At 62.5% G+C, this 55583-nt stretch carries 59 protein-coding genes (2 of these 59 running past the window's edge); 21 read left to right on the top strand and 38 right to left on the bottom strand.

Features of this window, described 5'->3' with window-relative positions; translation table 11 throughout:
• The 3 genes from polC to P1M51_RS15260 all read left to right on the top strand — a co-directional run.
• Positions 1-2388, top strand: partial view of a DNA polymerase II large subunit gene (gene polC / locus P1M51_RS15250; protein ID WP_276246023.1) — the 3' portion only. 2607 nt of this gene lie to the left of the window's left edge; the window shows 2388 of its 4995 coding nt (coding positions 2608-4995); its start codon lies beyond the left edge, outside the window; the stop codon is at positions 2386-2388.
• A gap of 343 nt (positions 2389-2731) precedes the next feature.
• Positions 2732-3040: a hypothetical protein gene (locus P1M51_RS15255; RefSeq protein WP_276246024.1), complete on the top strand. Its 309-nt coding sequence runs from the start codon at positions 2732-2734 to the stop codon at positions 3038-3040.
• A gap of 25 nt (positions 3041-3065) precedes the next feature.
• The gene (locus P1M51_RS15260) at positions 3066-3959 is read left to right on the top strand and encodes a ketopantoate reductase family protein (protein ID WP_276274674.1); all 894 of its coding nucleotides are present in this window, start codon (positions 3066-3068) and stop codon (positions 3957-3959) included.
• A 16-nt stretch (positions 3960-3975) separates the two neighbouring features.
• Here P1M51_RS15260 and P1M51_RS15265 read toward each other — a convergent pair whose 3' ends face one another.
• From P1M51_RS15265 to P1M51_RS15285, 5 genes are all read right to left on the bottom strand, one after another.
• On the bottom strand, positions 3976-4332 hold the full coding sequence (locus tag P1M51_RS15265) for a NifU family protein (RefSeq protein WP_276246026.1): 357 nt from the start codon (positions 4330-4332) through the stop codon (positions 3976-3978).
• 44 nt (positions 4333-4376) lie between these two features.
• Positions 4377-4697 carry a DUF5783 family protein gene (locus tag P1M51_RS15270; protein ID WP_276246027.1) on the bottom strand — a complete coding sequence of 107 codons (321 nt, stop codon included), beginning with the start codon at positions 4695-4697 and terminating at the stop codon, positions 4377-4379.
• Between the two features lie 51 nt (positions 4698-4748).
• The gene (locus P1M51_RS15275) at positions 4749-5393 is read right to left on the bottom strand and encodes a hypothetical protein (RefSeq protein ID WP_276274675.1); all 645 of its coding nucleotides are present in this window, start codon (positions 5391-5393) and stop codon (positions 4749-4751) included.
• A 265-nt stretch (positions 5394-5658) separates the two neighbouring features.
• The gene (locus tag P1M51_RS15280) at positions 5659-7371 is read right to left on the bottom strand and encodes a cbb3-type cytochrome c oxidase subunit I (RefSeq protein ID WP_276246029.1); all 1713 of its coding nucleotides are present in this window, start codon (positions 7369-7371) and stop codon (positions 5659-5661) included.
• Positions 7368-7787, bottom strand: coding sequence for a DUF6789 family protein (locus tag P1M51_RS15285; protein WP_276246030.1), 420 nt, complete (start codon positions 7785-7787; stop codon positions 7368-7370). The genes P1M51_RS15280 and P1M51_RS15285 overlap by 4 nt, the downstream gene beginning before the upstream one ends.
• Positions 7788-8056: 269 nt before the next feature.
• Here P1M51_RS15285 and P1M51_RS15290 point away from each other — a divergent pair, with 269 nt between their 5' ends.
• Positions 8057-8653, top strand: coding sequence for a histidine phosphatase family protein (locus P1M51_RS15290; RefSeq protein ID WP_276246031.1), 597 nt, complete (start codon positions 8057-8059; stop codon positions 8651-8653).
• Positions 8654-8742: 89 nt separating this feature from the next.
• Positions 8743-9078, top strand: a complete 336-nt coding sequence (locus P1M51_RS15295; protein WP_276246032.1) for a hypothetical protein — start codon at positions 8743-8745, stop codon at positions 9076-9078.
• A gap of 30 nt (positions 9079-9108) precedes the next feature.
• Here P1M51_RS15295 and P1M51_RS15300 read toward each other — a convergent pair whose 3' ends face one another.
• The 8 genes from P1M51_RS15300 to P1M51_RS15335 form a co-directional block, all read right to left on the bottom strand.
• Positions 9109-10389, bottom strand: coding sequence for a TIGR00341 family protein (locus tag P1M51_RS15300; RefSeq protein ID WP_276246033.1), 1281 nt, complete (start codon positions 10387-10389; stop codon positions 9109-9111).
• Between the two features lie 52 nt (positions 10390-10441).
• Positions 10442-11854, bottom strand: a complete 1413-nt coding sequence (locus P1M51_RS15305; protein WP_276246034.1) for a DHH family phosphoesterase — start codon at positions 11852-11854, stop codon at positions 10442-10444.
• A 57-nt stretch (positions 11855-11911) separates the two neighbouring features.
• Positions 11912-12631: a uroporphyrinogen-III synthase gene (locus P1M51_RS15310; RefSeq protein ID WP_276246035.1), complete on the bottom strand. Its 720-nt coding sequence runs from the start codon at positions 12629-12631 to the stop codon at positions 11912-11914.
• Complete coding sequence (cobA, locus tag P1M51_RS15315; RefSeq protein ID WP_276246036.1) at positions 12628-13371, bottom strand: uroporphyrinogen-III C-methyltransferase; 744 nt, start codon at positions 13369-13371, stop codon at positions 12628-12630. Before cobA ends, P1M51_RS15310 begins: the two co-directional genes overlap by 4 nt.
• A 1-nt stretch (position 13372) precedes the next feature.
• Complete coding sequence (hemC, locus tag P1M51_RS15320; RefSeq protein WP_276246037.1) at positions 13373-14476, bottom strand: hydroxymethylbilane synthase; 1104 nt, start codon at positions 14474-14476, stop codon at positions 13373-13375.
• Between the two features lie 45 nt (positions 14477-14521).
• A complete protein-coding gene (locus P1M51_RS15325) occupies positions 14522-14947 on the bottom strand; it encodes a hypothetical protein (RefSeq protein ID WP_276246038.1) in 426 nt (141 codons plus the stop codon).
• 22 nt (positions 14948-14969) lie between these two features.
• Positions 14970-15116 carry a hypothetical protein gene (locus P1M51_RS15330; protein WP_276246039.1) on the bottom strand — a complete coding sequence of 49 codons (147 nt, stop codon included), beginning with the start codon at positions 15114-15116 and terminating at the stop codon, positions 14970-14972.
• Between the two features lie 100 nt (positions 15117-15216).
• On the bottom strand, positions 15217-16554 hold the full coding sequence (locus tag P1M51_RS15335; protein WP_276246040.1) for a glutamate-1-semialdehyde 2,1-aminomutase: 1338 nt from the start codon (positions 16552-16554) through the stop codon (positions 15217-15219).
• Between the two features lie 105 nt (positions 16555-16659).
• On the opposite strand from P1M51_RS15335, the gene P1M51_RS15340 reads away from it, so the two are divergent.
• On the top strand, positions 16660-17127 hold the full coding sequence (locus tag P1M51_RS15340) for a hypothetical protein (RefSeq protein WP_276246041.1): 468 nt from the start codon (positions 16660-16662) through the stop codon (positions 17125-17127).
• Here the strand turns inward: P1M51_RS15340 and P1M51_RS15345 are convergent, their stop codons facing one another.
• On the bottom strand, positions 17128-17640 hold the full coding sequence (locus P1M51_RS15345) for a winged helix-turn-helix transcriptional regulator (RefSeq protein ID WP_276246042.1): 513 nt from the start codon (positions 17638-17640) through the stop codon (positions 17128-17130).
• Positions 17640-17969 (bottom strand): hypothetical protein, encoded by a 330-nt coding sequence (locus P1M51_RS15350; RefSeq protein WP_276274676.1) that lies wholly within the window; start codon positions 17967-17969, stop codon positions 17640-17642. The genes P1M51_RS15345 and P1M51_RS15350 overlap by 1 nt, the downstream gene beginning before the upstream one ends.
• A gap of 341 nt (positions 17970-18310) precedes the next feature.
• On the opposite strand from P1M51_RS15350, the gene P1M51_RS15355 reads away from it, so the two are divergent.
• Positions 18311-18823: a DoxX family protein gene (locus P1M51_RS15355; RefSeq protein ID WP_276246044.1), complete on the top strand. Its 513-nt coding sequence runs from the start codon at positions 18311-18313 to the stop codon at positions 18821-18823.
• Here the strand turns inward: P1M51_RS15355 and P1M51_RS15360 are convergent, their stop codons facing one another.
• The gene (locus P1M51_RS15360; protein ID WP_276246045.1) at positions 18824-20047 is read right to left on the bottom strand and encodes a glycosyltransferase family 4 protein; all 1224 of its coding nucleotides are present in this window, start codon (positions 20045-20047) and stop codon (positions 18824-18826) included.
• 149 nt (positions 20048-20196) lie between these two features.
• Here P1M51_RS15360 and P1M51_RS15365 point away from each other — a divergent pair, with 149 nt between their 5' ends.
• The 4 genes from P1M51_RS15365 to P1M51_RS15380 all read left to right on the top strand — a co-directional run bounded on the left by P1M51_RS15365 (position 20197) and on the right by P1M51_RS15380 (position 26228).
• Positions 20197-21612, top strand: a complete 1416-nt coding sequence (locus P1M51_RS15365) for an oligosaccharide flippase family protein (protein WP_276246046.1) — start codon at positions 20197-20199, stop codon at positions 21610-21612.
• Between the two features lie 48 nt (positions 21613-21660).
• Positions 21661-23067, top strand: a complete 1407-nt coding sequence (locus tag P1M51_RS15370) for a sulfatase-like hydrolase/transferase (RefSeq protein WP_276274677.1) — start codon at positions 21661-21663, stop codon at positions 23065-23067.
• A gap of 90 nt (positions 23068-23157) precedes the next feature.
• Entirely contained in the window at positions 23158-24960 is a 1803-nt protein-coding gene (locus P1M51_RS15375) for a class I SAM-dependent methyltransferase (protein ID WP_276246048.1), read from the top strand.
• A complete protein-coding gene (locus tag P1M51_RS15380) occupies positions 24957-26228 on the top strand; it encodes a nucleotide sugar dehydrogenase (protein ID WP_276246049.1) in 1272 nt (423 codons plus the stop codon). Before P1M51_RS15375 ends, P1M51_RS15380 begins: the two co-directional genes overlap by 4 nt.
• On the opposite strand, the gene P1M51_RS15385 is transcribed toward P1M51_RS15380, so the two are convergent.
• From P1M51_RS15385 to hemB, 4 genes are all read right to left on the bottom strand, one after another.
• Entirely contained in the window at positions 26229-27464 is a 1236-nt protein-coding gene (locus P1M51_RS15385) for a glycosyltransferase family 4 protein (protein WP_276274678.1), read from the bottom strand.
• A gap of 38 nt (positions 27465-27502) precedes the next feature.
• On the bottom strand, positions 27503-28621 hold the full coding sequence (gene wecB, locus P1M51_RS15390; protein ID WP_276246051.1) for a non-hydrolyzing UDP-N-acetylglucosamine 2-epimerase: 1119 nt from the start codon (positions 28619-28621) through the stop codon (positions 27503-27505).
• Between the two features lie 84 nt (positions 28622-28705).
• Positions 28706-30343 carry an ammonium transporter gene (locus P1M51_RS15395; RefSeq protein WP_276246052.1) on the bottom strand — a complete coding sequence of 546 codons (1638 nt, stop codon included), beginning with the start codon at positions 30341-30343 and terminating at the stop codon, positions 28706-28708.
• A gap of 296 nt (positions 30344-30639) precedes the next feature.
• A complete protein-coding gene (gene hemB, locus P1M51_RS15400) occupies positions 30640-31620 on the bottom strand; it encodes a porphobilinogen synthase (protein ID WP_276246053.1) in 981 nt (326 codons plus the stop codon).
• Between the two features lie 90 nt (positions 31621-31710).
• Between hemB and P1M51_RS15405 the strand changes: the two genes are divergently transcribed.
• Positions 31711-32244 carry a GNAT family N-acetyltransferase gene (locus tag P1M51_RS15405; RefSeq protein ID WP_276246054.1) on the top strand — a complete coding sequence of 178 codons (534 nt, stop codon included), beginning with the start codon at positions 31711-31713 and terminating at the stop codon, positions 32242-32244.
• Between the two features lie 102 nt (positions 32245-32346).
• The gene (locus tag P1M51_RS15410; protein ID WP_276274679.1) at positions 32347-33486 is read left to right on the top strand and encodes a PQQ-binding-like beta-propeller repeat protein; all 1140 of its coding nucleotides are present in this window, start codon (positions 32347-32349) and stop codon (positions 33484-33486) included.
• A gap of 15 nt (positions 33487-33501) precedes the next feature.
• Here the strand turns inward: P1M51_RS15410 and P1M51_RS15415 are convergent, their stop codons facing one another.
• The 7 genes from P1M51_RS15415 to P1M51_RS15445 form a co-directional block, all read right to left on the bottom strand.
• Positions 33502-34149, bottom strand: coding sequence for an NADPH-dependent F420 reductase (locus P1M51_RS15415; RefSeq protein WP_276246056.1), 648 nt, complete (start codon positions 34147-34149; stop codon positions 33502-33504).
• 37 nt (positions 34150-34186) lie between these two features.
• Entirely contained in the window at positions 34187-35266 is a 1080-nt protein-coding gene (locus tag P1M51_RS15420) for an aminopeptidase (protein ID WP_276274680.1), read from the bottom strand.
• Positions 35267-35338: 72 nt separating this feature from the next.
• The gene (locus P1M51_RS15425; RefSeq protein ID WP_276246057.1) at positions 35339-36430 is read right to left on the bottom strand and encodes an aminopeptidase; all 1092 of its coding nucleotides are present in this window, start codon (positions 36428-36430) and stop codon (positions 35339-35341) included.
• 116 nt (positions 36431-36546) lie between these two features.
• Complete coding sequence (locus P1M51_RS15430; protein WP_276274681.1) at positions 36547-38637, bottom strand: (Fe-S)-binding protein; 2091 nt, start codon at positions 38635-38637, stop codon at positions 36547-36549.
• A 95-nt stretch (positions 38638-38732) separates the two neighbouring features.
• The gene (locus P1M51_RS15435) at positions 38733-39437 is read right to left on the bottom strand and encodes an energy-coupling factor transporter transmembrane protein EcfT (RefSeq protein WP_276246059.1); all 705 of its coding nucleotides are present in this window, start codon (positions 39435-39437) and stop codon (positions 38733-38735) included.
• A complete protein-coding gene (locus P1M51_RS15440; RefSeq protein ID WP_276274682.1) occupies positions 39431-40132 on the bottom strand; it encodes an energy-coupling factor ABC transporter ATP-binding protein in 702 nt (233 codons plus the stop codon). Before P1M51_RS15440 ends, P1M51_RS15435 begins: the two co-directional genes overlap by 7 nt.
• Positions 40129-40710, bottom strand: a complete 582-nt coding sequence (locus P1M51_RS15445) for a biotin transporter BioY (protein WP_276246061.1) — start codon at positions 40708-40710, stop codon at positions 40129-40131. The genes P1M51_RS15440 and P1M51_RS15445 overlap by 4 nt, the downstream gene beginning before the upstream one ends.
• A gap of 136 nt (positions 40711-40846) precedes the next feature.
• Between P1M51_RS15445 and P1M51_RS15450 the strand changes: the two genes are divergently transcribed.
• Positions 40847-41437, top strand: coding sequence for a LuxR C-terminal-related transcriptional regulator (locus P1M51_RS15450; RefSeq protein ID WP_276246062.1), 591 nt, complete (start codon positions 40847-40849; stop codon positions 41435-41437).
• 218 nt (positions 41438-41655) lie between these two features.
• Entirely contained in the window at positions 41656-42300 is a 645-nt protein-coding gene (locus P1M51_RS15455) for a hypothetical protein (protein WP_276246063.1), read from the top strand.
• On the opposite strand, the gene P1M51_RS15460 is transcribed toward P1M51_RS15455, so the two are convergent.
• From P1M51_RS15460 to P1M51_RS15470, 3 genes are read right to left on the bottom strand one after another with little or no spacing between them, the layout of a single operon-like run.
• Positions 42286-42879: an L-threonylcarbamoyladenylate synthase gene (locus tag P1M51_RS15460; protein ID WP_276246064.1), complete on the bottom strand. Its 594-nt coding sequence runs from the start codon at positions 42877-42879 to the stop codon at positions 42286-42288. The genes P1M51_RS15455 and P1M51_RS15460 overlap by 15 nt on opposite strands.
• 3 nt (positions 42880-42882) lie before the next feature.
• On the bottom strand, positions 42883-43386 hold the full coding sequence (locus P1M51_RS15465) for a redoxin domain-containing protein (RefSeq protein WP_369685071.1): 504 nt from the start codon (positions 43384-43386) through the stop codon (positions 42883-42885).
• Positions 43386-43652 carry a glutaredoxin domain-containing protein gene (locus tag P1M51_RS15470; RefSeq protein ID WP_276246065.1) on the bottom strand — a complete coding sequence of 89 codons (267 nt, stop codon included), beginning with the start codon at positions 43650-43652 and terminating at the stop codon, positions 43386-43388. The genes P1M51_RS15465 and P1M51_RS15470 overlap by 1 nt, the downstream gene beginning before the upstream one ends.
• A 170-nt stretch (positions 43653-43822) precedes the next feature.
• On the opposite strand from P1M51_RS15470, the gene P1M51_RS15475 reads away from it, so the two are divergent.
• On the top strand, positions 43823-45133 hold the full coding sequence (locus P1M51_RS15475; RefSeq protein ID WP_276246066.1) for a hemolysin family protein: 1311 nt from the start codon (positions 43823-43825) through the stop codon (positions 45131-45133).
• Here P1M51_RS15475 and P1M51_RS15480 read toward each other — a convergent pair.
• The 4 genes from P1M51_RS15480 to P1M51_RS15495 form a co-directional block, all read right to left on the bottom strand.
• On the bottom strand, positions 45128-46318 hold the full coding sequence (locus P1M51_RS15480; RefSeq protein WP_276246067.1) for an inorganic phosphate transporter: 1191 nt from the start codon (positions 46316-46318) through the stop codon (positions 45128-45130). The genes P1M51_RS15475 and P1M51_RS15480 overlap by 6 nt on opposite strands.
• Positions 46319-46368: 50 nt before the next feature.
• Entirely contained in the window at positions 46369-46839 is a 471-nt protein-coding gene (locus tag P1M51_RS15485; RefSeq protein ID WP_276246068.1) for a GNAT family N-acetyltransferase, read from the bottom strand.
• 52 nt (positions 46840-46891) lie between these two features.
• A complete protein-coding gene (locus P1M51_RS15490) occupies positions 46892-47572 on the bottom strand; it encodes a DUF5828 family protein (RefSeq protein ID WP_276246069.1) in 681 nt (226 codons plus the stop codon).
• A 61-nt stretch (positions 47573-47633) separates the two neighbouring features.
• Positions 47634-47852 carry a hypothetical protein gene (locus tag P1M51_RS15495; RefSeq protein ID WP_369685072.1) on the bottom strand — a complete coding sequence of 73 codons (219 nt, stop codon included), beginning with the start codon at positions 47850-47852 and terminating at the stop codon, positions 47634-47636.
• Between the two features lie 134 nt (positions 47853-47986).
• Between P1M51_RS15495 and P1M51_RS15500 the strand changes: the two genes are divergently transcribed.
• Positions 47987-48571 carry a hypothetical protein gene (locus P1M51_RS15500; RefSeq protein WP_276246071.1) on the top strand — a complete coding sequence of 195 codons (585 nt, stop codon included), beginning with the start codon at positions 47987-47989 and terminating at the stop codon, positions 48569-48571.
• On the opposite strand, the gene P1M51_RS15505 is transcribed toward P1M51_RS15500, so the two are convergent.
• The 3 genes from P1M51_RS15505 to P1M51_RS15515 all read right to left on the bottom strand — a co-directional run bounded on the left by P1M51_RS15505 (position 48568) and on the right by P1M51_RS15515 (position 51874).
• Positions 48568-50421, bottom strand: coding sequence for a carbon starvation protein A (locus tag P1M51_RS15505; RefSeq protein WP_276246072.1), 1854 nt, complete (start codon positions 50419-50421; stop codon positions 48568-48570). The two genes, P1M51_RS15500 and P1M51_RS15505, sit on opposite strands and share 4 nt — an antisense overlap.
• 182 nt (positions 50422-50603) lie before the next feature.
• The gene (locus P1M51_RS15510; RefSeq protein WP_276246073.1) at positions 50604-51575 is read right to left on the bottom strand and encodes an ArsA family ATPase; all 972 of its coding nucleotides are present in this window, start codon (positions 51573-51575) and stop codon (positions 50604-50606) included.
• Between the two features lie 2 nt (positions 51576-51577).
• Complete coding sequence (locus tag P1M51_RS15515) at positions 51578-51874, bottom strand: hypothetical protein (RefSeq protein WP_276246074.1); 297 nt, start codon at positions 51872-51874, stop codon at positions 51578-51580.
• A gap of 110 nt (positions 51875-51984) precedes the next feature.
• Between P1M51_RS15515 and P1M51_RS15520 the strand changes: the two genes are divergently transcribed.
• Complete coding sequence (locus tag P1M51_RS15520; protein ID WP_276246075.1) at positions 51985-53247, top strand: GTP-binding protein; 1263 nt, start codon at positions 51985-51987, stop codon at positions 53245-53247.
• A 57-nt stretch (positions 53248-53304) separates the two neighbouring features.
• Here P1M51_RS15520 and P1M51_RS15525 read toward each other — a convergent pair whose 3' ends face one another.
• The gene (locus P1M51_RS15525; protein ID WP_276246076.1) at positions 53305-53619 is read right to left on the bottom strand and encodes a hypothetical protein; all 315 of its coding nucleotides are present in this window, start codon (positions 53617-53619) and stop codon (positions 53305-53307) included.
• Positions 53620-53676: 57 nt separating this feature from the next.
• On the opposite strand from P1M51_RS15525, the gene P1M51_RS15530 reads away from it, so the two are divergent.
• From P1M51_RS15530 to P1M51_RS15540, 3 genes are all read left to right on the top strand, one after another.
• Positions 53677-53862, top strand: a complete 186-nt coding sequence (locus P1M51_RS15530; RefSeq protein ID WP_276246077.1) for a hypothetical protein — start codon at positions 53677-53679, stop codon at positions 53860-53862.
• A 59-nt stretch (positions 53863-53921) separates the two neighbouring features.
• Complete coding sequence (gene upp / locus P1M51_RS15535; protein WP_276246078.1) at positions 53922-54596, top strand: uracil phosphoribosyltransferase; 675 nt, start codon at positions 53922-53924, stop codon at positions 54594-54596.
• A 121-nt stretch (positions 54597-54717) separates the two neighbouring features.
• Positions 54718-55583, top strand: the 5' portion of a protein-coding gene (locus P1M51_RS15540) for a CapA family protein (RefSeq protein ID WP_276274683.1). It continues 298 nt past the right edge of the window; only the first 866 of its 1164 coding nucleotides appear in the window; it begins with the start codon at positions 54718-54720; the stop codon falls past the right edge of the window.

Below are 55583 nucleotides of genomic sequence, written 5' to 3' on the forward strand. Positions count from 1 at the left end.
CTCGAACCGTTCTACGAGTTCGAAGACCGGCAGGACCTCGTGGGCGAACTCGTCTTCGGGATGGCTCCCCACACGAGCGCCGCCGTCGTCGGGCGCGTGATTGGGTTTACGAGTGCGGCCGTCGGCTATGCGCACCCTTATTTTCACGCAGCCAAGCGGCGGAATTGCTTCCATCCGACGACCAAGGTGTGGTACAAAGATGAGGGAGAGGAATGGCATTACGACGAGATTGAATCACTCGTCGAGGAGCGTCTCAATGACCCACGCGAGGACGACTTTGGCGCACTCGTCTCTGAACTTGATGGTGATGTGTATGTGCCCTCTGTGACTGAGGACGGTGAGGTCGTGAGAAAACGGGTCGAAGCGGTCTCAAAACACCCCTCGCCTGACCATCTGATTCAGATTGAGACGCGAAATGGTCGCTCTCTGAAGGTCACGCCAGAGCATTCGATGCTACGATGGGCAGAGGGAATTGACAGAGTCGATGCCCACGAGTTGGAGGTTGAAGACTCGATTCCTGCGCCTAAGGAGATAGAGTTTGGGGGCGTTTCGACTCAAATCGATCTACTCGCCAAATTTGTGGAGAACGATTCGCTTCCAAATGAAGACCTTATGGTCCGTGGACTCGGCGCAGACCGAATCAAGAAACTCTTCGATGAATCTACTGAGGGTGTAGGTTACCTGAAGCCAGTTGCTACAATCCTTGGATGTAGCAAGTCCACCGTTTACAATTGGGTGTCTAGAGACAGTGTCCCTGTCTCTGTTCTCATCATACTCCTTGGCCAAGAAGAGGTACTCACACGAGTTCCTGCAGAGGTTCATCTTTCGATTCGAAGAGATACAGCGACAGTCAATCGGCATCTCGCAATCGACGAATCATTTGCTATTCTCCTTGGATATTATGCAGCAGAAGGATTCACACGTAGAGAGTCGGGTAGTTTCTACCAAACCACGATTTGTATCCCAGACGAAAAAGCTAGAGAGCACATCATCGAAACCTTCGCCGATGCGCTCTCGGTCGATGCTTTCGAAGAGAACGAGTGGGAAGTGACTGCTTCAAGTCGTCTTGTCGCGACGCTATTCGCAGATATCCTAGAAACGGGCTCTCGCGCCGAGAGTAAACGCATTCCAAATGCAATACTTAGTGCTCCTAACCCACTGCTTCGTGCGTTCCTTGCGGCATACTTCAGTGGGGATGGCAGCACGTCTGCTGACCGTCTTGATATTCGAGCTCACACGATTAGCGATGAACTCAAGGAGGACTTGGTTGCGTCTCTGAAGCGCTTTGGAATCTCTTCGAAAGTAGCTCAAGAGACTCGAACCATTGAATCTGGAATCGTTGCAGAATTCTACGAAGATGAATCGCCAGAATTCGAATCGTGGGTTTTGAAAATCTCGTCTGAGAACGCAGTCAGGTTTGCTAAACAAATCGGATTCCATCTCGACCGAAAACAATCGACGCTCCAGTCCGTGGTCAAATCGGCTGATGTCCGTTCTCAACGCATTCTTGGTGACGGTGGAGAAGTCTGGCTTGACGAAATAACCTCCATCGAAATCGTCGAATCTGACACGGAACACACCTACTCCGTCACCGTCGAAGACACGAACACACTCGTCGCCAACGACCTCTTTACCGGTCAATGCGACGGTGACGAGGACTGCGTCATGCTCCTCATGGACGGCCTGCTCAACTTCTCGAAGCAGTACCTCCCGAACAAGCGCGGCGGCCGCATGGACGCCCCGCTCGTGATGTCCTCGCGCATCGACCCCTCGGAAATCGACGACGAGGCCCACAACATGGACATCGTGGACCGCTACCCGCGCGAGTTCTACGAGGCCACCCGCGAGATGGTGGACCCCGGCGAGGTGGACATCAAACTCGCAGAGGACACCCTCGGGACCGACCGCGAGTACACCGACTTCCGCCACACCCACGAGACGTCGAACATCGCGCTCGGGCCGGACCTCTCTGCGTACAAGACCCTCGGGTCGATGATGGACAAGATGGACGCCCAGCTCGAACTCGCCCGAAAGCTCCGGGCTGTGGACGAAACCGACGTCGCAGAGCGCGTCATCGAGTACCACTTCATGCCCGACATCATCGGCAACCTCCGGGCGTTCTCCCGCCAGGAGACGCGCTGTCTCGACTGTGGCGAGAAGTTCCGCCGGTTCCCGCTCTCTGGGGACTGTCGGGAGTGTGGCGGCCGGGTCAACCTCACCGTCCACGAAGGCTCAGTCAAGAAGTACGTAGACACCGCCATCAGGGTCGCAGAGGAGTACGGGGCCCGCGAGTACACCAAACAACGCCTCGACATCCTCGACCAGTCGATTCGCTCGGTGTTCGAGAACGACAAGAACAAGGCGTCGAAAATTTCTGACTTCATGTGAGCGCACCTTTTTCTGCGTCGGGGTCGCTTCGCGACCCACTCCTTGAAAAACGCGCCCGAAAAAGGCCGAATGCGCCGACGGCGCATTCGGGTGCGATGCTTGCTGGTTTCCGCAACCGCACCGCAACCGCATTATTTTACTTTCTTTGTACTCAGTGGCCTTACTTCCGGTTGATTTCTACCAGTTGTGTAGAGTAGTCCCTGACCGCACCGAAACCGCACTGCTCATCGTTCCTGACTTCCGTTTCGTCTCTCCGCAGTCCGTGACTTTTCGTTCCGTTTTCGTTGACTGTTTTCGAAAATGGCGAGGAGTTTTATCTGGTTTGCGAACCAATAGCTCGGGCATGGGTGACAGTTCACAGAATTACATCGAGAAGGAACTCCCGTTCGGGCTCGACGTGTTCGACGAGGGTGGCAACAAACTCGGGACAATCCGTGGATTCGACGAACACGGCTTCTACGTGACAACCGAGGAAGGGGTCGAGAGCCTCTCTATCCAGCACATCCGCGCCGGTCACGAGTTCGGTGAGGGTGAACTGATGTGGCGGTGCTGGTCGTGTGGCGAGATGGGTGACATCGAGGACGACCTACCCGACGCGTGCCCGTCCTGTGGCTCGCCGAAAGAGGACCTCTACTACTACACGGAAGACTGATTTTCCCCGCCGAACCACTTCCCGTATGAAGATTGTCGTGTTCGGCGCGGGTAGCCTCGGAAGCCTCGTTGGCGGCCTCCTCGCTCGCGAACACGACGTGACGCTCGTCGGTCGCGACCCACACATGCTGGCAGTTCGCGAGTCGGGCCTCCAGGTCGGCGGTGAGTTCGACTTCACCGTTTACCCGAAGGCAGAGACGACGGTCCCCGACAGCGCTGACCTCGTCATCGTGACGGTCAAGGCGTTCGACACCGCGGAGGCAGCCCACGCCCTCGCAGACTGTCCCGCAGACGCAGTTTTGACACTCCAGAACGGGATGGGGAACGAGGAGACGCTTGCGGCGACGCTCGGGTGCTCCATTCTCGCCGGGACCTGTACCTACGGCGCGGTCCAACCAGAACCCGGTCACGTCTTTTGTACCGGCGTCGGCGACGTCGTCCTCGGCCTGCCAGAAGGTGGTTCCTCGACGCTCGCAGACCGAATCGGCGAGGCGTTCTCGGCCGCCGGCATCGTCACCACCGTCGCAACCGACATGCCGCTTCGCCGCTGGGAGAAACTGGCCGTGAACGCGGGCATCAATCCGGTGACGGCGCTCACGCGGATAGAGAACGGTGACATCCTCGACGGCCCTGCCCGCGAGACGGCGGTGGCGGCCGCCCGCGAGACTGCTCGCGTCGCGCAGGCACAGGGCGTCAACCTCTCCGAAGCCGCTGCCGTCGAGGCCGTCGAAGCCGTCGCCCGCGCCACGGCCGAAAACACGTCCTCGATGTTCCAGGACATTCGCATCGAGCGCCGAACGGAAATCGACGCCATCAACGGCTACGTCGTCGCGCACGCAGGTGCGGTTTCGGTTCCGGTGAACGCGACGCTCGCGAACCTAGTAAAAGCGTGGGAGAAGCATCACGCACGGCGTGCGTGAGCCAGAAATCGAGTCGTTAGAACGGGGCCTGCGGGCCTTCGTTGTCCTCGCTCTCGTCGTCGCCGGGGAAGTTCGGCGTCATGCCGTGGCCCATCCCCTCGTCCATGCCGTCCATTCCGGTGGTGGCGTGGACCTGGTTGATTTCTGGGATCTCCTTGACCATGCGGCTCTTGATGGCCTGAATCGTCATCGGCGAGATGCCACAGCCACTGCAAGCACCGCCGAGGGCGACCGTCACGGACCCCTCCTCGCGGTTGATGTCCTGAATCGCGGCACTCCCGCCGTGCATCTGAATCTGCGGGAAGTTGCGTCGCAGGAAGTTCATGACGCGCTCTTCTAAGTCGTCTTCTGGCTCTCTGGATTCCGTGCTCATGTTCGCGGCTATGGGGTGATTCTCCTTAGGTGTTTGGTCTTCGGTTATTCGCGAAGGTCGAAGACGGCCTGCAATTCCGCTTCGATTCGCTCTACGTAGACCGCGAGGACGGCGTCCAGTTTCTCGTCGTCTACGACGACTGCCGTGAGCCGCTCGTGGGGATTGGGTGGCAGTTCGATACGAAACTTGCCGTCACCCTCGTAGAACGGTTCACTCTCGTTCAGAATCTGTTGGTCGATGCCATGGACGAGCTGTGAGTCGTACTCGTCGTTCATGCTGTTGAACGCGGACTTGTACGCCTGCTGGAGTTGTGGGAAGTAGTGGACGTACTTGTCCTCGAACTTCTTCGGGTCGAACTCGCTCATGTCTGGTCTGTGGAGAACGGTGAATAAAAAGTGGCCGAATCAGCGAACCCGTCACTCGTTTCGCAAAATCAGCGAGGGGTCGTCCTCGTGGTGGACGACGAGTTGCCCGTCGAACAGCTGCGTGTTGACCGTCTTCTCGTCGCGGGACCCGGGATTGAACCCGAACAGGCTGAGGCCGTCTGCCTGCCGAACGCGGTTGGTGAGGACGTGCACGAACCGGAACACCCGCGCGAGGTCAGCGTACATCAGCATCGAGGAGAGCGAATCGACGCCGAATCTAACCCCCGCTGTCGCGTCGTCCTGCTCGAACCGCGTGAACCATCGAGCCACCTCGATGCCGATGCCCGTGAGGTCTGCCGGCGTGGCGACCTGACTGACTTGAGTGGGCATCCCGTCGCTCGCCTGTCCGCCGTTACGGTCGATGATTCCCATGCGCGGAACCTCGCCGATGCGCGAGTGGAACTCGGCGAGGACTTCGCTACCGCCTGTGGTCACGCTCGCCAGCACCACGCCCTGGTCGCTGACCAACCCCTCACAGAGCAGCGTCTTCTGGAGGGCAACCTCCCGCTCATCAGCGGGCCACGAACGAGCAGATTCGTCCCCGCAAGGACGGTAGCAGCGAGCGCGTCGAGCGTGTAAGACGAGTCGTCGTTCGTCCCGCCGTCGGTCCTGAACTCGCGCTTCGTCCGCGTTCATCTGAACCCGTAACTGTCCGGTGTCGAGCCCGGAACCGTCCTCGATGGGCCTCCAACCCGTCTCGCGTTCGTGGCGCTTTCTCTCCTTCAGAATATATCTATTATTCAGATAGTTCACATCGCGTATATAAATTCTCGCTACAGTTAGAGAAATAGATATTTGGACTCGACTGAAACGAAATGGCGAACGGTTTCGTATCGTCACATAGAGTGTACGTATGTGAAGTGGCCAGTTTTCGAACATCCGCCGGGAGCGGCTGTCTCGCCTATTTTCGAGATAATTTCCGCTCGAACCACTCCCACTCCCGCGAGAACTGGCCCGTCTCGCGGAGATCCCACACGTCTGCATCGGTCACGACTGCGCCAACGCGATAGGACTGTATCATGTTCCAGAGCCACATCCCAACGCCGGCAAAGAGGATGAGTGCGCCGACAGTCGAGACCTGCTGAAGTGGCGCGAACTCGGCGGGATAGGCGGCGTACCGGCGCGGAAGCCCCATCATTCCGAGGAGCAACATCGGGCTGAACGTGAGGAACGTCCCGACGATGCTCACCCAGGCGTGCGCCCGGGCGAGACGCTGGTTGAACATCCGCCCCGTCAGGATTGGATACCAGAAGTAACTCGCGGCGAACATCGCGAAGACGATGATGCCCACCAGAATCAGGTGGAAGTGGCCGACGACGTAGTAGGTGTCGTGGAGCAACAGGTCGATTGGAATTGAGGCGAGGAACACGCCGGTCACGCCGCCGACGATGAACGTCGAGATGCCACCGACACAGAATATCATCGGCGCGGTCAGGCGAATTTTTCCGTTGTAAATCGTCGTAATCCAGTTGAACGTCTTCACCGCGCTTGGAACCGCGATGGCGAGCGAGACGGCCATGAACGAGGCCTTCAACCGCGGGTCCATCCCGGTGGTGAACATGTGGTGGGCCCAGACGCCGAACGAGAGGACGCCGATGGCGAGCGTCGAGTAGACGACGAACTTGAAGCCGAACAGTTTCCGGCCCGTGAACTTCGGCAGGACGTAACTCACGATACCGAACGCCGGCAGCACGAGGATGTACACCTCGGGGTGGCCGAAGAACCAGAACAGGTGCTGCCAGAGGGCTGCGCCGCCCGCTTCGAGCGAGTAGAAGAACGTCCCGAAATTCCGGTCGAGCAGGAGCATTATCATCGCGCTGCCGAGCATCGGGAACGCGAAGATGATGAGACCACTCGCGGTGAGCATCGTCCACGAGAAGATGTCGAGATTGGCCCAGTTGACCGACGAGTCGCGTTCGGTGAAGATGGTGACGATGATGTTGCTCGCCGCAAGCACCGTCGCGATACCCGAAAGGTGGAGGCCGAGCAGGAACAGGTCAACCTCGGGATTCGTCGCCGCGCGCGACAGCGGCGTGTACATCGTCCAGCCGATCGCCGGCGGTTCGATGGCGAACAGGGCGCGCGTCGGCAGGCCGAGCGGCGTGATGACCTTGGCGATGACTTCGGTAATCAGTCCCGCTCGAACGAGGAACAGCGACGGAGGCAGCAACCAGAACGCGATGGCGTTGACCCGGGGGAACGCCATGTCGTCTGCGCCGACCAGCGGCGGGATGAAGTAGTTGGCGAGGCCGGTGAACACGGGCGTCGCGAAGAAGAACAGCATCGTCGTCCCGTGGACGGTGAACAGCGCGTTGTACGTCTCTGCGGTCCACACCGTCGCCTCGGGGGTCACCAGTTCGGTGCGCATCATCATCGCGTCGATGCCGCCCCAGAGGCCGGTCACAGTGGCCAGAATCAGGTAGAGCAACCCGATGTCCGCGTGGTCCACGGTGGTTATCCAGCGAAGGATACCGGCCGGTTTCTCGCGGGTCGTCGTCTCTACACCCTCGATGTAGCCGCCGTCTGCGAGCAGGCGTTTCGACCCGGTGGTTCGGAGGAGGGCGAGCGTCACGAGAGAGATGAGCACGGCGACGAACAGGACGGTTGGATTCATGGGGATTCCTCTGAGAGGCGGGCGTACACCGCACCGAGCGTGAAGCCGTAGGCGAGGTGTGCGAGCAGGGTCGTGATACCGTACATGATGAGGATGGGGCCGGAGAGGCTCCCCCTACCGAGGATGATGAAGCCGACCCAGAAGGCGGCGGCGAATCCCATCCCGCGGACGGCGGGGTCGGGCCACAGGGGGAGGTAATTCTCGAGTGAGATGAACAGCAGCGGCCAAGCGAAGATGCCGGCGAGCGCGAACAGGATGAACCCGAGCGCGGTCTGCCCGGGGAGGCCGACGAACCGGGCGATGACGTCGAACAAGCCAATCTGCGACCGCGTTTCCACTTCGAACATAACGAGCATCACCGAGAGCAGTGCCATGCCAGCGGCACCGCCCGCGATGGCGCTCAACGGTCGGTTCATTGGTTGGGCGTCCGAACCCCGGGTTAAAAACTCTCGCGGCCGTCCTATCACTTGTCCAACCCTTCTTGCGTGAGTCACTTCAATCCTCGCCGACTCGGTGGATTTCGAGCGAATCGACCGCCAGTGGGGTGGTGGTCTGTGGAAGTTCACCGCGGAATAAACTGCATGCCGCGATACAAAATTCGCTTCGTCACCCGAACGTCCCTCCTGAGGCGCACCTTCCGCGCCCAATCGACGGACTTTCGAACGTTTCCGTCGCGGGACTGTCTATGACTGTCGTCTATTTCGTCCGCCACGCCCACTCACCCTGGCTTCCGAACCAGGAAGCGACGCGCCCGCTCTCTCAGGAGGGTCACGCCGCCGCCCGCGCAGTTGCCGCGTCGCTCAGTGACCGCCCGCCTGCCGCCATCTACGCGAGCCCCTACGAGCGGGCGGTGCAGACGGTCGAACCAATCGCCGCGGACCACGGCCTCGACATCGAGCTCGTTCCCGAGTTTCGCGAACGGACGCTGACCGACGGGCCAGCCGAGAATATCGGCGAGACGTTCGAGAGCGCAATCGACGCCGTCTGGTCCGACTGGACCGTTTCGTGGCCGGGCGGCGAGTCCAACTGGGAGGCACAGGCCCGAGGCGTCACTGCCCTCGAACGAATTCTCGACGCCCACCCCGACGACCACGTCGTCGTCGGGACCCACGGCAACCTCCTGACTCTCATCCTGAACCACTACGACGACCGGTTCGACTTCGCCTTCTGGCGTGACGAGCTCCGGACGCCAGATTGCTTGCGCGCAGTATTCGAGGATGGTGTGCTCGCTACCACTGAGCGAATCGACACTGCTTCACCGACGGACCGACGGACAACCTGACGCCACGCTGGCGCTTGCCGGCGAAACAGAGACTTTCGTCCGTCGCGTAGGTAGCACCAACCGAGTGGTCACGCTCGGCAGGGGGCCTCATGCACCAGACACCGAAGCCACGAATTCTCATCGTGGGGCGTGACTTCGACATCACTACCTCGCTCGTGAGAAATCTCAGAAGAGCCGGCTACGACGTGGACGGCATCCACGGAGACGGCGACATCGACGCCATCTGGAAACCGGGACGCTTCGACGCCATCGTCCTCGGGTCCGGGCTCGACGAGCCACATCGAGAAGCCTGGCTCACGACGCTCGAATCGCTCGCACCAACGACACCGATCTACACGAAGGGACACGACGGCATGACTGGCGGGATGGCGACGTATCTCGCCTCCGTCGTCGTCGAACTCCGTTCTCCTGAACGCGTCACATAGCCTACGTCGCCAATACGACCCTCATTTTTCCTACTGTCTGTACCGTTCCTGTTCGACGTACGTAATCTCGACGACGATTTTCTGGTCGGTGTGTCCCTTGACCGCGTCCGCGATGGTCGGAGCGAGGGACGGATAGCTCCTGTCGGGAGGCCGGCGAACCACGACGCTCACCCGCTGTTCGTCGGTGAACACTCCCTCGTCCGCGATGGAGGTATCGACCCGGACGAGTTCGAGCTCGTCGTACGCGGGTTGCGAGAGGATGTCCTCGACTTCGCTGTTCACGGTATTCTCGAAGGATACTTGCTGGCTGGTGACCGCACCGGCGGCGCCGAGCGACCCAACCACGATGAGGACGGCGGCGATTGCGCCGAGCGACGGGCCGCTGTGGCCATCGTTGTCCACACGCCCGGACTTGTACCCCAGATATCGGAGCACGCTGAAGCCCGCGAGGTTGATGGCCGCCGCGTTCATCACGAGCAGGACGAACGCCCCCGCCGCCACGGTCGGATAGCCCCACGCCACGCCGATGCCGACCGCCGCGGCCGCCGGAATGAGGGCGGCGGCAATCATGACGCCGACGAGCGAGGCCGGGAGCGCCGTCGCGAGGCCGAACGCCCCGGCCGCCCCCGCACAGATGCCGACGGCGAGCGACAGGAAGCCCGGCGAGATACGTCGACTGATCTGGTCAACCGTCGAAACGTCGAGCGTGGTCGGGATGAACGCGGCTGTCTTCAATAGCCAGCCGAACACCGCCGCGCCGACGATGGCGAGCGCGAGACCGTAGCTCTGGGCCCGCAACCCCTGCCAGAGCATCTTGCGGTCGTTGAGGACACCACCGACGCTCGCGGTCAGCGCGGACCCAACTTGCGGGGCGATGACCATCGACCCGACCACGATTGCCGGCGAGTTGAGTAACAGCCCGGCGGTCGCGACGAACGCAGAGAGCAGCGTCATCGCGTAGTACGTCACCGGATTCGGGTGCATATTCCGGGCCTTCGTCCGTATCTCTTCGCTCGCGATTCGGTCGTTCTCTTCGGTCCCTTCGACGTACCGGTTTTCGAGTTCGCCAAAGCGCGGCGTGTGGACCGTCTCCGCGTTTAAGACGACGGTGTAGTTGTCGCGGTCGAGCCCGGCTTCTTCGAGTCTGTCGAGAACGTGTTCGACAGCCTGTGGTGGCAGTGGGAAGTGGAAAATAACGCCTTCGCCCGTGCCCTCCTCAGCAGTCGAGATAGAGTCGATGTTTTCGTCGTCGAGGATTTCCTCGACTGACGTGCGGTGTCCGTCGGGGACGAACACCTGAACGAGACGCATACCCCTCACTTCGTGTGAGGATGGATATCAGTTATGCGGCCCCGGCGCGGCCTCAGCCCAGTTGTTCACCGACCAATCGGTCCACTACCTCGATGAATGCCTGCTCTTTGCCCTTCGGAATCGTCGCGCCCGCCGCGACGTTGTGGCCGCCGCCGTCGCCACCCACCGACCGCGCCGCCTCTCCGATGACCGCAGAGAGGTCGAGTCCCTTGCGGACCAGCGCCGGTGACCCGCGTGCAGAGACTTTCACCTCGTCTGGTTCGTCGGTCTTCTCCGCGAAAGCGAAAATGGGCACGCCGCGGTCGATGCCGTCCGCGCCGACGGCCATCCCCGCGATGATGCCGACGATGGTCTCGCGGATGCGGTCCCCCGCGTGGAACCACTGGACGTGCTCCTCGTGGGTCACGCCCTCCTCGGTGACCCAGCGCAGTCCGTCGGAGAGGTTTCGTCGGTGGTTTGTGAGCAGTTTCCGCGCTCGGTCGAGTGCGCCTTCGCGGTTGCCGAGACAGACGGCGAGACCCACGTCCGCCCGGTCGTAGCGCGCGGTGGCGTTGAGCAGCGTCGAGAACTCGCTCGGGTCGCGCAGTTCGGTGCCCTCGTCCTCTGCAGCGAGTGTGTAGGAAGTCCCGACGAGGCTCTGAATCCGGGTGGCCGGAACGCCGCGGCTGATGGCGTGTTTGAGCAGCGCGCTCGCCACCGTCTGGCGCTCGTCGAGCGAGAGGTCCACCCAGCGTCGCCACTCCGTGCCGTCTTTCAGGTCGAGGTCGAGGTTCAGGAGGAACTTTACGGCACCGCTCTCGGAGTTCGAGATACCGGGGATGTGCACGTCGCTCGCGTATTCGAGCAGTTTCGGCAGCGGACGAGTCTGCTTGCCGTAGAAGGTGAGGTCCGTGCCGGTTTCGAGGACGCCGACTTCGACGCCCTCGGTGACGATGTTCGCGTTCGCGCCGAGGAGTTCGCCGTCGGTGGCTTGCATGTCGCCAACTGCGCCGACGACAGCGAGCGCGGCGAGGTCACGATTATCTTCGCCGCCCAGCGCACGCGCGAGAACGTACGACGCGCCCGCCCCCGAAAGCTCAGACGCCCCATCCAGCCCGAACAGCAGCGGGTTCAGGTGGAACTCGGTGTCCGTCTCCGCTGGCTGGTGATGGTCCGCGATGACGGGCGTGAAGTCGCCTCTCTCTTCGTGTTTGCCAATGATGTCGAGTTGCCCGCTGCCGAAGTCGGTGAAGAGAACCGTCTCGTAGTCGCAGGCGGCAATCGACGCGATTTCGGTCTCGTCCAGTTGCTTCTTGAACACCGTCTCGAAGGGAATCCCGGCGCGGTCGAGTGCGAGTGAGGCGATGGCGGCGCTCGTGAGACCGTCGGCGTCGATGTGGGACGCTAACAGGACTTCGTCTGCCTCACGGAGGCGCTCTGCGCACTCCACAGCGCGAGCTTCGAGTTCGGGGACGGGACCGGCCATTATCAGCAGTTGGGTCGGTATGCCGTTTAAAGTCTCGCTTGCTGGAGATTGAAAATCTCAGTTCGCCTGCGTCGCTTCCACGACCGCCCGCGCGAGCGACTTGAAATCGGCCTTCTCTGGAACCACGCCCACCTCGATGCCGAGTCCCTCGGCCGTCGATTTCGTCGGTTCGCCGATGACGCCGACGACCGCCTCGTTGAGGCCCGCGAGCGCCTCGTCGCGAATCCCTCGCTCTTCTGCGGCGTCGAGGAAGTGCTGGACCATCAGCGACGAGGTGAAAATCGCGCCAGTGAGGTCGCCTGTGGCGGCCGCCTCCGCCGACGCGCCAGCGCCCTCGGGACGAACGAGTTCGTAGAGAACCGTCTCGTGAACGTACGCCCCCGCTTCTTCGAGGCCGTCGGTCAGCACGGGGCTGCCGTGGTCGCTCCGGGCGACTTCGACGCGCGCGCCGTCTACGTCGTCGGCCAACGCTTCGACCAGTCCGGCCGAGGAGTATTCCTCGGGAATTCGGTGGACCGGGTACTCGAAATCACGGAGTCGGTTGGCGGTTCCCTCACCCACGGCGCAGATGGTTCCCTGTGCGTTCCACCCAGCCTCGGCGGCCAGTTCGACGCCGGTCTTGCTCGTCAGAACTGTGAAGTCGCCATCTTCCCGCGGTGCGTTCCCGGTCGGGCGAACTTCGAGCATGGCGTCGCCGATGGCCTCTGCACCGAGTGATTCGATGAACGCAACGGCTTCTGCGAGTCGGCCGTCGTCCGGGCGGAAGACGGCAATCATCGCAGGAACTCCTTGACTCGCTCGCGGGTCGCGGCCACTTCGCCGATGACGGTGATTGCGGGCGGTTCGATGCCTTCTACATCTCGCACTTCGACGATAGTGTCGAGCGTGCCCGTCGCCACGCGCATGTCGGGCCACGTCGCCCGCTCGATGAGCGCGACGGGCGTGTCAGGGGCCATCCCCGCATCCAGTAGCGCCTGCGTGTAGTTCGGCAACTTGCCGACGCCCATCACGACGACGATGGTCCCGCCGGTTTCGGCGAGCGCCTTCCAGTTGACCGCCGACTCGTCTTTCGTGGGGTCCTCGTGACCCGTGACGAACGAGACGCTTGAGGCGTAATCGCGGTGGGTGACGGGGATGCCTGCGACGCCCGGCCCGCCGATAGTCGAGGTCACGCCGGGGACGATTTCGAAGGGAATCTCGTTTTCGGCGAGGTGTTCCATCTCCTCGCCGCCGCGTCCGAAGACGAACGGGTCGCCGCCCTTCAGGCGGACGACGGTCTTACCCTCCCGGGCGAGTTCGACCAGTCGATTGTTCGTGTACTCTTGAGGGGTCCACTCGCCGCCGGCACGCTTGCCCACGTCCTCCCGGCGGTCCTCGGGAATCAGGTCGATGATTTCGGGGCCGGGAAGTTTGTCGTGAAGGACGACGTCGGCTTCGTTGAGCAGACGACGAGCTTTGACGGTGAGCAGGTCTGGGTCGCCCGGGCCGCTCCCGACGAGGTAGACTTTCCCGACCATCTCACTCCTCGTCCAGCGCCCGTTTTGCTTCCTCAACCAGTTCGCGCGCGCCGCGCTCTGCGAGTTCGTGGGCGAGATCGCGCGCTTCCGTCGGGTGGCGTTCGACCCTGAGGTCGCGGGTCACTGAAATCGTGTCCTCGCCGTCCTGGCTCAGGACGCGGACGGTCGTGTGGACGTGAGCTCCCTGGACGATGGCGTTCACGCCGATGGGGGCGATACACCCGCCGTTCAACTCGGCGAGAATCGTCCGCTCGACGGTGGTCTCGACGCGGGTGCGCGGGTGGTCGAGTTTCTTGTGGAGGAAGTCGCCGAGTTCGCCGTCGATTGCGGTGACTGCGATGGCTCCCTGTCCCGGCGCGGGGACGAACTCGCTGGCCGGAAGTCGTTTCATCTCGACTTTCTCGTCGAGTCCCGAGCGGACGAGGCCCGCTTCGGCCATCACGAGTGCGTCGTACCGCGGGTCGGGGTCGTATTCGAGGACGCCCTTCTCGAACTCAGAGAGGTCGTTGAACCACTGTTCGAAGGTGCGCCGGTACTCGGGTTCGTAGTCGGGGTTGTCGGCGTTGCCTTTCCGGGCGTGTTCTGCTTCCATCCGGCGTTCGTGTTCGGGCTGGAGGGTCGTCGCGAACAGCTTCTGGATGCGCGTATCGACGTTCCCGCGGATGGGTTCGACCTGCAAATCGGGGCGGGCGGCGAGCAACTGCGCCTTCCGGCGCAGGCTCGACGTGCCGACGACGGCCCCGTGGGACAGGTCTTTGAGCTCGCTGCCGTCCTCGGTGACGAGCACGTCGCCTGGGTGGGTGCGCTGGGGGACGCCCGCGACGACGAGTTCGTCTGGCATCTCCGTCGGCATGTCCTTCATCGAGTGGACTGCGCCGTCCACCTCGCCGTCCAGTACCTTCTCGTCCAGACTGCGGACGAACGCGCCGGTCTTCCCGAGCTGGTGGATGAGCGCGTCTTCGAGTTGGTCGCCCGTGGTCTCCACCTCCACGAGTTCGACCGCGTGACGGCGGTCTTCGAGCGCCGCCTTGACGATGCTCGCCTGTCGCATCGCGAGGTCAGAGCCACGCGTCGCGAGGCGAATCGTCGTCTTCTCGGTAGTCATTGGTGGCTCTCTGCGTTCGACGTCCAAAAGCACATTCGTTCGTGGTCAGGGCACGCCCACGTACCGGCGGCGCTGGTAGAGGTAGTAGAGGGCGACGACCACGCCGAGGACGTTCACGAAAATCGACGCCACGCCGAGCAACCCGTACACCAGCGGGTCAGGTTGCCACTCCAGTCCAGCCGCAGTCACCGCCTGCGAGTCGAAATAGAGCGCGACCGGAAACACGAGCGTGACCATGAGCGCGGGCAGCGCGACGAACAGGCCGAGCACGAGCAGGAAGGCAAAGCCGACGCCCATGCCGACGCCGCCAACCCCCGGTCCCATGCCGACGCCGTTCAGACCGACGACGCCGACGAGCGCGAGCGGAAGGACGATGAACAGCGACACGAGCAGGGCGATGAGCGCGAACACCGGCACGGCCGCGACCCAGAGCCACCAGCGAGAATCAACCGACTGCGAGGTGGATGCCATTGACCGATGGTTGCGTTCGCACTCACAAGTACCCTGCGTAGGTCAGCAGAACGATGGCGGTGGCGGCGAAACAGATGAGACTGAAAATGAGCATGACGCTGAGTCGTACTAGCAGCCCGAGCGGGAACCCACCCTCTCGCTCGATAACTACTGGTTCTCCGTTGTTCACTGGTTCACCCTCCATCCCAACCCCGTTCGTTTCAAAAATAGAACCAGTTCGCCCTAACCTTGTCCCCTGAGTATTCAGGCTCCCGCGCCGAATTCAGGGTTCAGAGCGCGTGTTTGTACGCTTCGAGCGTCTTCTCGATGTCCGCTTCGGTGTGGGCGTAGCTCACGAACTGCGATTCGAACTGATTCGCGGTGAGGAAGACGCCCTGCTCTTTCATCTTCGGCCAGAACAGGCGCTCCCAGCGGTCGGTTTCTGCGGCCTTCACGTCGCCGCCGTCTTTCGGGCAACTCCCGTAGCGCGGACAGTCGGGGTCCTGCGTACACCCGGCCTCGCAGTGACCCTCCCACGAGTCGGGCGCGTCGCGGGTGAAGATGACCTTGAACATGCTGTCTGTCCCGGCCACGGTGTAGCCGGGGGCCTGGTCACGAACGATGTCTGTGAGGCCTGCCCGGAGCTGCTCGCCGAGATCGTTTACGTGGTCGTACACCTTGTGCTCCGCCGCAAATTTGAGCGTCTCGAGGCCGGCGGCCATCGTCACGGGGTGGCCCGAGAACGTCCCGGCCTGGAAGACGTCGCCCGACGGGGTGAACTGCTCCATGATTTCGACTTTCCCGCCGATGGCTCCGACGGGGAACCCGCCGCCGACGACCTTGCCGAACGTCGTGAGGTCCGGTTTGATGCCGTACTTGCCCTGGGCACACTGGAGGCCGCCGACGCGGAAGCCGGTGATGACCTCGTCGAAAATCAACAGACTGTCGTGGTTTTCGGTTATCGAACGCAGTGCTTCGAGGTAGCCGTCGACGGGCGGGACGATGCCGTAGTTCCCGAGAATCGGTTCGGCGATGACCGCCGCGATGTCGTCGCCGTGTTCGTCGAATACCTCGCGCAGGGTTTCTTGGTCGTTGAAGGGGACCGGAATCGACTTCGCCGCGAACTCAGCGGGAATGCCCGGACTCGACGGGGCCGTCCCCGAGGGGTCGCCCTGCACGAGCGTCGATTCCTGTGCCCCGTGGTAGCCACCTTGCATGACGACGATTTTGTCGCGCCCGGTGTAGCCGCGGGCCAGTCGCACCGCCGACACGGTGGCTTCGGTGCCGCTGTTGACGAACCGCACCATCTCGACGCTCGGGACGTGGCGGGTGATGAACTCCGCGTGCTCGACTTCCACCTCGGTCGGCGCGCCGTACATCGGCCCTTCGGAGACGGTGCGCTGGATGGCCGCCGTCACCTGTTCGGGCATGTCGTGGCCGAGTAACAACGGGCCGTAGCCGTTTACGTAGTCGATGTAGCGGTTCCCGTCCGCGTCGATGACGTGGCCGCCGTCACCGCGTTTGACGAAAAACGGGTACGGTCGGGTGGCTCTGACTGGCGAGTTTACGCCGCCGGGGAGGACTGACAGTGCCCGGTCGTAGAGTTCGCGCGAATTCGACTCGTTCATGCACGGGCGTTCTCACTCCGGGACGAAAGAACTGCCCCTCTCTCAGCGCCGTTTCTAGAATCGAGCCAGAACGTGTAGAAAAGTGCGAGTCAAAGCTAGCCCAGTATGTCGAACCAGCAATCCACTCGCCGAACCGTTCTGAAAACGACCGCGACGCTCGCCGTCGGCGCAGCCGGCGTCGGCGCGTTCACCGGGTCTGCGGCCGCCCACTTCCCCGACGACCTCTCCATCGACGTGAAACCGGGGAGCGACCAGAACACCATCAATCCGAACAGCAACGGAATCACCAAGGTCGCCGTCCTCCAGACCGACGACTTCGACCCGACCAGCGCGGACGTTCGCTACCGGTTCGGCCCTCACGACGTGTTCGCGGCTGGCGAGGGTGCAACACAGGTCTCCTCGAAGGTAAAAGACGTAAACGGCGACGGTCGCGACGACCTCGTTCTCTGTTTCCGGACCGACGAGGCTGACTTCGCGGGCGACGAGGACGAAGCAGAAGTTCGCTGGGACCGCGACGACAGCCGCGAACACGGCCTCTCGGGGCGCGATGCGGTGCGATTCGTCGGGAACTGATTACTCCGCAAGCAACGAGTCGACGAGTCTGACGAACCGGTCGACGAGCGAGTCCGGGAGCGACGGCGTGATTTTGCCGAGCAAACGCGCCGTCTCCTCTGGCCGACACAGCGCAAGGGTTACGCGCCCGCGCTCGTCGCGGCGCTTTTCGACGATTTCTGCCTCGACCAGGTTGTCGAGGTGCCACTCCAGCGTGCTCCGGGCGATGGTGAGTGCGTCTGCCACCGCTCCCGGCCGTTCGGGGCCGTGTTCGAGCAGGTAGATGAGCACGTCACGCGCCGTCTCTCGCCGGAAGAGCGCGAGCGTCTTTCGCTCCCACGCGGTGAACGCTGGCGGATAGTAGTGGGTCTGGCCGAACAACGACTCTGCGACGATTCGCTCTTGGCGCTCCAGTTTCCGTGTGTGGTACTGCACCTGCCCCGGAGCCAGGTCGAGTTGACGGGTGAGTTCGTTAAAGTGGAGTCCGGCGTGAGCGTCGATGTGTGCGTAAATCCGCTCGCGTTGGTGGGTCATCAGTCGAACTCAGCCTCCCTGGAAACCGACCGCGCGTAGTAGATGGCCCCGATGACGAGTGCGACGAGCGCGACGTCGAGACCGTGTTCGAGCAGGTGGTGAACGTTCGCTTCGAGAGACCCCACTATCGAGAGGCCGGCGACTACGGACTGGGCCAGTAGTGCCCCGAGCGCAAGGACCACGAACAGGTATGGCCTCGACTGCCGACGCAAGAACGCAGCGATTGCGAGTCCGAGCAAGACCGCCGCACCCACCGACGCCACGGCGACAGCCACGAGCAGCGGGATGTCTATTACTGGCGAGGATGCGTGCAGTACGTGCGAGGTCACCCAGTCCATCTACCCCCTATTTCGGCGTTGAACACCTTGAGCACTGTCCTTTCGTGAGGTCTGCGGATCAGCATAAATCACACCGAGACAGATTTCGTATCTCAATATGTGGTTTATCAATGTTGGGCGGTTGTTTCGACCACCGCTGCGTATTCTGACGGTGCGGGTCCTGTTGGGCCAATTTCATACAGATGCAAGAGTTTCTTCAATGGTCACACTCGTAGAACCTTTCGTAACACTCATAATTAATTTAGACGAGTCTAAAAATATGGTTCGGCATCAACCGTCAACTCAGGGAACCAGAATCGATTCCACGCACAGCCCCTCGAAACGGAGTGAAAATGACGTCTGAGAGCTCGACAGCGACTACACTGTCGCAATTCGATACGAACCGCCTCGCGACGCCAGCACTCGTGATTCTTCGAGTGACGCTCGGCTGGGTATTCTTCTATGCGGGCATCACAAAGGTCATCGACCCGACGTGGACGGCCGCCGGCTACCTGGAAAACGCCGTCCCCGCGGGCAATCCCTTCGCATTCATCTGGCCGACTCTCGCCGGACTACCCGCCGTTGATTTGCTCGTCCAGTGGGGCCTCACACTCACTGGTCTCTGTCTCATCCTCGGTGCGTTCGTTCGATGGAGTGCCCTGTGGGCCAGCGTGATGATGGCGACGTTCTGGGCGAGTAGCCTCCCGCTCTCCCACGGCATCGTCGTCGACGAACACATCGTGTACATCCTCTCGCTCGGGTGTCTGTCCGCCTTCGGTGCGGGTCGTATCGCAGGCCTCGATGGGAAACTTGAGCAATCAGCAGTGGTTTCCGAAAATCGGTGGCTCCGCTATCTTCTCGGCTAGTTACGACAACGATTCGTACGTTTTCTGGAGGGTCTCTGCGTCCGACTCCCAGTTGTATCGGTCTTCGACCGCGCTTCGGCCGTTTTCTCCTCGCTTGCGTGCTATCTCAGGGTCTGCGAGTTTGAGCAGTGCCTCCCCCATCTCGCTCGCATCGTCGGCCGTCGCCACGGCGCCAGCCTCGTTTTCGCCAACCACTCGCGCGAGTGGTGGGACATCGGAGACGAGTACTGGCTTTTTGAGCGCCATGTACTGGAAGAGTTTGTGCGGGATGGTCGTGTTCGTGTGGGGCGTCGACGCGTGTGGTACCAGACACACGTCGCTCGCCGCCATGTACCGCGGGACGTCCTCGAAGTCGACCCAGCCGGTGAAGGTCATCGCGTCGGTCACGCCATGGTCTTCACAGAAGACGTCGAACTTCCTGCCATATTCCTCGCTTCCGGGTGCGCCGACGATGAGCAGGCGCGCGTTCGGGAGCAGGTCGCGGACCGCAGCGAACCCGGCAACGACGGATTCGAGTCCGCGATGTGGGGCAAACTTTCCCACGTACGAGATGACGAACTCGTCTTCGAAACCAGAGACTGGTTCTGGGTCGGTGTCGAAGTGTGTCCGGTCGACAGTGTTGCCGACGATTGCCACCGATTCTGGCGCTGCTCCACAATCTTCTACGTAGTGGTCTCGCGCCTCTTCGCATACTGCGAGAACACGATTTGCTTGCTGGACGCAACTTCGCTCCAGTCGCTTCCACCGCCGCACTGGCAGAGCTGCGTACTTCGTGAGCAAGCCAACGTTCGTCACTACGTCTTCGAGGCTGTGCATCAGTCGCCACTGCCGAATCGCTTCGGGATAGTTTTCGTGGAGGTCCGCGACCACGGGAATGTCGAATTCGTCTCCCGCCGCAAGCCCCGTTCCCACGAGTGGCAGGTCGTGGACGTGAATCACGTCGATTTCTGACGCGTCGTTGACCGATTCGATGGCCGATTTCCAGAAGGGATGGACGAACGTCGTGAGGTACGAGAGGGTCTGTCTCTGTCGCTTCAACGTCGGGTGGTCGTGCTCAGAAAACCGCCACACGTCGATGTCCGCTATCGTCTCCCTTCGCGGTCGGTCGCCGTCTACGGTGCAGACGAGCGTAACATCGTGTCCCGCAGACTGCAAGGCTCTCGCCTCTTTTTCGACGCGGATGTCCCGGGGAAACGCTTTCCGGAGCACCATGCAGACGTGCATTTTCTGTGTGCTATGGTGGTGACATAATAACTCTGTTGCCCGCTGTCGGATGCGGATTTTCTCCGTCGCGCGGACGAAAGAACAAAGGCCCCAGTCCGCTGAGATTGCGCCGATGACTGACCTGGGCACCCACACACTGGTGAGACCCGATGGGTAGCGTAGACCGCGCGAGTCTCGCCCTCTTTGGCTCTCGCATCCTCTCGCAACTGCTCGGGTTCGTGAGCGTCATCTACTTTGCCCAGCAGATTGGCGCAGAGGGACTCGGTGTCTACTTCACCTTCGTTACTGTCGTGAGCGTGACGGGTGTCTTCTCTAAGTTCGGATTGCCAGGTGCCGTGGTCAAGCGAATGAACCAGGCGACGAACGCCCACGACCGCGGCAAGTACCTGTCTGGCTCCTTCGTCTTGCTCACCGTCCCGTTCGTCATTACGGGTGGGTTGTTGTTGCTGTTCGGTCCGCATCTCACCGATTACGTCGGTCTCGCGGCGGCCGCCCCGCTCGCCGTCGCCGGCGTCGCCATGGCGGTGAGTTCGAACCTGCTTAGCTCCGCACTCAGGGGGGAAAACCGCGTGGCGACGACCGCGGTTCTCGAACTCCTCGACCAAGTAAGCCGCCTCACGATTAGCGTGGGATTGCTGTTGGCAGGGTGGGGCGTCCTGGCGCTCGTCCTCGGGCGTATCCTCGGAAACGTCATCAAGGGCATCGCCTCCTACGTCGTCCTGGAGACCTCCTTCTCGATTCCGACGCTCGAGACGCTCACGAGTCTCTTCGACTTCTCTAAGTACACCGTCGGGATGAACGTGAGTTCACTCGCATACAACTGGGCCGACACCCTCGTCCTCGCCGCCTTCGCCACCAAGGCAGCGGTCGGTATCTACGAAACAGTCTGGATGGTGAGTGCAGTCACGCTCCTCGCCGCGCAGGTAATCGGTATCTCACTTGCCCCGTCGATGACGCGGTGGCACGAGGCTGGCCAACTCTACCGCGTCGAACGCGGGTTCACACAGGGGCTCTCGTTCGCGCTCATCCTCGTCTTCCCAGCCCTCATCGGCGCATACCTCATCGGTGACTCGCTGCTTCAGACGCTGTACGGGTACAGCGCGGGAACCACCATCCTCCTCATCCTCCTCACCGGACAGATCTCTGAGGGGGTAAAGAACATCACGCAGAACACGCTGTTCGGTATCGACCAGCCAGAACACGTCTTCTGGACCAACATCCTCACGCTCGGGGCGAACGTCGTCCTCAACCTAATCCTCGTCCCGCCGTTCGGGATGCTTGGCGCAGCCGCCGCAACGTTCACGACCGCGACCGTTGCTGCCGTCTCACAGGTCTATTACCTTCGCCAGTACATCGAACTCCGCGTCGACCACACGACGCTCGTGTGGCAAGCTGGCGGTGCGATTGTGATGGGGGTCGTCGTCGCCGCGCTGACCGGCGTCTTCCCACTCGGAACCGAACTCGGCCTGTTCGCCCTCGTCGGGATTGGTGGGCTCGTGTACGGTGGCGTCATCCTGACCAACGACACGATGCGAGAACGACTTCTCGGAGCTGGCCCGTTCTGACCTGCCAGAGTGCTTATACGAGTCGCCCCCTTTTCGCTGAGTAGCTGAATGACACGAAACGTCGTCCTGCTCTGTCTCGACACCGTCAGAAAGGACTTTTTCGACCGCTTTGCCACGCGGCTCAGAGACCGGGCAGACGTCACCTTCGAGCAGTGTCGGGCGGCGAGTTGCTGGAGCGTCCCGAGTCACGCGAGCATGGTTACGGGCGAACTGCCATCTGAACACGGAATCCACGCGAAGAACCCGCGACTCGACGCGCTCACCGACCGCGAAACCATTCGCGACGACCTTCCAGACCACCGATTTCTGGGCGTGAGTTCGAACATCTACGCCGGGTCGAACTATGGATTCGACGTCATCTTCGACGAATTCGTGGACATCGCCCGCGACCACCGCTATCCCGACGCCCTCGACGCCTCTACGTTCATCTCAGAGGAAACAGACTCGGGACTGTCACGATATTCCGCTATCCTTCGCGCCTGTCTTTCTCACCCCGAGACGGGAAAGAGTTTCGTGAACACAATCGCTGCGCAACTCCAACATCTCTCTCGCAACGGCCCGCTCGCTTCCTTCCCCGCATTCTTCGACGACGGGGCCGTGTCCGCTCGACGGGCGGCACTCGACCTCGTCGCGCGCACCGACGACCCCTATTTTCTGTTCGTGAACTTCATGGAGGGTCACGAACCGCACCGCGATACGTGGCAGTACGACCGCGACAGCTACGACGTGCCAACTGGCTGGTCGTCTCGCCCACTCCAGACGTGGGATGCCGTCGACCCCTCGACCGAAATCGACCAGCAACTCGGCTGGTATCGCGACCTCTACGGCGCGTCGATTTCCTACCTCGACGAAGCGGTCGACGAGTTCGTCACCGACCTGCTCGCGGCCACAGACCGTGAGACGACCGTTGTCATCACCGCAGACCACGGCGAGAATCTCGCCCGCCCTGAAGACGACGGCCACCTCGGACACACCACGAGTCTCACCGAGGGCGTGTTGCACGTCCCACTGCTCGTCATCAACCCGCCAGACGGCTACGACCCCGCCGAGACGGACTACGTCTCCCATCGCGAACTCCGTCGCCTCCTCGCGGGCCTCGCGAACGGCGAGACGCCCGACGTGACCGCAGACCGCATCCCGGCGGAGGTGCTCGCCATGACGCCCGGAAACGACCCTCTTCGGGAGACCGACCCCGAGTACTGGACCCGGCGTATCCGCTGCGTCTACGACGGCGAGACGAAGTACGAGTGGGACAGCCTCGGGACACAGCGTGCGGTGAAACTCGACCACACCAATCCGTGTTGGCAGGCTGCGCGTACCGACACAACGGTGCCTTCGTGGGCGACAGCCGAGTTCGGAACCTCGCTCGACGCCGTTTCCGTGGTCGAGAGGGAACCGACAAACCAGATGGACGACGCCGTCCTCGACCGACTCGAAGACCTCGGCTACCGCTGACCCGTCGTCAATTTATTGCGCGATTCTGGTGACGGTTTGAAGTAGTATCGGCCGTGACACTTACGGTTCGCGACGCCACTGTCGAAACGAATGCGAGACAAAGTCCTCCAGCGGTGGGTCAAGCAACCGCCGGCGAGTCCGGAAATCCAGTATCTCAGGGATGCAGAGCGACTGAACGCGTGGGAGCAACTCGGTGAGCGAACGCGAGTGCTCGATATCGCCTCCGAGTCGAACGTCACCGCCGGATTGCAAGCAGAGGAAGTCGCCCGCGTGGACTTTTCAGCCGACGCCATCGACCACGCCCGAGACATCCTCGGCGAGAAGGTCGGCCAGTACGAAGTGGCGGACCCCGAAAAACCGGACCTCCCGTTCCCGGACAATCACTTCGACGCGGCCGTGTCGATTGGCCCGTACGACTGGAAATTCCTCGATATCGACCACCTCACCGCAGAGGTCAATCGAGTGCTCGAACCAGACGGGCTCTTTTCGTTCTCTGTGCCGACGCCGCGCTCTCCGTACGCCACACGTGGGCGCAATCGGTTTCGCTACTACGAACCAGAAGAGGCACTCGACATCATCGCGCCGGACTGGCAACTCGTCGACTATGACCTCGTGTTCCAGTATCCAGACCGCATCCACCGCATCGTGAAGTCGCTCCCGAACACGATGCAAGAACCGTTCGTGGACTTTTCGTGGCGCGTCACGGAGGAACTCACCGAACGTGACCGGTGGAACGAGGCAGCCTATCTCGTCCTCGGGGCAAAACCGATGGAGTACGACGACTCGCTCGACACTGCCCTCGAGTGCCTGTTCCGGCCGGCCGAGGAGAACGGTTTCTGGGACGAACACGAGTCGAAGTTCATCCGTGGGCTCGACTACTCCATCGACACCGGCGAACACGCCGTAAGCGACCCGTCCGACCTCTCGTGGACGCGTGACGACACCATCCAGTGGCGCTACGCACCGTTCGCCCTCATGGGGTCGATGCAGTGGCGCGTCTCGGAACTCGGCACCGACCAATTCGACGAGCAACTCCGCGACGAACTCGCCTACTTCGAGGACAAACTCGCAGACGACCCGGGCCGAATCGGAATGCCGAGTTACGGCATCGGCCCACTCATCCTGAGTTACGCGCTCGCCGACTCGGTGTTCGAGGAGGACTATACCGAGATGGCGCGCACTCTGTTCGAGTACTCTCGCGAGGCGTTCGACTTCTCCCACGCAGAGGACAGTCTGCTCGCCTACGGATGGTCGTACCTCTACGAGCAGACGGGCGACGAAGACGTGCTCGCAGCAATCGAAGACGCGCTCTGGAAAATCAACGAACGCCTCGACCCACCGTCGGGAACGTTCCAGTTCGAAAACGGCACGACGCGCCGCCACCAGAACCAGATGTACACCATCTGGGGGATGGCTCGCGCCATCGAGGTGACCGGGAAGACGGGCTACCTCGACAGCCTCGAACTCGTCCTCGACCACACCATCGACGAGCGCATGCAGGCCGACGGCGCGTTCATCTGGGAAGACGTGAGCCAGCCGATTCGCGGTTGGACGGAGTTCGTCATCGACTTTTTCGACCGGCGGCCGCCACATTGGGATTTCCTCTACGAATGCCACCAGACGTTCTTCGTGAACGCCGTCTCCCACTACTACGCCGCCGGCGGCGAGACCGACTACGACCGCGAGGTCGGCCAGGCGATGGCGTGGATTTTCGGCGACAACGTTCACGGTGAGGACCTCGTCGAACTGAGCGGTCTCGGCGTCCCATTGCGGTTCATGACCCGAGACGGCCGGATGGACGTGCCCGACCAGATGTACAAGGGCGCCTACGAGGTCGGTTCCTACGTCATGGCGCTCACCAACCTCCTCGACGGAGACGGCCAGTTCAAATGAGCCAGCAAGCGGTGGCCACCGAACAGCAAGTCTGCGTCCTCGGCCTCGGTCACGTCGGCCTTCCGACGGCGCTGCTCGCGGCGAACTCACACGACGTGATTGGTGTCGATATCGACCAAGACCACGTCGACGCGCTCAACGCAGGCGACCTGCCAATCGAGGAACCGGGGATGGACGACCTGTTCGACCGGGTCAACGGCCAGTTCGCCGCCCAAACGACGGTTCCCGACGCAGACATCTACGTCATCGTCACGCCGACGCCCGTCCGTACGGAGAGCGGCATCGCAGACATGAGTTACATCCGGGCGGCCGCAGAGATGCTCGTCCCGACGCTGGATGCGGGGGACCTCGTCATCCTCGAATCGACGGTTCCACCAGGAACGACAGAGCGCCTCATCGCGCCGATTCTCGAAGAGAGCGGCCTCTCAGTCGGCGACTTCCACCTCGCCTATTGCCCGGAACGGGCGAGTCCGGGCGACACGCTCACCGAAATCACACAGAACAACCGTGTCGTCGGTGGCGTCGACGAGTCGTCGGTCGCCCACGCCGTCGCCTTTTACGAGTCGTTCGTCGAGGGGGCTATTCGAACCACGACGCCCCGAACCGCCGAGTTTGTAAAACTCATGGAGAACACGTTCCGCGACGTGAACATCGCCCTCGCGAACGAGTTCGCGCTCATCGCAGAGGAGTTCGAGCTCGACGTCCACGAAGCGACGAGTCTCGCAAACGAGCATCCGCGGGTGAACGTCCACCACCCTGGCCCGGGCGTCGGCGGTCACTGTATCCCAGTGGACCCGCAGTTCCTCTCTCAGCATGCGACCCACGATCGCCTCATCTCGCTCGCTCGCGAGGTGAACAACTCGATGGCGGGCCACGTCATCCGCACGATTCGAAGCGCGCTCTGCGACGACCGCAAGGCCACGATTACGCTGTTTGGCGTGGCCTACAAGGCAGACGTCGAAGACACGCGAAAGACACCAGCCAACCAGCTAGTCGAACTCATGGAGAGCCTCGGTTACGAGGTACGAGTTTACGACCCGTTCGTCACAGAATTCGCGGTCGACCCAGAGTCACTCGACTCGGCAGTCAACGGGAGTGACTGCATCGTCGTGGTCACCGACCACAGCGAGTTTGCGACGCTCGACCCAGAATCGTTCGCCTCGAAAATGGCGACGAAAACCGTCGTGGATACCCGTGACGTTATCGACCGAAAACGCTGGCAACAGGCCGGCTTCAGCGTCTCCGTGCTCGGTGACGGGACGGTCTGATTACTCGCTCTCGACGAGCGACTCGTACATCGCCACGAGTTTCTGGCCGTCGTGCTCCCAGTTGTAGCGGTCTTCGACTGCCTGTCGACCATTTTCCCCCAGTTGGGCGGCTGTCTCTGGGTTCGTCGCGAGGTCGATTGCTGCCTCGGCGAGGTCGGTTTCGTTTTCTGGTTCGATTACGTGGCCAACGTCGGTGTCTGTCACCACCCGGGAGAGCGGCGGGAGGTCGGTGACGATGACTGGCTTGCACATTGCCATGTACTGGAAGAGTTTGTGTGGGATGGTGGTGTTCGTGTGGGGCGTCGAGACGTGCGGAACCAGACACACATCGCTCGCCGCCATGTAGGCGGGGAATTCGTCGAAGTCGACCCAACCAGCGAACGTCACGTGGGCTTCGACGCCGTACTCACTCGCGAGGTCGCGCAGTTGCCGTTCGTACGGTTCGGACCCTGCGCCGACGAGTAGGAGGCGCGCGTTCGGTACCTCGGCGACGATGTCGGCCATCGCTTTCACGGCCGTCGTCAATCCCCGATGCGTCCCGAACGTGCCGACGTAACTGATGACGAAGTCGTCTTCGTAGCCTGCAACCGGGTCAGCTTCACCAGTAAATCGGTCCAGGTTCACCGTGTTCGAGACGACGGTGGACCGAAACGGCGAGAGGGCACAGTCGTGGTGGTAGTGCGTCGCCGCCTCTTCGGTGACGGTCACGACTCGGTCTGCGGCCTTCACACAGCGACGTTCGATGCGCTTGTAGCGCGAGACGGGCTTGAGCGCCCAGTGGATGGCGAATTCGGGGTCGTCGAGCACGGTGGCGAGTGAGTGCGGTTCGCGCCACAGTCTGATTGCCTCCGGATAGTTCTCGTGGAGGTCTGCGACGACGGGGATGCCGGTGCGTTCACCGACCACGACTCCCTCGCGGACGAGCGGGAGGTCGTGGACGTGGATGGCGTCTGCGTCTGTTTCCTCGACCAGTGCTTCGAGCTCGCGCACCCAGAGTGGATGGACGTTCGCGAGCAAGTTTACGGCCGCACTCGACAGACGTCGGGTCTTTTCGCGGATTGATTCTTCTTCGATTCGGACGACGTGCATGCCATCGAGGTGTTCTCGCGTCGGCGCATCGAGACTCCCTCGACAGAGCAACGAGACGGTGTGCCCTGCTGTGCGGAGCGACTTGACCTCTTTCTCGATACGCACGTCTGGTGGGTACGTGTGCGCGAGAACCATGCAGATGTGCATTGGGGAGTTGTCTCTCTGTTTTTCTCGGTGTGGTATAACTATCTCGGCGAAGCGGACGCGCTTAGCGCCGAACAGATGTGGGCGACGATTTGCTCACCTGCCGTGCCATCGCCGTAGATGTCAGTGTGTCCCTGCATCGACGCTCTCGTCGCCGCGTCGCTGAAGACTGCGCTCAGCCGCGGACGGACTTCAGCGGGAGTCAGCAGTTCGTTCACGCCTGCTTCGACGGTTTCTGGGCGTTCGGTGTTTGGCCGGACGGTGAGACACGGCACTTCGAGAATCGAGGCTTCTTCCTGAACGCCACCGGAGTCGGTGACGACGACGCGGGCGTTCGAGAGGAGTTTGAGAAAGTCGAGGTAGTCGAGTGGTTCGATGACCGTGAGCGACCGCTTTGGACCCTCGTCCCACGCCTCGATTTTCTCTGCGACGCGTGGATGGGCCGGGAGCAGGACAGGAAAGTCCACACCGTCGAGCGCGTCGAGGATGGTCCGGAGGCGCGCTTCAGTATCGGTGTTTCGCGGTCGGTGAATCGTGGCGACGGCGTAGGGTTCTTCGAGGTCGAGGTCGTCGAAAATTGTCGATTCACGGGCGGCGATTTGCACGTTGTTCTGGCAGGCATCGACTACTGTGTTCCCGGTCACGAACACGCCTTCGTCGATGCCTTCTGCGTGCAGATTGTCACGCGCCGTCGCTGTAGGTGCGAACAGCAGGTCGGAAACGTCATCTGCAATCTCGCGGTTTACCTCCTCTGGCATCTCCTGGTCGTCGCTTCGAATCCCCGCTTCGATGTGGGCGAAAAGCGGCTTGCGCTTGCTCGCCGCGAGCGCAGCGGCGAGAACGGCGTTCGTGTCTCCCTGTGCGAGGACGACGTCGGGTTCGTATGCGTCGATGAGAGCGTCAATCTCGGTGAGTCCGGTTGCTGTCTGGTCGGCGTGTCCACCGCTACCCACACCCAGATTCTCGGCTGGCTGCGGAAGGCCGAGGTTCTCGAAGAATACAGCACTCAACTCTGCGTCGTAATGCTGGTTTGTGTGGCAAACGGTCAGCGCTACTGCGTCGTTTTCCTCGGCTGCCCGAATGACCGGGGCCATCTTGATGATTTCAGGACGAGTACCGACGACGAAGAGGAATTGCCATCGGGGAGGGGTTTCTGTCACTACTCGTCCATGCTTGACGACCGAGTTATCTGTTTTGGCTGACGTATCGTCGAACCGCCACCTCGAAAAAAGCGAAGTGCTGTCTTAGACCGCACCCATGCCGCTGTTGCCGGTCCGCACCTGCAGTGCGTCCTCCACGGGGATGACGAAGATTTTCCCGTCGCCCGGTTCGCCCGTGTTCGCGGCGTTGCGAATCGCTTCGACGACCTCCGCGGCGGGCACGTCTGCGACGACGCACTCGATTTTCACCTTCTGGTGGAGGTCGACCGTGTACTCTTCACCGCGCCACTGGCTCTTCTTCGCGGGCTGGCTGCCCCGTCCGCTCACGTTCGTGACGGTAAGACTCGGGGCTCCGATTTCTGCGAGTGCTTTCTTCACTTCCGCGAGGCGGTCAGGGCGGATGATGGCCATGACCAGTTTGATGCCGCTGTTGCCGGCGGGGGTCACCCCACCGTCGGTGAGCATCGGTTCGTCCCCGATGTTGAATTCGGGGTACGTCTCGACGCCGTGTTCGGAGATGTCCAGTCCTTCGCGTTCGTGTTCCGGCGAGACGCGCGCCTGGCCGAAGGCTCTCGCGACGCCGAACACTGCCATCGTCGCGGCGACGGTCCAGCTGCCGATGACGACGACGCCGACGACCTGCGCGACCAGTTGGTCCATCGAGAAGCCGCCGACGGCGACAAACGGCAGCGCGATGGTTCCGAGAATCCCGGCAGAGCCGTGGACGGGGAACACCGCACACACGTCGTCGATTTTGAGCCGCTTCTCGACGAATTCGAAGACGATTGGCAGCTGAATCCCGGCGAGCAGGCCAACCGCGAGGCCGCCCCACCAGGTGATGCCGTCCGCGATGGCCGTGACGCCGACGAGGCCGGCGAGCAGGCCGTTGGCGACGTAGAGTGTGTCGACTTTGCCCGTCTTGTACATCGAGGCGAGGCCGGCACCCATCGCACCCGCAGCCATGCCGAGGGTGGTGATGACCGCCACGCGCCCGACGTAGGCGAAGTCACCGAGGGCGAGCGCGCCGTCTTCGACGGTGAGGACCGTCGCGGCTGTTCCGACGTTGAAGCCGTACCAGCCGAAGGCGAGGATGAGCGTCCCGAGTACCGCGAATACGAGCGAGTGGCCAGGGATGACGTTCACCGACCCATCTTCGTTGTACCGCGACATGCGGGGGCCGATGACCCACGCGGCGGTGAGGCCGGCGATACCGCCCATGCCGTGGACGATCATGCCGCCGGCGAAGTCAGAGAATCCCAGGGTGTCCAGGAACCCGCCGTCCCAGGTCAGGCCCGTGACGACCGGGTAGATGACCGCAGAGAGCAACACCGTGTACGCGAGGTAGGTGCGAAGGCGTGCCCGCCCGGCGACGGCCCCGCTCACGATGGTCGCGGCGGTCATGGCGAACACCGCGCCGAACAGCCAGTACACCCAGCCCGTCGAATCGAGCCCGGGAGTCGCGAAGATGTCTCCGACGGCGAAGGAGCCGCCACCCGTCAACCCACCCACGAAGGCCGAGACGCCCGCTCCCACGAGGAAGAAGACGCTCACGCCAATCGACCAGGTGAGAAGGTTCTTCGTCAACTGGTTTGCGACGTTCTTTGCCCGTACCTGCCCTGCCTCCAGCATCGCGAATCCCGCGTGCATGAAGAAGATGAGGAAGGTGACGATGAGCACCCACATCATGTTGATGCCCTCGACCAGCACTTCGAGGTCGCTCATTGCCACACCTCCACAGCATTTGCCCCCTCATTTGGCCGTTTGTCCACATCTGCGCGGTAATCCGCACGAATCGAATCCAATTTCACGGATAAGTGGGATGATAACCTACTATAAAAAACGATAGGTTGACAAACGAAACTTATAATTGAATATTATGGCCAATCGTACAAAATTGGTGATAATATTATCTGTAATAGGTTGTACTCTGTCCAGATTCTGGACGTTCGCCACGTTTATTTCGTGACGTATGTCAACCGCTCTCGTACAGGGTTCGCCCCAAAATCCGGCCTGCGCGTTCAGAGACGGTCTGCGAGGTCTTCGGCGAAGTAGGTGAGAATCAGGTCCGCGCCCGCCCGCTTTACCGACAGGAGCGATTCGTAGGCCACTTCTTCGAGATTCAGCCAGCCCTTCTCGGCGGCGGCGTGGAGCATCGCGTACTCGCCACTCACGTTGTAGGCGGCAATCGGATGGTCGAACTCGCGGCGCAGGTCCGTCACGATGTCGAGATAGGGGAGCGCGGGCTTCACCATCAACACGTCTGCGCCCTCGTCTGCGTCCAGTCGCGCCTCGCGCAGTGCCTCGCGCTTGTTCGCGGGGTCCATCTGGTAGTGTCGCCGGTCGCCGAAGGAGGGTGCGCCATCGGCAGCGTCGCGAAACGGCCCGTAGAAGGCGCTCTTGTACTTCGCCGAGTAAGCCATGATGGCCACGTCCGAGTGCCCGGCCTCGTCCAATCCCTGGCGAATCGCGCCGACCATCCCGTCCATCATCCCACTCGGCGCGACCATCTCCGCGCCGGCCTCGGCGTGCGAGACGGCGATTTTCTGTAACAGGGGTAGGGTCGCGTCGTTGTCCACCGTCATGTGCTGGTGGTCCGGCGCGCCGTCTTCGAGGGGGCCACAGTGGCCGTGGTCGGTGTACTCACAGAGACAGATGTCGGTCATGACGTAGGCGTCCGTCTCGGCGGTAATCCGCCGGGTGGCTTCCTGAATCACGCCGTCTTCGGCCCAGGCGCGAGAGCCCTGGGGGTCTTTCGACTCGGGGATACCGAACAGCATGACGGCTTGGACGCCCGTTTCGCGTACCTCCTCGACGCGGCTTACGACGTGGTCTATCGGCACGCGCTCGTGGCCGGGCATCGACTGAATCGAGACGCGCTCGTCGATGGTCGCATCGACGAACACGGGCGTGATGAGGTCGCTCGCAGAAAGCTCAGTTTCGCGGACGAGCGGGCGCACGCCGTCGGTTCGCAACCGGCGTGGGCGATGAGTGAGGTCCATGTGCGGACGTGGGTGAGGAATGCTAAAAGGGTTCTCGGAAATGACGGCAAATCTCGTAACGGCTTTCACCGGTCTCGTCAATCGTTCGATATGCCTGGCGACCCGTTTCTGTACGGCGACGGCGTGGTCCTCTGTGCCGTCGACGAAGACGACTTGCCGTTCCTGAATCGCAACATCAACAATCCGGCGGTGCGCCGCCCACTCACGTCCTCGATTCCGCGGACGATGACCGAGACGCGCCGCTATTTCGAGGAGGTCATCACGAAGGAGGAAGACGACTTCCACCTCCTCATCTGCACGCCCGAGGACCACACTCCAGTGGGAATGATTACGCTGTTCAAAGTTGCCCGCCGAGAGGGCCACGGCGAGCTCGCCATCTGGGTGGACCCCGAGTTCCACGGCAACGGCTACGGCACCGCCGCCGCCCGCTGCATCGTCGACTTCGCGTTCGACGAACAGCGCCTCCATCGCATTCAGGCCCGCGTCTTGGAGACGAACCCTGCCTCCCAGCGCATCTGGGAGAATCTCGGCTTCACCCACGAGGGCACCCACCGTGACGAAGAGTACGACGACGGCCAGTTCGTGGACATGTTGTACTACGGCCTGCTCGAAGACGAGTGGTAACACACCTCACTTTCAGTGAAATCGGTCTTTGACATTTCAACACCTATTACTGAACGAAACGGGAAGGTGTCAGCAATGCAACGTCGGGGGTTTCTCTCTTTGGTGGGTAGCGCGGTACTCGGTGGGTGCGTTGGCGGACGAACGACGACGCCGCCACCCGACCCGATCGCAGAGTTCACCGCCACCGCACCGTGGCCCATGGCGGGGTTCGACGCATCGGGAACCGGCCGGAACCCGACGACCGAACCGCTCCAAAATCAGGCCGAGGCCTGGAACCGTGACCTCTCCCCGCACGTCGCCGGGCCGGTTTCGGTCTCCGTGGTCACTGACGAAACGTCCGTGTTCACTGGTGCGCACTCGCGTGTGACGGCGTTCGCGGCCCGCGACGGAGACCACCGCTGGTCGTACGACTTCACCCACCGCACGGTTGCCGGCCTCGCCGTCGCGGACGACGCGCTCGTCGCGACCGCCACCGGACCGGCGGGTCCTGCTCTCGCGAAGTTCGACACCGAGTCGGGCGAGGTGCTGTGGAGCAGACTCCTCAACGCCGCCGCCCGCGGTCCGCCCGTCGTCACCGAAAACCGCATCTTCGTCCTCACTGCCGCACCCGACGGGGGGATTCGGTCGTTCAACCACGACGGGGAACTCCTGTGGGGAAAGAGCGTGGTCGCCCGAAACGAGGGCCCGCGACCCACCGTCGTCGGCGACTCGGTGTTCGTAAACGACGGCGGGGAGTTGCTCGCACTCGAGGCGAAAACCGGCGAGATTCGCTGGCGTAGACGGCTCGAATCGCCGCTCACCCAGCCGCCGGTCGCCACCGACTCGCGGGTGTACGCGACCACCGCGAGCGGCCTGAGCGCGTTCGACGTGGACAGCAACGTCGTTTGGGAACACACCCTCGGGGAGACTGTCGAACTGACCTGCCCCTGTGTCGCTGGCGAAACCGTCGCCGTCGCAGACGAACGCGGCCGGGTGACCGGACTCCACGCCGACGACGGCGACCTCTCGTGGCGTTCGCTGCTCTCTGGAAGCGTCACCTCGCCGCTCATCGCCGCAGACGAGACGGTCACGCTCGCGACCGAATCGGGCCTGCTCACGGCAATCGTAGACGGCTCGACGCGGTGGACGCGCGAACTCCCCCTTCGCGAGCGGTTCGACGCCCCGCTCCGCGTGACGCTCGTGCCCGCCCACGACCGGCTCTACGTCGCGCTCAACGACGGCTGGCTCTACGCGCTGGGTTAGGCAGCAAGGAGACGACTACTTGATCACGGCGAAGGCGTGTTTGTACGTGTTGAGCGTTCCCCCCGCCCGCACCCAGAGGGGCACGAGTGCCTCCAGATACCGCGCCGATTTGATGTCGCCCATGTCGAACGCCCCCGGCCAGCCGAGTTCCGAAAGCAACGCGTCGGTTTCTGCTTTCGCCGCCTCGTCGTTCCCGCAGATGAGCATCGGCGGCGTTTCGGCCTCGAACACGGGGTCTATCATCTGCGAGTTCGTGACCGTGTTGAAGCACTTCACGACGTGCGCGTCGGGGAGTTTTGCCTGAATTCGCTCGCCGAGTGAATCCTGTGCCCCAGTGAAGAGGTGCGGGGGCATTCCCTCTGAGAAATCGAGCGGGTTCGTCGCGTCGAGGACGAGTTTGCCCGCGAAGTGCGCCGGCCCGGCGAGGTCGAGGGCGTTCTCCGCGCCCTTCCCGTTCAACGCGAGCACCACGATGTCGCCGAATTCGGCGGCGTCCGCGAACGACCCAACCGACCCGCTGTCGCCCACGTCTTCGACCCATTCGGCGAGTTTCTCCGGGCTACGCGTTCCAAGTTTGACCTCGAAGCCGTGTTTTACGAACCCACGGCCGAGCGCCTGTCCGACGTCCCCGCTGCCGAGTATCCCCACTCGTTTCGCGTCCATACCGACAGAAGGCGGCGGCGGAGCAAAAGGATAGGTCTCAGTTCTCGAACCGGAAGTTCCCATCTCGCTGGACGACCTGTCCATCGACTTTGATTAACGAGTCCTCTCGCATGTCCACCAGCATGTCGGTGTGAACCACCGAATCGTTGTACTCGATTTCCGCGCCGACGCATTCCGCAAGCGCGTGGCCCACCGCGAGATGGACGGTCCCGCCCATCTTCTCGTCGAAGAGCATGTTCCCGGTAAAGCAGTCGATACCGCGGTTCATGCCGATACCGAGTTCGCCGACCCGTCGCGCCCCGTCGTCGGTTTCGAGCAGCGAGGCGAGGGCGGCTGCGTTCTTCGCCGCGCCGTGAGCGACGACGTCACCGCCCTCGAATTCGAGCCACGCCCCCTCCACCTCGCGGTCGTGGACGAGCACGGGAAAATCGAACCGGACGCGCCCCTCGACACTGTCGGGGACGGGAACCGTGGCCACCTCACCGCCCGGGAGGTTGTTCTTCCCGTGGTCGTTGAGCGCGTGGTTCCCCGCAATCGACATGGTGAGGTCCGTTTCCTCGCCTGCCCGGATACGGACCGTCTCGCCCACCTCCAACACTTCGGCCACCTTCTCCTGGCGCTCGCGCTGGGCCTCCCAGTCGCGGTTCACGGCGTTCCAGACGAACTCCTCGTACGCCGCAGTCGCCATCTCTGCCTGCTGTGCACTCGCCTTCGTGGGATACTGCGTGAGCACCCAGCGGGTGTCGAGGTACGCCTCACGCACCGCCGCGTCGGCCTGCGCCTTTCGCTGAGTCACCTCGGTGGGCACGTCGCTCTGTTCGAAGACGTTCCCGGGCGCGCGAATCAGAATCAGTACGTCCGCCGCCTCGAACTGGGCGCGCGTCATCTCGTCTTCGACGATGTCCGCCTGGTCGATGGCCCGCTTGTACGCTCGCTGGGCGCGATAACTCGCCAGTCGGGTGACGGTCGTCGCACCGCGCTTGCCGCACAACTCGGCGATGGCGACGACGAGGTCTTCGGATTCCGGCGTTCCGCTCACGATGACGTTGTCGCCGCGCTCGATTTCGGTGGCATGCGAGACGATGACTTCTGCGTGCGTTCTGATGCGGGGGTCCATACGAAACCTGCACCCGGACGCTCATTAAGCGACGGCCACGGGTGGAGTGAAAGTAAAAGTGAAACCTGTCGATTACCCTTCGAAGCCGTCTTCGAACCGGAACGTGCCGTTGCGCTGGACGACTTCGCCGTCAACCTTGATGAACGAGTCTTCGCTCATGTCTACAATCATGTCCGTGTGGACGACGGAGTCGTTGCGCTCGTTGCCCTCGCCGACGGTGTCGTCGTAGGCGCGGCCGACGGCCATGTGGACGGTGTCGCCCATCTTCTCGTCGAACAGCATGTTGTACGTGAACTGGTCGATGTCACGGTTCATGCCAATCCCTAACTCGCCGAGGCGACGTGCGCCGTCGTCGGTTTCGAGCAGGGCTTCGAGCATCTCCTCGTTCTTCTCGGCGGAGAACTCCACGACTTCGCCGCCTTCGAATTTGAGCCACGCGCCGTTGATTTCGCGTCCTTGCACCATCACCGGTTTGTCGAAGAGGACTTCGCCCTCGACCGAATCGGGGACGGGCGCGGTGAACACCTCGCCGCCGGGCATGTTGTGCTCGCCCCAGTCGTTGATGACGTGGTTGCCCGCGATGGACATGGACACGTCCGTCGTGTCGCCGGATTTGATGTGTACTTCGTCCGCACCGTCGAGGATTTCGACGAGTTGAGCCTGGTGTTCTTCGACGGCGGTCCAGTCCTTGTTGACCGCGCTCCAGACGAAGTCCTCGTAGGCGTCGGTGCTCATCTCTGCCTTCTGTGCGCCACCCTTCGTCGGGTACTGGGTGAGGTTCCAGCGTTTCTCCAGATATGCTTCCTGCAGGTCGCGGTTTTCTGCCGCTTTCTTCTGGTTCTTCTGGGGCGAGACGTCGCTTTGTTCGTTTACGTTCCCCTGTCCACGAATGGCGATGAACACGTCCGCGGCCTCGATTTCGGCGAGTGCCATCTCGTTGAGGTCGATGTCGTCCTCGTCTATAGCCCGCATGTACGCTCGCGTCGCCCGCTCTGAGGACATCTTCGATTGCACTGTCGCACCGATTTCGCCGCACAACTCGGCGATGGCGACGACGAGGTCCTCGGATTCCGGCGACCCGTTCACCACGACGTTGTCGCCTCGTTCGACGCCCGTGGAGTGCTCTACGATGACTTTTGCTTGCTCACGAATGCGAGGGTCCATGCTCTACACTCGGGGCAGCGTTCACTTAAAAACGGGCAGAACAACTTTTCTGTAAGCAATCGGACAACGGGAGTCGAATTGCGTCCGATAATTCCCGAAAAAGTTCCGCAAACAGCCTACAGATTCGCTTTATCCATCGCCCCAAGCGCCTCGACGACGAGCTCCGAGACGTCCACGATGTCGATGTCTTCCTCGTAGTCGCCGGTCTTGCGGCCGTCTTCGTACATCGTCATGCACATCGGGCAGGCGACGACGAACTTCTCGACGGCGCTGCCGGTTTCGGTGTCTTCGAGTGCTTCGCGGATGCGTTCCTCGCTCGGTTTCGACGTCTCCTCGAAGTCCATCCAGAGGCCGCCGCCGCCACCGCCACAGCAGAAGGAGTTGCTGCGGTTGCGGGGCATTTCGTCGAGCATGACGCCCGTCGCGCGGATGACCTCGCGGGGAGCCTCGTACTCGTCGTTGTACCGGCCGAGGTGACACGGGTCGTGGTACGTGACGGTGTAGTCGAGTTCGTTGCCGCGGAGGCCGAGTTTCCCGGAGGTGACGAGTTCTTCGACCACCTGCGTGTAGTGGTAGACCTCGCCGCCCCAGCCGAAGTCGGGGTACTCGTTTTTGAACGTGTTGTAGGAGTGGGGGTCCGTACAGACGACCTTCTCGAAGTCGCAGTCCTCGAAGGCGGCGATGTTGTCCTCGGTCAGCATCTCGTAGAGGCCTTCCTCGCCGACGCGGCGCACGTCGTTGCCGTCGTTTTGCTCGTCATCGTAGAGGATGCCGTAGGAGACGCCCGACTCGTGGAGGATAGTGGCGAGCGCGCGAGCGACGCGCTTGTTGCGCTCGTCGTAACTCGGGTAGTCGCCGACGTACCAGAGGTACTCGACCGACTCCTCGCGGGCGTCCGGAATCTCGAAGTCCAACTGGTCGGTCCAGTCTGCGCGCTTGCGCTGTGGGTCTCCGAAGGAGTTCCCGTTCGAGAAGATGTTCATCATCGCTTCCTGGACGTTCTCGTCCATCTGGCCGGACTCGGTGAGTCGGCGGTTCATCTCCGTAAACGAAGAGAGATGCTCGATTTCGACGGGGCAGGCGTCCATGCAGGCCATACACGCCATGCACGATTCCATCGTGTGGCTGTCGATGACGCTCGTCCCGCCGTCTGCGATGATTGGCATCTCTTCGGTGCGACCCGCGTCGAGGTCCTCGCGGTAGGTCTTCAGGTCGAGGATGACGTCACGGGGGTCGAGCGGTCGACCGGAGGCCTTCGCCGGGCAGACCGACGAACAGCGACCACACTTCGTACAGGCGTCCTGGTCGAGCAGTTGTTTCCACGAGAAGTCGTCGATGGAGGACGCGCCAATCTCGTCCGGGCTCGCATCTGCTGGAACGCCCGGAAGCCGCTTGCCGGCCAGCTCGTCGCGGGTGACGACGTTGGCGAAACTCGAAATCATGTGGAACGGTTTCGCGTACGGGACGGCGGCGACGAACGCGAGCGCGAGCAGGGCGTGGCTCCACCACGTCATCGGGTAGAGTGCGAGCGCCATCTCGGGCGTCACGCCCGCGAACTGGAGGACGTCGGCGACGAACCAGCCGACGAAACTCACGGTCTCGAACTCGGGGAAATCTTGGGCGAGGATGCGGACGCCTTCAGTGAGGTACCCGCCCACGCCGAGCAAGAACAGCGTCCAGATGAAGAGGTCGTCTTCCAGCGAGGTGTGTTTGCCCCAGAGACGGTCGGTGCGGACAGCGTAACGTCGGTAGAGCGCCATCCCGATGCCCACGACGAACAGGAAGCCGAGGGCGTCCATCACGAGCGAATACGAGAGGTAGAACTCGTTTACGAAGAACGAGGGCTGGCCGAGCGCCTTCGTCCAGATGTCCATGTCGATGGCGAGGATGGTGGTCCCGATGAGCAGCGTCAGGAAGCCCCACATGATGAACGCGTGCATCACCCCGCCGTAGAGGTCTCTGTTGAACTGTTTCTCGTTCGAACCGACGATTTTCACGGCGGACACGATGCGACTCGACAGGTCGTCGAGGCGCTCGAACCAGTCGTCCGTACCCCGTGAGTAGCGGGCGAAGCGGTCGTAGACGCCGTAGGTGAAGACGGCGATGACGACGGCCGCGAGGTAGTAGAACAGCACCTCACCGACGGGGCTGATCTGCCAGAACGTGGGCCGCGTCTGCGTCGCTCCTGCCTGCAGGAGGAAGGTCATATATAATCACCGTGGAACAATACGCGCTTAAATCTTGCCACCGACGCAAGCATCACGAGACTGCAGTCTGCGTAAATGAAAAACTAGATGTCCGTTTAGATGAGTGCTGTGGCCACCAGCCCACAGGCGGCGAGGAGCGGAACCGCGTCGAGTCGGGAAAACCGCAAGCGGGGAAGGGTGGGGTTCCACGCGAAACACCGCGCCTGCATGGCGAGCGAGAGTGTGTCCGCTCGGGAAAACGCCCGCGACAGTCCAGAGAGCGCGAGGATGCTCGCCCGTTCTGGAATGGAGCGTTCGGTTCCCAGCCGTGCCTGCATCGCCATTCGCATCCGGCGGACGTCGGCCAGCAATACCGGCAGAAACCGGAACACGAGCGAGACACCCATCCCGAGCACCTGTCCCGGTTTGCCGGGAATCACGCGCTGGATGGCCGCCCGCGAGGCGCGGGCCGGCGTCGTCCGGACGTACGTGGCCGCGACGAGGACGATGATAACCGCTCGATAACTTGCGAGTGCAGGGGGAACCGCCTCCGCGACTGAGAACCAGGGCGGTCCGAGCACGAGGCCTTCGAGAATCGGAGCCATGAGAAGCACCGCCAGCACGACGCGAAGTTCGCGGAGCGCGGTCCAGAGCGGCGTCGCGGCTACCCAGAGCGCGAGCAGCGCGACCAGCGAGAGCACGGCCAGCCCCCGCGGCGTCGTGTGGGCGAACGCGGCGACGGCGAACGCAATCTGGAACGCCAGTTTCGCCCGCGGGTCGAGACGGTGTGCGACTGACGAACCGGGTTCGTACGTCAGCATGGGGGTCTGACACCGAGTTCAGGAAGGTCATCGAGAACCTCCTGCGGCGTCCCGTCTAGGCCGATTTGGCCGTCACGCATCACCACCACGCGGTCGGCCAGTTCGAACACGTCGCGCAGGTCGTGGGTCACGACGATGATGCCGGTTCCGGCCTCCTGAAGCGCCCTGAGCCGCGAGAGTACGGACTGACGGGCAGGTTCGTCGAGGCCCGTAAACGGCTCGTCGAGGACGAGAAAGTCGGGTTCCATCGCGAGTGCGCCGGCGATGGCGACGCGCTCCTGTTCACCTCCAGAGAGGCGGTCGAGGCGTTCTGCCTCGCGACCGGCCATGTTGACCGCCCCAAGCGCAGTCTCGATTCGGCGGTCTATCTCCGCGTGGGAGAGGCCGAGATTTTCGGGGCCGAAGCGAACGTCTTCACCAATCGTCGCGGCGACGAAACAGTCGCGCGGGTCCTGAAACACCATTCCAACGGCCATGCGGGCTGCCACGAGGTCGTCCTGAACGGCTCGCCCGCTGACCTCGACGCAACCCTCGTCAGGTGTGAGCAGGCCGTTCAGGTGGCGAACAAGCGTCGTCTTGCCAGAGCCGTTCGGTCCGGCGAGGATACAGAACTCGCCGTCGTCGATGGCGAGTGAGACGCCGGCTACAGCAGCGACGCCCTCGTATCGGTGGACGAGACCGCTGACCGAAATCATGCCGCGACGAGGCGGTCGCTCCTGACGATTGCCACCGCGGCAGCGATTTTCAGGAGTTCACCGGGAATGAACACGAGCGCACCGGCGGTCAGCGCCGCCATCGGTCCGAGGTTCGCGATGAGGATGAGCCCGAGAACGCCGAGGCCGTAGATGACCACTGTCCCGACCAGCAGTCCGGTGACGATGCGTGGAACCGGCAGTTTTTGGGCTGGCTTGACTTCGAGCCCGCCGTGGGCGATGAAGCCAATGACGATGGCTGCGAACAGGTACGACCAGAGATAGCCCGCTGTGCTGCCAAAGAGGTGCCCGATGCCCGCCGCGCCCCCCTGGAACACCGGCGCACCGACCGCGCCAGCGAGTAGATAGAACGCAATCGAGATACCGCCCCAGACGGGGCCGAGCAGGAGACCGGCGAGGAAGATGCCGAGCACCTGCATCGAAAACGGCACTGTCGAGAACGGAATCGGGAACGAAATGTACGCGAACGCCCCCGTCAGCGCGGCCATGAGTGCCGCCCGCGCTACGTTCAACACCACTTCGTCGCCAACGAGGTCGACGTCGCCCGTATCGACGCTCATTCACCGTCACCCGGTTTGCTAACTGCTGTCATCACGTGATTCCTTTCCGTCAACCACAGTTAATGCTTCGGTTGACGACCTCAATCAGCAACAGCTATTTACCTTCACGGGGTCTCAGATTCCCGATATCGCAGCCATGGACGAAAAAACAGAATCCCTCCGAAACCTCTTCCTCGAAGTCGCCGGGGACGCGACGGTTACCGAACAACAGGAGGAGGGGCGCGGGTCGCTCACGCCCAAACAGAGCGTCGACGAGCGCCTGCGCGCGGTCATCGCGAAGATGCGCGACCGCTACGAGTTCACCACCGACCTCTCGGACGGTGACCTCGCCGCGCTCGTCAACGCCTACTACGACGAGGTGAAAGACGCCACCATCGCAAAACAACTCGACGTGTCGCCCGCCACCGTCTTCCGCGCTCGCATGGATCTCCACCTCATTCGTGAACGCGACCTCGACGCCTCCTTCGAGGTGGACGCCCTCCGAGCGGCGCTCTCCGACGGTAAATCGGTCGCCACCATCGCCGACGAACTCGACATCGCCGAATCCACCGTGCGCCGCCACCGCCGCATCATCGAAACGCAGGCGGCAATCCGCCGCGTCAGCCAGCGGTTCGTGAGCGAGTTCGAAGAAATCCTCGACGCGACCGGTTCCTCGATGACGAAATCCGCCCGCGAAACTGGGCTGGAGGACGCCACCGAAGGAATGGAGTCGAACGTCTCGTTCTAGCACCTTTTTGCTTCGGGGGGGATCGCTTCGCGACCCCGCTTGCAAAAACGTGCGCGAAAAAGGCCGAACTCGCGGTTGGAGAGTTCGGGTGCCGCGCTGGACAACCTCCCAACCGCAACGCACTGCACTGCAACCGCAACGCACTGCACCGCAACCGCACAGCATCGCAACCGCAACCGCCCTGAACTTTATATATCAACCCGGGACCAGAGCGACCCGTGCCGACGTTCCGAGACCTCGCCATCGCCGCCTACTGCCCACGACAACTGTACTACGAGCGCCGCGAAGACGACCGGTCGCCGCCGCCTGAGGTAGCGCAGAAACGCCAACTCGCGTTCGAGTACCCGAGGCTGCTCGACGCGGAGACGCTTCCCGATGAAATCGAGGTGACGCCCACACAGTTTCGGACGAATCTCAACTGCGCTCGCGCCAAATTCGACCGGTTCGAGGAGTTGGCCGACCCACCGACAGAAATGGCTCTGCTCTCCGGAAAAGACGCCCGCGGCATCGCGCACAAAGTGCTCACTGACCCACCAATCCCGTCGCTCGTCTTCACCGGGTCGCCGCCGGATTCGGGCGTCTGGTATCCACAGACCGTCCACGCAGTCGCCGCCGCGAAGGCACTCTCGTGGGAGCGCGAGACGCCGGTCGAACGGACTTTCGTCGAGTATCCCACTCACGGCATCGTCCGCGAGGTACGACTCACGACGCGCAGAAAAGCCGCCTACCGAACCGCACTTCGGGCGGTCAGGGAGCTCGACGGCCCACCACCGCGACTCAAAAACAGCGACAAGTGCGGAGCGTGTGACTTTCGCACGAAATGCGGGGTGAAAACGCGCTCGTTGCGCTCACTCCTCTCGTAGCCACGCTTCGATGTCGTCTGCGAGCGTGCCACGGCGGTGGATGACGCCCGCTTCCACGTCCACCACGGTGCTCTCGGTGCCTCGGGTCTCGCCGTCGTCGAGGACGACCGCCACCGCGTCACGCAAGTCGGGGCCGATGTCGGTGACGACGTGTGCACTCGGTTGGCCGCTCACGTTCGCGCTCGTCGCCGTGACCGGTTCGACTTCGCGAAGCAGCGCGAGCGCCACGTCGTGGTCGGGAATCCGGATACCCACTCGGTCGAGGCCGCCGGTGAGTTCGTCCGGCACGGCTGGTTTCCGTTCGACGATGACCGTCACCGGGCCCGGCAGGAACTCGTCCATGAACCGACGTTCGCGGTCGGTCGGGTTCGTGTACGTGAGTGCCGTCTCTACGTCGGGCACGCCGAGCGAGAGCGGTTTGTCCCGACTGCGCCCCTTCAGCGCGAAGACCCGCTCGATTGCCTCGGGGTCGAGTGCGTCCGCGCCGAGTCCGTACACCGTCTCCGTCGGGAAGATGACGGCGTCGCCCGCACGAATCGCCCGGGCGGCCCGTCGAATGTTGGCTTCGTCGACGGCCATCGTTCAGTTCGAGATGGCGTCTTCGACGGCGTCGTAGTCGGGGAACTCCGGCCACTCGGATGCGACCCACGCGAAGTCGATGGTGCCGTCTTCGTCGATGCGGAAGATGGCCGGGCGCGGCTCCTCGATGCCCGTCATGCCGTCTAAGTCGTTCACGATGCCGTAGGCTTCAGCCACGTCGTTCGCCGGGTCCGAAAAGAGCGGGTAATCCATCCCGCGTTCGGCGATGAACGTCTTGTGCTCGTACGGCGAGGAGATGGAGAGGCCGACGACCTGCAGGTAGTCGCCCCACGCGCGGTCACGAATTTCGTTCCAGATGTACGTCGAAGGGAACGCGCCGTCCATCGTGTGAAAGACCAGCAGGACGGGACCGTCTTCGAGCAGCTCGGAGAGCGCTACGTCCTCCCAGAACTCCTCGTTTACGAGCGGTCGGGTGAAGTCAGGGGCCTCGTCGCCCACGTCCACGTGGTCCGTTTCGGGCAGGTCCACGACGTCGAAGTCCACCATCAGGCAGCCTCCTCGCCGTAGACGCGGTCGAGATACGCGACGATGTTCGCGCTTTCGGACATCGTGACGCCCGTGTTCTCGTCGACGATAGCGGGGACGGTTCGCTTCCCGCTGATGCGTTTTACCACGTTTCGCTCAGCGTGCATCGCTTCGACGAACCGCGAGTCGTATTCTACGTCGTACTCCTGTAACTTGCGCACCACGCGCTCGCAGTACGGACAGGCCTGCAAGCGGTACAGCGTTATCGCCGATTCTGACTCCGACATACCCGGTCGTTAGGAGGTCACGGAAAAGAGCGCTTCGCTCATCCGTGGTATGACAACTCTTAATCCCGCACCCCTGCAATAGCGACACGTTAATGGGTATATCTGCGGCTACGGTGCCAGTCGTCGCATCTGCGATCGGACCTCTCGACGTCGGGGTGTTCGGGTTACAGATGTCAGATGGGACCTTCATCGGTCTCGGCGTCGTAGCAATCATCGGGCTCATCGCGCTGTCGGCATTCTTCTCCTCGTCGGAGATTGCAATGTTCTCGCTCGCGGCCCACCGTGTGGACTCGCTGGTCGAAGACGGCGCATCAGGCGCAGCCGTCCTCAAAGACCTGAAAGACGACCCGCACCGGCTGTTAGTGACGATTCTGGTTGGGAACAACATCGCCAACATCGCCATGTCCTCGATCGCGACGGGGCTGCTGGCGCTGCTTGGTTTCTCGGGCGGCGAGTCGGTTCTCATCGCCACCTTCGGCATCACCGCGCTCGTGTTGCTGTTCGGCGAGAGCGCACCAAAATCCTACGCGGTGGAGAACACGGAGAGTTGGGCGCTCAGAATCGCCCGTCCGCTCAAACTCTCGGAGTACATCTTGCTGCCGCTCGTCGTCACCTTCGACTACCTCACCAGATTGGTGAACAAGGTGACCGGTGGGCGCTCTTCGATCGAGACGTCCTACATTACCCGTCAGGAGATTCAGGACCTGCTCGAAACCGGCGAGCGAGAGGGGGTACTGGAGGAAGAAGAACACGAGATGCTCCAGCGCATCTTTCGGTTCAACAGCACCATCGTAAAGGAGGTCATGACGCCGCGCCTCGACATCACGGCGGTGCCGATGCACGCGGGCCTCGAAGAGGCAATCGAGACGTGTGTCCAGAGCGGCCACGCCCGCATCCCGGTGTACGAGGGCGGCCTCGACAACATCGTCGGCGTGGTCCACATCCGCGACCTCGTCCGTGACCTGAACTACGGCGAGGGCGGTGAGAACCTCACGCTCGAAGACCTGCTCGAACCTGTCTTGCACGTCCCCGAGTCGAAGAACGTAGACGACCTGCTCGCGGAGATGCGCAAAGAGCGCATGCACATGGTCATCGTCATCGATGAGTTCGGGACCACCGAGGGGCTCGCGACGACCGAGGACATGACCGAAGAAATCGTCGGCGAAATCTTAGAGAGCGAAGAGGAGGAGCCAATCGAGTTCGTCGACGATACCACCGCGCTCGTCCGCGGCGAGGTCAACATCGACGAGGTGAACGACGCCCTCGACATCGACCTTCCCGAAGGCGAGGAGTTCGAGACCATCGCCGGCTTCATCTTCAACCGCGTCGGCCGCCTCGTCGAGGAGGGCGAGGTCATCACCTACGATGGCGTCCGGATTCAGGTCGAGAAGGTGGAGAACACGCGCATCATGAAAGCTCGCGTCTCCATCACACCCGAGGAAGAACGCGAGGAAACCGACCCAGAAGAAGTCTCCTCATAGGAGGCTCGCGGCCTGAAAGAGGCCAAAGCCCGCGGCCAGCGCGAGGACGAGCGACCCGACCCACGCGAGGACGGTGTACACCATCTTTTTGCGACTGACGCCGGCGTTCTGTGCTGCGTAGCCGCTGCCGATGATGGCGCTCACGATGATTTCGTTGAACGAAACGGGGACGCCGAGGAACACGGCGACCTGCGCGATGGCGAACGAGGGGATGAGCGCCGCGATGGAACGGCGCGGCCCGAGCGAGGAGTAGTCCTGTGCGAGCGCCTTTATCATGCGCGGAGCGCCGGTCCAACTGCCAAGCAGGAGGCCGAGGCCGCCGCCGACGAGCGTCGCGGTGAGAGGGATGGTGTAGGGTTCGAGCAACGGGAGCATCGGGCCGATGGCGAGGCCGACCTGACTCCCGCCTGCGGAGAAGGCGACGAGTGCGCCGAGAGCGAGCAGGAAGTGGCGCTGGCCCCGCTCTTTGTTTCCGCGGATGTCCCGAGCGAGCAGGAGGCCGACGACGAGCGCGACGGCCAGCGACGCGAGGATGTGGACGAGTGGCACGCCGAACACCGGCGGACTCGGCGTTTGCTGGGCGAGCAGTCCAGCGAACGAATTGGCGAATCCGGGCGGCCCGAACACGGCGAACTCGACGTTCGCGAGGATGAGGCCGATGAGGCCGGCGAGAACCGGCACCGCCACCTCCTCTCTCACGTTCGGATTGCGGAGCAGTCGCGCGGTGGCGTAGGCCGTCCCGCCGCCGACGAAGGGGACGAGCACCCAGAGCGTGACGATTTGTTCGTACTTGGCCCAGGCTGGATTGCCGCCTGCGGCGAGGCCGACGCCGACGACCGCACCGGTCACGGTGAACGCAGTGGCGATGGGGTAGCCGGCGAACACGCCGATTGCGACCAGCGTGGCGGCGGTCAACAGGGCGACGGTCGCCGCGAGTGGCGAGAGCGAGACGCCCGTGATGAGTTCGCGACCAACGGCTTCGGAGACGTTCGCCCCCTGTAACACCGCCCCGGCGAGGCCGAGGAGGCCGACGATGAACCCGGCGCGCATGACGGAAATCGCATTGGCTCCGACGGCGGGCGCGAAGGGCGTCGACCCGGAAGACCCGGCACCAATCGCCCACGCCATGAAGAAACTCGCGCCGCCGGCGACAAGAACCGTCAAGAGTGTCCCTGCATCGACCATCTGGGCAGGCCTACAGGTGGTGTCCGTATTAGCCTACCGTTCGCGACAGGTCAGAGACGCTTTGCCATCCGCCGACAGTCGAGTTCGACGCCGCCGGTGGTCTCGTGGACGACGCCACCCTCGTCGCGGTACCCCTTCGCCTCGTAGAACGGGACTGCGTTGAGCGACGCAGAGAGGGTCACCGCGTCGAAGCCAGCCTCGCGGGCGAGGGTTTCGAGCCGGGCGAGCAGGGCGTTGCCGACGCCGCGTCTCAGGTAGTCCCCGTGGACGTACACGGCCTCTATCTCCCGTGATTCCGTGTTGAGATGGCCAAACCCTACGACGGTTTCGTCCACTTCGGCGACGAGATACTCCTGTCCGGCTTCGCCAATCGCGTAGCCCTCGGGGCCATGGTCTCTGGTCGCCCAGGCTTCGACCTGCGCCGACGAGTAGGAGTGCGGGCCGTCGCCAAAGATGGCGGCCTGGTGGACGTCGAGGATTCGTGCTGCGTCCTCTCGACGTGCCCGCCGAACGTGAACCATGGCTCACTATTCGTGCAACGGGTGGAAAAATAGGTGTGGTGCGACAGGTCGCTCAGTTCGTCGTCGAACGCGAGCGCCCCTCCGATTCGGGGGCTTCGACGCCCTCTGCGGCTTCGACCGTCTCGGTTTCCTTCTCGATGTCGATGTGCCACCGGTCGATGGTGTCCTCGTACTCGCCGAGCAGCGTGGAGACGTCCTGTTTCAACGCGTCGTCGTTGACGTTCACCTCGAAGACGAACGTCTCCTCTTTTTCGAAGCGGGCAACTTGCTGGAGGTTCGCGCTCACGAGTTCGTTGTCGAAATAATACGGCGCGAGTTGGGTCATGACCTTGCGGTAGACGGCGTCCTCGACCTTGCGGATGGCCTTCCGCCCGGCGGAATCGGCGGCGCGCGCGACGTAGTCGATAGATTCGTTCCACCGGCCCATCGCCTCGTCCGGGTCGTCCAGTTTCTCGTAGGACTCGGCGAGTTTCTCACCCGCCGTCCGGATGTCGTCGTTCGGATTTTTGCCCGCTTTCTCGCCCCGGCCCTCGCCGATGGAGGCCTGTTTTGCGGTCTTCTGGCTCACGTCTTCGTCGAGTCGTTCGTGGCTTTTGGGTCGCCACTCGTCCCAGGCGTCGAATGCGTCACCCTCCACCCCGAGGTCGCGAAGCGCGCGCGTGATGCGCTCGCCGTGTTCGACGATGTCCCCCCACGACCCCCGACGTTTGAATCCGGAGATACTCTCTTCCATCGCTTAGAACAGGCCTTAGGCTGGTCAGTATATTAACGTCACCCCTGATTCAGCAACCCACTTATTTTCCGTAGGTCAGGCGCGTCGCGAGGTCGTCGAGTCGAGCCTTGAATCCAGCGAGCCACGCACTTGGCGAGAGCGCGCGCAACTCCGCGTCGTCGACTTCGATTCGCGCGCCGGCGAAGGGGTCTGTCCGTGCCGCGTCGTCTCCGTCCGCGGCCGTCGAGACGACCGAACTCATCGCGCATCGGCCACACGCTTCGCTCCTGTCACTGTCCATGGCGTAGGTGGAAGCATTCGGGAACTGCCGTGTTAAGTGTTGTCTCCCGACGACCCGACGGATTTTTCACCGGTTCATCCTGTCTCCTTTCGTATGGAGCGATTGGGCAACGCACGACACACGGGTAGGGCCACATGAGCGAGGCCGAACCTCCCGACATCCCGACGTGGGACGACGACTACTACGACGACGTCGCGAAGCGGCTCATGTACAACTACGACCTGGAGCGCGACTATCGGGCGGGCGGCGAGTCGTTCGACCTCTACGGCAAACTCGACATCGACGTCCACAAGCAGTTTCTCACCTCGGCGCTCTCCTACGGCCACCAGGAATCGACCGAACACCTGTTCGCCCGCCGCGAGTCGTCAGTGTCGGTGGCCAGCCTCGAACGCCTCGTCGAACTGGGTCACGACCTCGCAGACGAGTGGATCGAACCCGACGAACGCCACTTCGGAACGGACTTCGTCTTCGTCGTGGTCGCCCCCGAGATTCCGGACGAGGTTCGAAGCTACGTTTCCTCGTTCAGCGACCGCACGCTCATCAAGTACGGCTACCACGGCCAGTACCAGTTGCACCTCGTCGTCGTCGCCCCCGAGGCGGAGGACATCGTCCAGAGCAAGGAGGCGGACGTGTCGCTCGCGTTCGCACTGTGGGAGTCACTCGAATCGCGCAAAAAGCGTGGAGTCGTGGGCCGACTCCGGTCGTTGTTCGGTCGCTAGTCGTCGGTCACTTCGCCACCGTCCGCTGCGACGCGGCCGGTGGCAGAACTACGGACGTTCTTGATGTTCTTGTAGCCCATGAGCGCAATCGATATCGCCAGATAGGCGAGCACGAGCGAGATGAGCGACTGCATCCCGAAGGATACCATCTGGAACGTTCCGTCGGCAGAGAGCATCGAGGTTGGGGCCCGATACAGGCCAATCCACAGCAGCGCCGTGAGCGTCACGCCGAGCATGATGACCATCGGCGCGCCGGTACTGAACAGCTGTTTCTTGTCGTCCCAGTTAGCCAGCCACAGGGTCGCTGCGAGCAGCGCGAGCGCGGCGAGCGTCTGGTTCGCGCCACCGAACAGCGGCCAGAGGCTCGACCACGTCCCACTCGAGACGAGCACGTAGCCACCGACACACTGGATACCGGCGTTGACGTAGCGGTTCGTCGCCGTCTTCTCGACCGAGGTTTCGGGGACGCCGACGATTTCGTCGAACATGTAGCGTCCGAGACGGACCGCAGTGTCCGTACTCGTGAGCAGGAAGCTCACGAACACGAGGCCGATGAAGGCCATGCCGATGGCGACGGGGATGCCGAAGCCAGCGGCGAGCATGACCGCACCGCCGGTCGGGAAGTTGGCGAGTGCCCCGACCAGTCCCGAGTCACCGAGGAACGCCGTCGAAGCGACCAGCGAGAGGGCGGCGACGGCCGTCGTCGCGAGCAGTCCCTCGCCGAGCATCGCGCCGTAGCCGATGGCGCGGGCGTCTTTTTCGTTGTTGAGCTGTTTCGCGGTCGTGCCCGAGGAGACCAGCGCGTGGAAGCCCGAAATCGTCCCACACGCGATGGTCACGAACAGGAATGGGAAGATTGGCCCGAGGACGGGACTCACGAAGCCTTTGAACGCAGACATGCGCGTTTCGAGCGTCGTGAACGTCAGTTCCGAGCCGCCCGAGCTGATGGTGACGGGGTCAAAGCCGAGGACGGTGGCGACGATGACGCCGAGCAGCATCCCGCCGACGCCGGTGTAGAGCAGGCTCGACGTGAGGAAGTCACGGGGCTGGAGCAGCACCCAGACCGGCAGGACGCTCGCCACGAATCCATAGATGACGACCACAGGGACCCAGGCGGCGACGTTCGCGCCGAGGTCGGATTGGGCGAGCGGGAGCCAACTCCAGGCTTCTGGACTGCCGAGCAGGACGATTGCACCAGCGTCAGCACCGCCGACGAGCATGATTGGATACTGGATGCCGACCCAGACACCGCCGAACACCATCGCGATGAAGGCGATTGCGCCGGGCAGGAACGGCAAATTGAGCTGGTACAAGTAAATCCCGAACACGATGGCGAGGCCGATGTAAATCAGACTCGCGGTGGCCGAGGAGGGGAACGCGTTGAACACCACGGCCACCACGAGTGCGAACACCGCGATGACGAGGATGATGGTGAGAAACGCGAACCACAGCAGCATGTTCTTCCCCCGCTCGCCGACGTACTCGCCGATGATGTACCCGATTGACTTTCCGTCGTGGCGGAGACTGGCCGACAGCGACATGAAGTCGTGGACCGCGCCGAACAGCGGATTCCCGATGGCAATCCAGAGAATCGCTGGGAGCCATCCGAACGCTGCGCCGGCGGTGATTGGCCCGACAATCGGTGCGCCGCCCGCGATACTCGAATAGTGATGCCCGAGGAGGACGGGCTTTTTGGAGGGAACGTACTCCTGGCCGTCCTCGTATTGGTGCGCTGGCGTGTCGGTCGACTCATCCAGTTCGACGAACTGGGCGAGGTAGCGCGAATACGCGAGATACCCCACCGTGAACGTAATGAGTGACAAAACCACCAGCACGGCAACTTGTACCATGTTTGTAAGCCTCACAACTGTGTGTGGGAAACACACACTTAAACATTAGGAAAGTTGACGGACTAATGATGGAAAAATAAGGTATGTCTGACGGCTGAGACGGCTGATTATTCCACCCTCACTGCAGATGTTAATCTATCTGAAATATGTCTGCGGGAGATATTCTTGCCGGAACCACAAACTCACCGCGCCGCTGGTTCGTCCGTCACGGCGATGTCGAGGTCGACCGCGACGGCCGCGAGCAGGTCGCCCTTGATTTCAGAAATTCGGGTTTCGAGTTCGGCGACGACCGGCTGGTCGTAGGCGTCTTTCGCCTCCTGCAGACGGGTGCGCTCGGTTTCGACGCGGTCTCTGAGGAATCGTGCGCCCCGCCCCGATTCGTCCGGGTCTGGCTCCGGCGTCAGTCGGTTTGCGACGAGACCAGCGACCCACAGCCCCTTCTCTTCTAGGCCCTCGATGGCCCGGCCCGTCTCCCGAACCGAAAGCTGGTCGGGATTAAAAACGAGGTAGAATGCCGCCTCCTCGCGGAGCGTTTCTCCCGCGAATTCGAACATTTCCTTTCGCTGTTGCAGGCGGTCGATGATGGGGTCGCCGTCCATCATTCGGCGGGGTTCGTTGTTGCCGATGGCGGCGCGTTCGAACAGTTTCACGCTCTGCTTTCGTTTGAGCAGGAGGCGCTGAATCCAGCCTTCGAGGAAGTCTGGCAGCGAGAGGAGTCTGAGCGTCCCGCCGGTTGGTGAGGTGTCGAAGACGACCCGGTCGTACTCGTCTGCGTTTCGCATCACGTCCACGAAGCGGTCGAAGAGGGCGGCTTCGTACGCCCCCGGTGTCTGGTGGGCCATCTCGATTTGCCGGTCGATCTGGTTGACCATCGAGGCGCTCACCTGGTCGCCGAGAGCGCGTTTCGTCTCCATGAGGTGGCGCGAGACCTCCTCTTCCGGGTCGATTTCCATCGCCCAGAGGTTGGCTATTCCGTCGACTGCCTGTGCGTCGTCGGTGAACGCCTGGTCGAATACGTCCTGTGTCGAGTGGGCGGGGTCAGTAGAGACGAGCAGCGTGTTCAACCCGGCGTCGGCGCACTTGTAGGCGTACGCGGCGGAGACGGTGGTCTTGCCGACGCCGCCCTTGCCGCCGAAGAAGACGAATTTGCGCATGGTCAGAAGTGATACTGTTCGCCCTTGCGTTCGAGAATCGAGCCGCGATTCCACATTCGGCGTTCCCACGCCTCGAACTCATTCTCCAAGTACGGCAGGAGTTCTGCGGTATAGTAGGAGATGGGACTCGGAATCCCAAAGGCGTCGGGGAAACACGCGAGCATGAAGTCGTCCTCTACGTCCTCCGCTTCCTTTTCGATGAGTTCGTAGGCGGGGTGGCTGATCATCCCGTGGTACAGCCCGGCCAGCCACTCTTCGAGGACGGCCCGGAACTCGGCGATGCGCTCTGCGAGTGTCATCTGTTCTCAACCACCTGTTCTGCCACATAAAACTGTGTCGTCCCGTCCGATTGGCACCCTGACACACAATCGAGGAACACTCATTACCGTGGACTCGTGACGATTGACCCATGAACGCGGGCACGATTCCGGTGACGATTCTCTCCGGGCCGCTCGGGGCGGGCAAGACGACGCTCCTGAACCACCTCCTGCACAACGCCGGGGACCTCGACATCGCGGTGCTCGTAAACGACATGGGGGAAATCAACGTGGACGCCGGCCTCGTGAGCGACAACTCAGAGCTCTCGGTCGCAGACGGCGGCGTTACCGAACTCTCGAACGGGTGTATCTGCTGTGAACTACAGGACGACCTGAACACGGCCGTCGTCCGCCTCGCCCAGAACCGCGAGTTCGACCACCTCGTCGTCGAGTCGTCGGGTATCAGCGAGCCCGAACCCGTCGCACGGCTGTTCACCACCGAGTCTCGGGCTGCCGCGCTCTACACCGTGGATTCCCTCGTCACCGTCGTTGACTCGCGGCTCTTTTTCGACACCTTCGGCGGCGAGGGCGTCCCAGAGCGCCGCGGCACCGACGACGAGGATACTCATCCGCTCTCCGACCTGCTCGTCGAACAGGTCGAGTTCTCGAATCTCGTCGTCTGCAACAAGACGGACCTCGTGAGCGATGCAGAACTCGCCGCGGTCGAGGAAATGGTCCTCGCGCTGCGCCCGGACGCCGAACTCCGGCGGACGACTCACGGGCAACTCGACCCCCACGACCTGCTCGGACAGGGGCTGTACGACCCACAGACCGCGGCGGAGCAGGCGGGGTGGAAACAGGCACTCGCCGCGGACGAGGATGCAGACCATGGCCACAACCATCGAAACACGCACGCCCACGGCGATGCGGACGAATCTGACGCCCACCACGGCCACAGCCATCCACAGGACGTGTATGGCGTCTCCTCGTTCACGTACCGCGCTCGCCGCCCGTTCCACCCGAAACGTATCGCTGACCTGCTGGCCTCGCTGCCCGCGGGCATCATCCGGTCGAAGGGAACCTGCTGGGTTGCGGGCTGTGGGGACAACATACTGACCTACGGACAGGCAGGTCCTTCCGCGCGATTCGAGGTGACTGGCCCGTGGGTCGCGAGTCTCTCGGAACTCGACCAGGAACTCTATCGGGCCAATCGTCCAAATCTCGACTGGCACGACGAGTGGGGCGACCGCCGCACGGAACTCGTCTTCATCGGGACTGACCTGCAGGAAGACCGACTACGCCAGTCACTGTCAGACTGTCTGCTCACCGACGCGGAGATGGACGCAGACTGGGAGGACTTCGAGAATCCGCTTCCCGCAGAACTGGAGGGTGTCGCGGTCGTCGCCGAACCATAGCCACCCCCAGCGCAGATACGTATGGTTCACCCCGCGTGCCCGCGTGGGGCACCGACCTCAGAGAAAGGGGATGTTCACCAGTACCAACAGGAGCACGACGAGGAGGATGGCGACGAACAGCCGTCGGACCCTGAATTCGACGGGAATCTCCGCCGTGAGGTCGGGGCGGGCGGTCCACACCAGTTGGTGGTAGCAGAGCGCCGCACAGCCGAGAAAGAGGAGCGTCGAGGCGGCCACGGAGACGGCGAGCGAGTACCCGAGCGTCAGTCCGTAAACCGGCCCCGCGGAGAACACGAACAGAAACGAGGTGCAGAGGGCGACCAGAAAGGGTACCGGGTCTACGGAGTCGCCAGACCGCGTTCTGAGGCGCATTGTCGTGCTAGAGATTCGCATGATAAGTACTTAGTCGCTCGGTCACCGAGCACTGCCATGAGTCAGAAGTCACAGGGCGACCCGCGCGTCCTGTTCGTGATGAACGTCGTCCTCTCCGTGCTGTTCGCCAGTCTCGTCGTTTGGGGAGCCTCGCTCATCAGCCTCTGGGCGTTCACGCCCGTGAACGTCGCGCTCGCGACGGGTGTGCTTGTGGTGCTCACGCATTTTGTAGTGATGCGATAACGTGCCTGCCTGAGGCCATATCCGGTAATTTATGGCACTTCGCGTTGCCCGTAATTACAATGACCATCGAGGACCGCGGCGACGCGAAAGTCGTCACGCACGCACTGGCAAAGGACACCCTGTCGAAACTCAGAGACGTGAACACCTCGCAGGTAGCCTTCCGGAAGGGCCTCGTCAAACTCGGCCGCATCTGTGGCTACGAGATTATAGACGGCGTCATGGAGACTGAGTACGTCTCCATCCAGACGCCGATGCAGGAGACGACCGGCGAGCGCGTGAAAGGCCTAGACGATGTGGTCATCATCAACGTCCTTCGCGCCGCGACACCGTTCGTCGAGGGTCTCCTGAAGGCGTTCCCCCGTGCGAAACAGGGCGTCATCAGCGCTGGGCGCGACGAGGAGGCCGGCATGGTCGACGGCGAGTTCCCCATCACCATCGACTACGTCAAACTCCCCGAAATCAAGGAGACGGACACGGTCATCGTCGCCGACCCGATGCTCGCCACCGGTTCGACGATGTGCACCGTCCTCGACCACGTCCTCGAAGACGCCCCCGACCCACAGCACCTCATCGTTCTCTCTGCCGTGAGCGCCCCGCCGGGCCTGCTCCGGGTCGCAGACCAGGTCCCCGAAGCGAATCTCCTCACCGTCGCTATCGACGACTATCTCAATGACGACGGCTACATCATTCCTGGCCTCGGCGACGCCGGCGACCGCGCGTTCCGCACCCAGTAACCGCGCAACTGGTCCATCGTCACCACTGATTTTCCTCCCGTTTCTCTCGAATTCAGCTTGCTGCTCTGCCACCGCCGGAGCCGTCAGCTACAAGTGTCACCTGTTCAATATCACAGACTCGATGAAACGAAATCGGCGTGCATTCCTCAGCGCCGTGGGCGCACTCACGGTCGGTGGGTGCGTCGGTTCCCAACACGACACTCCCTCGGCCGACGCGCCGCCCGCGACTGGGGACTCGGACACGTCAGCCCCTCCACCCTCCACCCAAGAATCGACTCAAAAGACGACGACGGAGCCGGAACCCACGACGACCATCGGTTTCGCCGGCGACACGATGGTCGGTCGCCGGTTGAACAACATCTACGGCGACGACGACGTAGACCCCGCGAGCATCTGGGGTGAGTTCCAGCCCCGGCTTCAATCGGTAGACGGCGTCCTCTGCAACCTGGAGTGCAGTCTCTCGACTCGCGGCGAACGCTACCCTGGCCGCGCCTTCTACTTCCGGGGCGACCCCGAGTGGGCGATTCCAGCCCTCGAAGCCGGCAACGTCCAGTACACGTCGCTCGCGAACAACCACGCGCTGGACTTCGGCGCGACGGCGCTCATGGACACGATAACCCACCTCGACGACGCCGGCATCGCGAACGCGGGCACGGGCGCGAATCCGGAGGCAGCGCGTGAACCGGCCACGCTCACCGTCGGCGAGCTCGACGTCGCCGTCGTCTCGTTTTCGGACGAGTACGACTTCTACGCCGCCACCGACGACCGACCCGGCATCGCCTGGATTTCGCGGGATTACGATTCCGAGGAGACCCGACGGAAGATGCGCGATGCCATCGACCGCGCGAAGGCGACCGACCCGGACCTGCTCGTCTTCTCGATTCACTGGGGCGAAAATTGGATCGAGCGCCCGAGCGAGAAACTCGTCGAACTGGGTCACTGGCTCGTCGACCAGGGCGTGGACGTCGTCCACGGCCACAGCGCCCA

The sequence above is a fragment of the Haladaptatus sp. QDMS2 genome (assembly GCF_029338295.1).
GTDB lineage: Archaea > Halobacteriota > Halobacteria > Halobacteriales > Halococcaceae > QDMS2.

Excerpts from the sequence above, each read along its gene's own strand:
- P1M51_RS15255 (WP_276246024.1), top strand. The coding sequence starts at position 2,732 with ATGGGTGACAGTTCACAGAATTACATCGAGAAGGAACTCCCGTTCGGG.
- P1M51_RS15260 (WP_276274674.1), top strand. The coding sequence starts at position 3,066 with ATGAAGATTGTCGTGTTCGGCGCGGGTAGCCTCGGAAGCCTCGTTGGC.
- P1M51_RS15265 (WP_276246026.1), bottom strand. The coding sequence starts at position 4,332 with ATGAGCACGGAATCCAGAGAGCCAGAAGACGACTTAGAAGAGCGCGTC.
- P1M51_RS15270 (WP_276246027.1), bottom strand. The coding sequence starts at position 4,697 with ATGAGCGAGTTCGACCCGAAGAAGTTCGAGGACAAGTACGTCCACTAC.
- P1M51_RS15275 (WP_276274675.1), bottom strand. The coding sequence starts at position 5,393 with ATGAACGCGGACGAAGCGCGAGTTCAGGACCGACGGCGGGACGAACGA.
- P1M51_RS15280 (WP_276246029.1), bottom strand. The coding sequence starts at position 7,371 with ATGAATCCAACCGTCCTGTTCGTCGCCGTGCTCATCTCTCTCGTGACG.
- P1M51_RS15285 (WP_276246030.1), bottom strand. The coding sequence starts at position 7,787 with ATGAACCGACCGTTGAGCGCCATCGCGGGCGGTGCCGCTGGCATGGCA.
- P1M51_RS15290 (WP_276246031.1), top strand. The coding sequence starts at position 8,057 with ATGACTGTCGTCTATTTCGTCCGCCACGCCCACTCACCCTGGCTTCCG.
- P1M51_RS15295 (WP_276246032.1), top strand. The coding sequence starts at position 8,743 with ATGCACCAGACACCGAAGCCACGAATTCTCATCGTGGGGCGTGACTTC.
- P1M51_RS15300 (WP_276246033.1), bottom strand. The coding sequence starts at position 10,389 with ATGCGTCTCGTTCAGGTGTTCGTCCCCGACGGACACCGCACGTCAGTC.
- P1M51_RS15305 (WP_276246034.1), bottom strand. The coding sequence starts at position 11,854 with ATGGCCGGTCCCGTCCCCGAACTCGAAGCTCGCGCTGTGGAGTGCGCA.
- P1M51_RS15310 (WP_276246035.1), bottom strand. The coding sequence starts at position 12,631 with ATGATTGCCGTCTTCCGCCCGGACGACGGCCGACTCGCAGAAGCCGTT.
- cobA (WP_276246036.1), bottom strand. The coding sequence starts at position 13,371 with ATGGTCGGGAAAGTCTACCTCGTCGGGAGCGGCCCGGGCGACCCAGAC.
- hemC (WP_276246037.1), bottom strand. The coding sequence starts at position 14,476 with ATGACTACCGAGAAGACGACGATTCGCCTCGCGACGCGTGGCTCTGAC.
- P1M51_RS15325 (WP_276246038.1), bottom strand. The coding sequence starts at position 14,947 with ATGGCATCCACCTCGCAGTCGGTTGATTCTCGCTGGTGGCTCTGGGTC.
- P1M51_RS15335 (WP_276246040.1), bottom strand. The coding sequence starts at position 16,554 with ATGAACGAGTCGAATTCGCGCGAACTCTACGACCGGGCACTGTCAGTC.
- P1M51_RS15340 (WP_276246041.1), top strand. The coding sequence starts at position 16,660 with ATGTCGAACCAGCAATCCACTCGCCGAACCGTTCTGAAAACGACCGCG.
- P1M51_RS15345 (WP_276246042.1), bottom strand. The coding sequence starts at position 17,640 with ATGACCCACCAACGCGAGCGGATTTACGCACACATCGACGCTCACGCC.
- P1M51_RS15355 (WP_276246044.1), top strand. The coding sequence starts at position 18,311 with ATGACGTCTGAGAGCTCGACAGCGACTACACTGTCGCAATTCGATACG.
- P1M51_RS15360 (WP_276246045.1), bottom strand. The coding sequence starts at position 20,047 with ATGCACGTCTGCATGGTGCTCCGGAAAGCGTTTCCCCGGGACATCCGC.
- P1M51_RS15365 (WP_276246046.1), top strand. The coding sequence starts at position 20,197 with ATGGGTAGCGTAGACCGCGCGAGTCTCGCCCTCTTTGGCTCTCGCATC.
- P1M51_RS15370 (WP_276274677.1), top strand. The coding sequence starts at position 21,661 with ATGACACGAAACGTCGTCCTGCTCTGTCTCGACACCGTCAGAAAGGAC.
- P1M51_RS15375 (WP_276246048.1), top strand. The coding sequence starts at position 23,158 with ATGCGAGACAAAGTCCTCCAGCGGTGGGTCAAGCAACCGCCGGCGAGT.
- P1M51_RS15380 (WP_276246049.1), top strand. The coding sequence starts at position 24,957 with ATGAGCCAGCAAGCGGTGGCCACCGAACAGCAAGTCTGCGTCCTCGGC.
- P1M51_RS15385 (WP_276274678.1), bottom strand. The coding sequence starts at position 27,464 with ATGCACATCTGCATGGTTCTCGCGCACACGTACCCACCAGACGTGCGT.
- P1M51_RS15395 (WP_276246052.1), bottom strand. The coding sequence starts at position 30,343 with ATGAGCGACCTCGAAGTGCTGGTCGAGGGCATCAACATGATGTGGGTG.
- hemB (WP_276246053.1), bottom strand. The coding sequence starts at position 31,620 with ATGGACCTCACTCATCGCCCACGCCGGTTGCGAACCGACGGCGTGCGC.
- P1M51_RS15405 (WP_276246054.1), top strand. The coding sequence starts at position 31,711 with ATGCCTGGCGACCCGTTTCTGTACGGCGACGGCGTGGTCCTCTGTGCC.
- P1M51_RS15415 (WP_276246056.1), bottom strand. The coding sequence starts at position 34,149 with ATGGACGCGAAACGAGTGGGGATACTCGGCAGCGGGGACGTCGGACAG.
- P1M51_RS15420 (WP_276274680.1), bottom strand. The coding sequence starts at position 35,266 with ATGGACCCCCGCATCAGAACGCACGCAGAAGTCATCGTCTCGCATGCC.
- P1M51_RS15425 (WP_276246057.1), bottom strand. The coding sequence starts at position 36,430 with ATGGACCCTCGCATTCGTGAGCAAGCAAAAGTCATCGTAGAGCACTCC.
- P1M51_RS15430 (WP_276274681.1), bottom strand. The coding sequence starts at position 38,637 with ATGACCTTCCTCCTGCAGGCAGGAGCGACGCAGACGCGGCCCACGTTC.
- P1M51_RS15435 (WP_276246059.1), bottom strand. The coding sequence starts at position 39,437 with ATGCTGACGTACGAACCCGGTTCGTCAGTCGCACACCGTCTCGACCCG.
- P1M51_RS15440 (WP_276274682.1), bottom strand. The coding sequence starts at position 40,132 with ATGATTTCGGTCAGCGGTCTCGTCCACCGATACGAGGGCGTCGCTGCT.
- P1M51_RS15445 (WP_276246061.1), bottom strand. The coding sequence starts at position 40,710 with ATGAGCGTCGATACGGGCGACGTCGACCTCGTTGGCGACGAAGTGGTG.
- P1M51_RS15450 (WP_276246062.1), top strand. The coding sequence starts at position 40,847 with ATGGACGAAAAAACAGAATCCCTCCGAAACCTCTTCCTCGAAGTCGCC.
- P1M51_RS15460 (WP_276246064.1), bottom strand. The coding sequence starts at position 42,879 with ATGGCCGTCGACGAAGCCAACATTCGACGGGCCGCCCGGGCGATTCGT.
- P1M51_RS15465 (WP_369685071.1), bottom strand. The coding sequence starts at position 43,386 with ATGGTGGACTTCGACGTCGTGGACCTGCCCGAAACGGACCACGTGGAC.
- P1M51_RS15470 (WP_276246065.1), bottom strand. The coding sequence starts at position 43,652 with ATGTCGGAGTCAGAATCGGCGATAACGCTGTACCGCTTGCAGGCCTGT.
- P1M51_RS15475 (WP_276246066.1), top strand. The coding sequence starts at position 43,823 with ATGTCAGATGGGACCTTCATCGGTCTCGGCGTCGTAGCAATCATCGGG.
- P1M51_RS15480 (WP_276246067.1), bottom strand. The coding sequence starts at position 46,318 with ATGGTCGATGCAGGGACACTCTTGACGGTTCTTGTCGCCGGCGGCGCG.
- P1M51_RS15485 (WP_276246068.1), bottom strand. The coding sequence starts at position 46,839 with ATGGTTCACGTTCGGCGGGCACGTCGAGAGGACGCAGCACGAATCCTC.
- P1M51_RS15490 (WP_276246069.1), bottom strand. The coding sequence starts at position 47,572 with ATGGAAGAGAGTATCTCCGGATTCAAACGTCGGGGGTCGTGGGGGGAC.
- P1M51_RS15495 (WP_369685072.1), bottom strand. The coding sequence starts at position 47,852 with ATGGACAGTGACAGGAGCGAAGCGTGTGGCCGATGCGCGATGAGTTCG.
- P1M51_RS15500 (WP_276246071.1), top strand. The coding sequence starts at position 47,987 with ATGAGCGAGGCCGAACCTCCCGACATCCCGACGTGGGACGACGACTAC.
- P1M51_RS15505 (WP_276246072.1), bottom strand. The coding sequence starts at position 50,421 with ATGGTACAAGTTGCCGTGCTGGTGGTTTTGTCACTCATTACGTTCACG.
- P1M51_RS15510 (WP_276246073.1), bottom strand. The coding sequence starts at position 51,575 with ATGCGCAAATTCGTCTTCTTCGGCGGCAAGGGCGGCGTCGGCAAGACC.
- P1M51_RS15515 (WP_276246074.1), bottom strand. The coding sequence starts at position 51,874 with ATGACACTCGCAGAGCGCATCGCCGAGTTCCGGGCCGTCCTCGAAGAG.
- P1M51_RS15520 (WP_276246075.1), top strand. The coding sequence starts at position 51,985 with ATGAACGCGGGCACGATTCCGGTGACGATTCTCTCCGGGCCGCTCGGG.
- P1M51_RS15525 (WP_276246076.1), bottom strand. The coding sequence starts at position 53,619 with ATGCGCCTCAGAACGCGGTCTGGCGACTCCGTAGACCCGGTACCCTTT.
- P1M51_RS15530 (WP_276246077.1), top strand. The coding sequence starts at position 53,677 with ATGAGTCAGAAGTCACAGGGCGACCCGCGCGTCCTGTTCGTGATGAAC.
- upp (WP_276246078.1), top strand. The coding sequence starts at position 53,922 with ATGACCATCGAGGACCGCGGCGACGCGAAAGTCGTCACGCACGCACTG.